The organism is Ureibacillus xyleni (genome assembly GCF_900217795.1).
GTDB classification, from domain to species: Bacteria; Bacillota; Bacilli; order Bacillales_A; family Planococcaceae; genus Ureibacillus; species Ureibacillus xyleni.
In genome coordinates this window covers 1-57671 of the sequence record NZ_OBMQ01000011.1, presented here as the reverse complement: position 1 = coordinate 57671, position 57671 = coordinate 1, and the positions used below count along the sequence as shown (strand labels likewise).

The window sequence follows — 57671 nt, the reverse complement described above, 5'->3', positions numbered from 1 at the left end:
AAGTTTAGCAGGTTCCCTATATGCCATTTCATTACGCTTTGTGAACACAAGTATGATGACGATGGATATTACACTAGATGCACTACTGATGACCATTATCGGTGGGGTTGGAACATTAGTTGGACCGTTAGTAGGTTCTGTTGTAATTGAATTCGCACAGCACTATTTATCGGGATTGGCAAGAAATTATCCAATTTTTGAACGTTGGATTATCTTCTTCGGAATCATTTACATTTTGGCAGTAGTGTTTTTCCCAAAAGGCATTGTAGGTTCCATCTTAGCAAAAGTTTCAAAATGGAAACAACAAGATCAAGTTCCTCTACCTGAACCTAAGGAGCGATTGAAATGAGTGTAGGAATCATCGGATTAGGAGTCTATTTACCAAAAAATCGCATGACGAATGAGGAAATTGCTAAACTCGCAAATATTCCAGTTCATATTGTGAAAACGAAGATGGGCATCGAAGAAAAAACGATTGCAGGTGACGATGAACATACAGTAGGGATGGCAATATCAGCCGCAAAAGAAGCTGTTCAAAACGCCAATATTAATCCAAAAGCAATTGACGTCGTTATTTATTTTGGAGAGGAACATAAAGAATACCCTCTATGGACTGCGGGGATCAAAATCCAAGAAGAAATCGGCGCTACCAATGCTTGGGCTTTTGATATTCAGTTGCGATGTGGTACGGCTATCTTAGCGATAAAATTAGCAAAAAGTTTAATGAACTCGGATGAAAATATTAACACGGTCCTTCTTGCAGGGGGCTACCGAAATCATGATTTAATTGATTTTACTAATCCAAGAACACGATTTATGTTTAATTTAGGTGCTGGTGGAGGGGCACTTGTTCTCCAAAAAGGGGCGACGGAAAACATTGTCTATGAGTCAGATTTAATAACAGACGGCTCGTTTTCTGAGGATGTACTTGTCCCTGTTGGAGGAACAAAACAACCGTTAACACCCCAATTACTTGAGCAAGGATTATATTATTTTGATGTAACAGATCCTGAAGGCATGAAAACACGTTTAGAACAAAAATCTCTTGATAACTTTATTAAAGTCATTCGAAATTCGTTAATGAAAAGCGGCTTTAAGGAGCAGGACCTGTCTTATTTAGCGATGCTTCATATGAAAAAATCAGCTCATGATTATGTGTTAAAAGTATTTGAGCTACAAGAGGAAAATTCCATTTATTTATCGAAATACGGCCATATTGGTCAAATCGATCAAATCTTATCTCTTAAACTTGCATTAGAGGAAGGCAAACTTAAAGAAGGAGATATTGTCACTTTAGTAAGTGCCGGCATTGGATATGCATGGGGAGCAACGACCATCCAATGGGGGAAACGAAAGGAGACAGATGCATGGGTGAATTAAAAACTGTCCATTTGCCAAATGGAGAAATCATGTCCTACCGTGAAAGAATCGGGGGAGAAGAGCTTTGTATATTTGTTCATGGCAACATGACTTCTTCAAAACATTGGGATTTGCTAATGGAAAATTTGGATCCTCGTTATACGATTATTGCACCCGATTTGCGCGGCTTTGGAGAATCAACTTATAAAAATAGAATCACGCATATGCGAGATTTTAGTGATGATTTAAAAAGTTTTGTGGATTCTCTAGAATTGAAAGATTTTAGTTTACTAGGCTGGTCCACGGGTGGGGCAGTAGCGATGCAATTTTGTGTAGACTATCCAGGGTTATGTCATAAGTTGATGCTTCTTGCTTCAGCATCAACGCGTGGCTATCCATTTTATAAAACAAATGAAGACGGCTCACAAAGTACAACAAGGCTAAAGACAATCACAGAAATTGAAAACGATCATGGTAAAACAATACCAATGCAAGGGTTATACGATACAAAAAATCGTGATGGCTTAAAGGCAGTTTGGAATGCGGTAATTTATACGCATAACCAACCAGATGAACAAAAATATGATGAGTATGTAGACGATATGCTGACGCAACGAAATTTAGCCGATGTGTACCATGTATTAAACACGTTCAACATTAGTCATTACGCCAATGAAGCGGCAAAAGGTACTGGCGAGATTGACAATATTCAAATTCCTGTTCTCATTGTATACGGAGAACGAGATTATGTTGTGCCAAGTTATATGACAGATGAATTGATAGAAGACTTCGGTGAGAAGGCAAAAGTGGTAAAGCTCACAAACTGTGGCCATTCTCCATTAGTAGATGATTTAGAACAACTGACAAATGCGATTGAACAATTTTTGAAGGATTGAGGGTGGGTAATTTGCGTTTAAAAGATAAAGTAGCAGTTATTACTGGAGCAGCAAATGGAATTGGTAGAGCGGCAGCAGAAGTTTTTCTAAATCACGGGGCAAAAGTAGTCATTGCCGATTATGACGTTGAAAGTGGCAAAGAATTAGAATCCCAATTTCTAGAACAAGGCTTTGATGTGACATTTTTACAAGTAAATGTGGCAGATAAAAAAAGTGTAAGAGCGATGGTTGATGGAGTTCTATTAAAATATTCAAAAATCGATATTTTAATAAATAATGCAGGAATTACACGAGATGCGATGCTCGTTAAAATGACAGAGGAAGATTTTGATCGAGTGTTAGATGTAAATTTAAAAGGCGTATTCAACTGTACCCAAGCTGTAGTTCCTTATATGATTGAAAAAGGCTATGGCAAGATTATTAACACCTCTTCTGTTAGTGGAGTATATGGTAACGTTGGTCAAACGAACTATGCAGCGACTAAAGCAGCTGTTGTAGGAATGACAAAAACCTGGGCAAAGGAACTTGGTCGAAAAGGTATCAATGTCAATGCTGTAGCACCAGGCTTTACAAGAACTAATATGGTTGAAAAGATGCCAGAAAAAGTTTTAAGTCATATGGAATCAATTGTTGCATTACAACGTTTAGGAGTACCAAAAGATATTGCCAATGCCTATTTATTTTTAGCTTCGGATGAATCAAGTTATATTACAGGTCATGTATTACATGTTGATGGCGGAATTATGATGTGATGATGGGAGGGTGTTCGAAATGCTGCTTAATGGCGAGTCTTGGATCTTAAAGAGAGCTAGTTTAACACCTTTCAAAATTGCATTAATCGATATACAGACAAGTAGAGAATGGACTTATGAACAATTATCCAATGAAACGTTAAAATGGCTAAATATTTTGCAAAAAAAGGGACTTTCAAAAGGGAATCGTGTTGCATTTTTAGCGGAGAATAGCATCGATTTCTTTCCAATTCTATTTGCATGCGGGTTAGGCGGCTACATTTTTGTTCCTTTAAATTGGCGGCTTAGTGAAAAAGAATTAATACAAATCGTAGAAGATTGTACGCCAACATTACTTTTAACAGACCATAAGTTCGAGCAATTGGGAAACCGTATTTTTCAGCATACATCGAATTTGTCTTGTAGTGATGAAGAAAAAGCAGATTACCAATCAATGAATATTGAAAGTACAGATCCCTGGCTCATGATTTATACAGGTGGAACTACGGGGAAACCTAAAGGCGTGGTATTATCCTTTGATGCTGTGAACTGCAATGCGTTGAACACAATCGTTAGTTGGGGGCTTGAGCCATCTGATTGTACATTAAATTATATGCCGCTTTTCCATACAGGTGGAATCAACGCCCTTGCTATGCCAATTTTAATGGTTGGTGGAACAGTGGTGATCGGTAATAAGTTTCATCCTGAAGATGCCATTCGCGCCGTTAATCATTATAAGACAACCATTTCTCTCTTTGTTCCTACGATGTATCAAGGAATGATTGAAACAGAATATTTCAAACAAGCGAATTTTCCGACTGTAAAAGTATTCTTATCTGGTGGTGCGCCTTGTCCTAAGACAATTTACGATCATTTTACAAGGAAGGGCCTCCAATTTAAAGAAGGCTATGGCCTAACCGAAGCGGGTCCAAATAACTTTTATATCCATCCAGAATTGGCAGCAAAGAAAAAAGGGTCTGTTGGCAAAAGTATGATGTTTAATGCAGTTCAGATAAAAAACAGTGAAGGCGAAATCTGTACGGTTAATGAAGTAGGCGAGTTATATATTCAAGGGAAACACATGTTTACAAAATATTGGAACAACGAAAATGAAACAAAAAATTGCATTGAAAATGGCTGGCTAAAAACAGGCGATTTAGCAAAGATGGATGAAGATGGCGATATTTATATTGTCGGACGTAAAAAAGATATGATTATTACTGGTGGAGAAAATGTGTATCCTCAGGAAGTCGAGCAATGCATTATTACGCACCCCCAAGTAAAAGAAGTGGCAGTAGTAGGCTTATCAGATTCAAAATGGGGTGAAATTGTCTCAGCTTTTATTGTAAGTAATAATTCAACAACAAATTTGACAGAAGAGATCTTCGCCTTATGTAGAGAACACCTCGGTGCATACAAAGTGCCAAAACAAATCTTTTTCGTGGATGAATTACCAAAAACCCATGTTGGCAAAATCGATAAAAAGCAATTAGTAGAACGGTCTGTGTAGGCAGATCGTTTTATTTTTTTTGTATATAAAATTTGAGTGGTTAAATGGAAAAATATTAATGAATTAATAGAATTCAAAATTGGATAAAAGCAGTATGTAATAAGTATCTTTTAAAATAGTAAATTTCATTGAAAAATTATGCATCTTATTCTAAAATTGACTTTGTGTTGCAAAATTGGTATTACAGGAAAGAAATAAAAACCTCCCCAAACGACATTAGATTCGTTCAGGAAGGTTGGAGTATCTACCAGAATTTATAACCAGTTGATCCAAGTGGAGAATTATTTATAATATCAAAGATTGGGAAAGTGTAAGCAATAAGAATTAGGGCTACCAAAATTACACCCCATAATTTAAAGTTCTCAAGAATCGCTGGTGTTTTTTCTGCACCATGAGCAAGTTCGGCAAGAGGGAACTCTTCTTCTCCTTTTGGCGCAAACCAAATTAAGTTTATTACGATACCGATTATTAATAAAATCGTAATGAATAAAATCGTACCACCAACCGCTTGTGCGATTTGGTATGGAATCCATTCTGCTGCTTGTTCAGACCCACCATAAGTTGAGTATTCTGAACGACGTGGAGCTCCAAGCAATCCGGCAATATGCATAGCACTAGACATAATGAACATACCAACCGTCCACATAATACCTGATGTTACAGCTAAATCATTCATTTTTTTAGTTAGAACACGTCCAGTTAAATGTGGAATTAACCAGAATGCTGCACCAAAATATGTTAACACTACAGTAGTTGCAACCGTTAAATGGAAATGCCCTGTTACCCAAATTGTGTTGTGGATTAATTCATTCATTTGGTATGAAGCATTAACAATACCACCTGCACCACCAGGGATGAATGCAACCATACCGATAAATGGTAATAAGAAACGGCTATCTTTCCAAGGTAACTTTTTGAACCAACCAAATAAACCTTTTCCACCAAGTTCGCGACCACGCATCTCAAATGTAGCAAACATAGAAAATGCAGTTAATAGCGACGGAACGACTACAAAGAATGTTAAGACAACTTGTAAGAACTTCCAGAATCCATCAATCCCTGGCTCTGTTAATTGGTGGTGAACACCTACTGGGATTGAGAAAAGTAAAAACAACATAAATGCTAAACGTGCTAATGAATCTGAGAAAATTTTAGCGCCGATGATTTTAGGTAGAACTGTATACCAAATCATATATGCTGGTAATAACCAGAAGTAAACAAGTGCGTGACCGAAATACCAGAATAATGTACGTGATAATAATACATCGACACGCTCAACAAGACCTAATGACCATGGTAATAATTGGAATAATACTTCAGCAGCTACACCTAGTGTGCAGACAAACCACATAAGATTATTTACAACAACCATAAATGATAAAAGTGGAGAAGTTTTTCCTTTATTTTCTTTACGCCATTGAATGTAACGTAAACCTTGTGATAATGATACTGTCCATGAACCAACTACGACTAATGCTAAACCTAAATAATAAATCCAGTGTGCTTGTAATGGTGCATAGAAAGTATATAAAACAGATGCTTCATTTAATAAGACCATTATTGCTGCAGCTGCAGTACCAATTGTCATAATCCAGAAACCAACCCAACCAATTGTGCGTTGTTTATTAGAAAGTGGACCTGAAGTACGGCTTATTGCGGCTGTTTGGAAGCCTAAAATAAAGTAGGTTGTTAATATAAGTCCTAATAATACGCCGTGAACTGTTAAGATTTGATAATAGTTAATTCCTGCAGGGAGTGTAAATTGACCAGAACGAACAAATACTTGCAGTAAACCGGCTAAACCACCTAATAATAATGCGATAAATGCTACATAAATATGGGCTAGTGCAAGTTTCGCGTCTCGACGATCAACTTTAGTGAATTCTTTTGTTGTCGTATTTTCTTTACTACTGTTTTTATTTTTTATTTCCTTAGTGACTGTTGCTGTTGTCATCTGCGTCCACCACCTTTAGTGTAGAATACATCATTGCGTGACCTGTACCGCAATATTCATTACATACGATTACATATTCGCCGACTTTATCGACCGTTGTAATTTTTTCTGATACATATCCAGGTTCTAACATGAAGTTAATATTTGTTCCTGCAACCTCAAAGCCATGAATCACGTCTTTTGTTGTAGCGATGAATCGAACCTTTGAACCAACAGGAATTTCAATTTCCATTGGGTTATAACTAAATGCAGAAGCAACTAGAACAACCTCATAATCCCAATCTTTACCTTCAACCTTATGTACACCAGGGTTGTCGAAAGGTGCAATTTCATCTACTTTTTCATAATTAATTGTCCATTTTGAGTTATTTGGATGAGTTCCGCCGTGAAAAGCGCTCACACCAACAATAACAAGAAAGGCGATAAGCATGGCTGCCCCAAATGTTAGCCACCATTTTTCATACTTGTGTATGTGCATGTTGATCCTCCTAATCTAATATATAAATCTTTTAAAAGCGGTCCATAAATAAATTGAAACAAAGTAGCCATAAGATAATTGTGAAAATTCCGACGCCAAACGTAGCGTAAAGAGTTCCTTTTAAATTATCGTTGGACTTATTATTTTTCCCCATTGACTCTCCCTCCTAATTTCGAAAAATATTATTTCACGAACTCATCATATAAAAAATCAATTTTTCATGATGTGAGAAAAATCACACCTAGAATACCGAAATGTGAATTTAATGTGAAAGGTAAAAATTATTAATAAATAACAAAAAACACACTAATGTCAGATTATAGTGTGTTAAAGTAGCTATTTTAATAAAATATTTATCTACATTATTCGTCAATGGTAAATAGTATTGTAAGTATTCCTACATTTTCGATCGTTGTAGGTAGTCTAAACGCTTTTTCAAAACCGAATAATTTTGTATTACCAACCATTACCGTTGGGGGCGTAATATCAATATTTAACGCTTCTGTGCCTACATGTGTACATAAGTTTCCTGCGAACATGTTCCCAAATTCCCCAGTAAATGATTCTAACATTTCACCTTCAAGAGGCATTCCAAACATTTGTGCTCCAATTGCACTAAATACATCAGAAGTACTATCGATAATAACTCTCCCTTTAATATCTCCTAATAAACCAATTAAAACGCCCATTTCCTTTTGTATGTATGGTTCTGACAAAATTGAAGGGGATTGGAAGCTAATCGATGAAGGAAGAATCGATTTTAATGAGTGCATAGACCCATTCAAAATTGTCTGAATATGTTTCGAATTATTCAATTAAATACACCCTTTTTTTGACTTTTTTCCATCTTACCATTTATTTAGCATATTCGTATATAAAAAATATTAAAATGACTTGACGGTATTTCAACTTTTTTCATATAATAAATGAAAATGATTCTCATTCTAGAAAGGGGTATAGGAAATGGTTTATGTTTTCGTAGGTGCGACATTAGTCATATATGCAGGAATTGGTACCTATGTTTTAAAGAAAACAAGTAAGTCATAGTTTTTTTCCCACACACTCAATTCAAACATATTTCTACAAAATCCCCGATGAATTTATCCTATTAGACAAAAATAAAAATATTTCCCTTTAATTCTTATTTTTTCGTCGATTTGACTACTAATCATGGTAGTATATAATTGTGACAAGAATGAGACAAAAGGGGTATAGTTTTTTTATGAGTTCTTTTGATGAAAAATTGCAACAATTATTACAGCAATCCGCTGTTCAATACATAATCTATAAAAATAATGAAGATACAGAACGTATGGAGAAGCTTCATTTATTTGCGCGAAAACTTTTGCAAAAAGAATATGTCATTGGTTTTGCTGGACACTTCTCTGCAGGCAAATCGAGTATGATCAATGCGTTATCTGGAGAAGACATTTTAGCAGCTAGTCCAATTCCTACGAGCGCAAACATCGTAAAGGTACATAAATCTGAAGAAGACTTTGCAATTGTTTATATGCATCATGACAAGCCGGTAAAATTTGAAGCAGGGTATGATTTCAAAACTGTAAAAGAGCTTAGTAAAAATGGGCAACTGGTATCACAAATTGAAATCGGTCACAAAGCTTCAACTCTACCATTTGGAGTAACAGTAATGGATACGCCAGGTGTGGATTCAACAGATGATGCTCATGCGATGTCGACAGAATCTGCCCTTCATATTGCAGATGTCGTATTTTATACAATGGACTACAACCATGTCCAATCTGAACTAAACTTCCAATTTACGAAACAATTAATGAAGTATAATCCAAACGTTTATTTAATTGTTAACCAGATTGATAAGCATAAAGAGCAAGAGTTATCTTTCGAACAATTCAAACAATCTGTACATCAATCCTTTGCAGCGTGGGGAGTAGAACCAAAAGGCATCTTCTTTACGTCTTTAAGAGAGTTTGATCACCCTCACAATGATTTTACAACGGTGAAAAAGATTGTAATGGACTCGATGAACGATTGGCAGGAACAATTAATTTTAACGGCTGAAAACACGTTAAAGAAATTACAAAGTGAACATTTGGCTTATTTAGAGGAAGAAAAAAATAATTTATTTGCCGAATATGAAAATGTTCTGAGTGATGACGAGTGGGAAAACCGTCAAGACCTATTAGACCAATATGAAAAACTAAAATTACAAACAAACTTATTCTCAATGGAAAACTGGGAAGAGTCATTTAAGGAAAAACGAAAAGAGCTATTAGCGAACGCTGCGATTATTCCAGCTGACTTCCGTGAAAAACTACGACTTTACCTTGAAAGTAAGCAACCAGGGTTTAAAGTAGGCGGTCTTTTCTCTGCGAAGAAGAAAACAGAAGAAGAGAAAAATAGACGTATTCAAGATGTGTATGAACAATATAAAACGATTTTGCAATCTCAAATTATCGGGCATTTGAAAAATTTAATGAAACAATCCTTAAGAGATGTTGGGGTATTAAAGGATGAAAATGCCGCACAAATCGATGCCATGCAGTTTGATGTTCCGTTTTCACTTATTGAAGATCAAGTAAAGGCAGATTCCCTTGCGACAGGGGATGCATTGCTTAATTTCGCCAACCGAGTAGCAGAAGCAACAAAACGCTATTTTATCGAAGCAACGGATGAATGGAAGGCTGGTCAAGCAACGGTCCTTGAAAATGCCGCAACGACATTATCAGCACCTGTAATGGCGAAGTTGAATGCTTTATCGGGAAAAATTACAGCAATCAAATCAATCATGACGTTAGACGAACGAAAACAGATTGCTGAAAAAGAGATTACTTTAACAACAAGAGATGTTCGTAATGGAGCAAAAACGCAAGAGAAATATTGGCACGATGCTTTCGAACAATCATTAAAAGAAATTCGACCATTTGACCCAGCGATGTTAGCGCCAAAAGAAGAAAAAGTAGAAGAAATAGTTGAAGAACAACAAACTGCTTCTTCCTTTAATGTGAAGGGTGATGACGTTATTCAAGCTGCTATTAGAACAGCGAATGCAGTGAATAAAGTCAATGGATTTGAAGAAGTGGCAAGCTTCTTGATGAAGAAAGTAGAACGACTACAACAAAAAGATTTCACCATTGCTTTGTTTGGTGCGTTTAGTGCTGGTAAATCAAGTTTCTCTAATGCGTTAATGGGTTCAAAAGTGTTACCTGTTTCACCAAACCCGACTACTGCTGCCATTAACAAAATCCGACCTGTAACAGATGAGCATCCACACGAAACAGCGGACGTTCAATTAAAAACAGCACAGCAATTGTTAGAGGACATTAAGTTTTCTTATGAAGCAATTGGTCTAAAAATTAATACGCTACAAGAAGCATATACGCGAGCTGAAGAGGGGCTTAAAGTTCAATTAACAGATGAGCGTTTAAATGTTCATAAATCATTTATTCGTGCCTTTGCTCAAGGATTCCCAACATATGAATCAAAACTAGGGGAAACGTTACGTGTTAACCGCTCAGAGTTTGAAAAATTTGTTGCGGAAGAAAATCGTTCATGTTTTGTCGATAATATTGATTTCTACTATGATAGTCCTTTAACAAGAATGGGTGTTACGTTAGTAGATACTCCAGGGGCAGACTCTATTAACGCCCGTCATACTGGTGTTGCCTTTGACTATATTCGAAACGCTGATGCCATTTTATTTATTACGTATTACAACCATGCCTTTGCAAAAGCCGATAGAGAATTCTTAATTCAATTAGGTCGTGTAAAAGATGCGTTCGAACTAGATAAAATGTTCTTCGTTGTAAACGCTATTGATTTAGCTTCTACAAAAGATGAAGAAGAAGAAGTGAAAAGTTATGTACGCAATGAACTACAGCGCTTTGGTATCCGTTTCCCGAAACTATTTGGCGTATCAAGTTTATTAGCGCTTCGTGAAAAAGTAGAACAACAAGAACACGCATCAGGTATGCACGACTTTGAACAGGCATTCCATCATTTCTTAAATGAAGAATTAACGGCGATTGCGATTCAAGCATTACATGAAGAAGTTGAAAAAACACATCACCGTTTCTCAGATCTAATTACGCAAACAGAAGATAACTTAAAGCGTAAAGATGAGCGTTTAGAAGAACTTGCGAAATTAGAACAATATGTTCGAAATACGTATAGTTCAGCATCAACACATATGATTGAAAGTGACCTGAAACAAGAATTAGATGAATTGCTGTACTACTTAATGCAACGTGTGTATTATCGTTATCCTGATTTCTTCAGAGAAAGTTATAACCCATCGACATTTGCGTCTATGCCTGTACAAAATGCGTTAGAAACAGCATTAAAAGAGACGTTAAGTGCATTGAAGTTTGACTTTGCACAAGAATTGCGAGTGACGAACTTCCGTTTAGTTCAGTTTATTCAAAAGAAAATTATCGAACGTTTTAAAGATGAAGTTCGCGGACTAAAAGAATTAAATAATAGTTTCTCATTTATTGCTTACGAGCCGGATGAGCCGGATTTATTAAGTTTCGATGGACCGTTTGCAGACTTTACTAAATATGCAACGGTGAAATCTTATTTTAAAAACGCAAAAGCTTTCTTTGAAAAAAATGAGAAAGAAAACTTAAAAGCAGCGTTAGAAGAATTAACGAAGCCAGATGCTCAAAGCTATGTTGAAAAAGAAAAAGAGGAATTGTTGAAATGGGCAACGAACTTTATACAAAACGAAGCAAATCGTTTAAATGAGCACATTTCTAACCAAGCAATGAACCAAATCGAGACAGAAAGACTATTACTTCAAGAAGAAAGCAGATTAGAAACTTGGAAATCTATTTATGCAGACTTACAAAAAACGGGGGTATAGTATTTGGGGAATGTATTTGTCGAAGCTACTGATGTAAAAATTGGACGATTTATTGATACTCGCTTTAATCTACAAGACAAAGAGTGGGGACGCGAACAATATCAATTAGAGCATATTGATGGTAGCATTTATTGGGATTTAGAAAAGGATTTATCCGATTTATCGAGTACAGAAGGCAGACACCCGATGCCTTCTAAGCTTCAGTTGCAACAATTGTTCCAGCAATCTGGTTTAACTTACGAAGACACGATTTATGTATATGATCAAGGCGGGGCACCATTTGCAGCTCGTGCTTGGTGGATGTTAAAATACGCCAACTTCCCAAAAGTTTATATCGTAAATGGTGGATTCACAGCTTTAAAAGAGGCTGGGTTTACTGTTTCAAGCGAAGAACCAACATTCCAATCGTCAACTTTAACTGTCGAATGGAATGATGCAATTTACGTAAATCGACAACACGTGAAAAATATCGTGGATGGTGTAATTCATGCAAAACTCCTAGATGCGCGTGCTGCAATTCGCTACCGAGGCGAACATGAAACAATCGACAAAGTAGCAGGTCATATTCCAACTGCTATTAATTTTGATTGGGAACAGTTAAAAGAGGGTGCATCTTTACATTTTAATGATGAGTTACTAAATGTTGTAGATAAATCGGATGACGTGGTTGTTTATTGTGGTTCCGGCGTCACTGCATCGCCACTGTACGCAATTTTAGCCGACGCTGGATATAAAAACTTAAAATTGTATGTAGGTAGCTTCAGTGATTGGATAAATCATTATGAGGTTGAAACAGGGGATAATAAATAGATGAAAAAATGAAACGTATAAGAAAAATTATACGTTTCATTTCATTTTCGTTTATGAATGAATAGTCACTCATTTTTTGAAAGGGGTGTTAGTGTTGATGATTAAGAGAAGTATTGAGTTTGGTAATGTAAATGGAGTCACATTCGCAAATGGAAAAGTCTCTTTAAATAAAGTATCAATGAATGTTTATTGTTTCGTTGTCGATGGATTGTTAATCGATACAGGTCCACGGTCACTTGCTAAACAGTTAACTCCTTTTTTATTGGAAAGCGATTATGAACAAGTTATCATTACACATCATCACGAAGATCATACTGGATGTGCGTCCATCATCGAACAACATCGGTCCATCCCGATTTTCATTAATAAAATGTCTGTGGAAGAATGTGAGAAGCATGCACACTATCCATTGTATCGAAAATTGTTTTGGGGGAAGCGAAAACCGTTTCATGCTGTAAGTTTGGATTCAACCGTCACTTCCCGCACCGGAACATGGGATGTCATTGAAACGCCCGGCCATGCAGAAGACCATGTTGTTTTACTAAATCGTTCGTCAGGGCAGCTTTTTACAGGGGATTTGTTTGTTCAACCAAAAACTAAGCTAATTTTAAGAAACGAAAGCATTCCGACCATCATTCGTTCGATTGAAAAAGTACTAACCTATGATTTTGACGAAATGTATTGTTGCCATGCTGGTTTCGTTTCAAATGGCAGGAAAATGCTAGAACGTAAGCGAGAGTATCTTTTAGATCTACAGCACCAAGTCCTTCGTCTATTTAGCGATGGCCAAAATCCACAACAGATTCATGATGAACTATTTAAGCGTAAGTATCCTATTACCAAGCTATCTTTTGGCGAATGGGATTCCATGCATATGGTGACGTCAATCTTATCCGAAATGGCAGTAAAAAAATAATCAGCATTTCGTTAGGGCACTGAAAATGTCGATTTTAATAAATTTTTATAATAAAAATACGCTCAGATCTTTTAGGAAGTGGGATTCACGAAGACTCCTACGGGAACAGCTTGAGCTGAAGACCCCGCAGGAGCTTGCGACGAGGAGGCTGAAGCCAAGCCCGTGGAAAGCGAAGTGAATCCCACCTTCTATTTAGAAGCAAATAATTACTATAAATTTTTATCGGTATTTAGTTTTTCAGTGCCCTAGCATTTCGTGTAACCTTTTTTCTGGTGCTTCGACTAATTTTACGAAGATAGAGAGAGGAGTGACACAATTTGAAGAAAACACTATCGATACTACTTTGTTCTGCAATTGTAGGTACGATTGTTTCTCCTGTTGCAGGGGCAGAAGAATTAAATCCGTTGCCTGTTGTGGATGAAAAAGAAGAGGTGCGTGATGCGAACTTTTACACAATTATCGGTACAATTTCAAAAATTACAGAAGAATCAAATGGAACTTTTTTTGCAACTGTAAAAACAGCGGAAGAGGAGTTTGGTTTTTATTTTAATGATCAAACGTTAGTTTTTGATAATACTGGTAAGGAAGTCATTATCAAGGAAGGTATGAAGTTTACAGCTTATGTGGATTCATCAAAACCGATGATGATGATTTACCCACCACGCTATTCGCCTGACGTGATTATCGTTCATACAGAAGAGTCTGGAACAGTGAAGCTTCAACAATTTGATGAAAACTTACTAAATAAAGAGAAAGATTTAATCATTCATTTATCAAAAGAAACGGTAATGGAAAATCTCTCTCGAAAACCGGTTACAAAAGAAGACATTATTAACAAAGATGTGCTAATTTTTTATGAAGTAGTATTAGAAAGTTACCCAGCTCAAGCAGGGCCTCAAAAAGTCATTTTATTAGAACGAGAATTAAGTGCGATAGATAAAGCGCTCAAAATTACCGAAACCGATGTATATGAAGTAAACGGCGAAACAATGATTCCTTTGCGGCTTGTAGCGGAAACTTTAGGCTTTAAAGTGATGTCGACAGGAAAAGGGGCTATTGTTTCAAAAGGCAATGTATCCTTTACAATTACGCGCGGATCAAAATCATACGGATACAATAAAGCCTTAAAATATTTTAAAGAATCACCACAATTATTAGAGGAAAAGAAAACGTACGTACCAATCGAGTTTTTACAGTTATTAATCGAGCATACTGAAAACTAATAAAAATTTGGCTACCAACCATAACCGGCTATTTACACTTAATGTGTAGATAGCTTTTTTTAATTAAAGAAAATTTCCAGATAATAGACAAAATGGAGGAGATAATAGGGAAAAATACCCTGTTAATACAATATTTGAGGCGGATAATAGAAAAAATGCTCGAATAATAGAAAGTTTCCAGATAACAACGAAATCTTAAGAATCTTACATCAATTTTATTTTAGGATTAAAATTACCCACAATTTTTTCCACAAAGGTGTTTGGATTGAATGGTATACACCAGGTAAAACTAAAAAAAAGTGAATTTTTTTTAAATTTTTTTCAGAAATTTTTGAAAAAGTTTGTGAAAAATTTCTTATTTTCACTCATAAAACAAAACGTGTAATTCTTCACAGAGTACACCCTGATATATAAGGTGTAGAAAAATGAAAGTGTTTACACAAATTATTCTGATATAACTAAATTTGTGCAAAAAACCATATGTGAAAATTTGCACAATTAATAAAAAAGCTGCAAAATGCACTGAAATCAAGATTCTCGTTAGAAATTTCCGTTATTTTTTATTGACTTTAACCAATTAAAGCACTATGATACAAAAATATAAGAATTATTGGTTGAATAAAGAAGGGGTGGATAATTATGGATTTAATGAAAAAGTCGATTGAAATGCATAGTGAATATAGAGGGAAACTTGAAATTAAGTATAAAGTTCCTGTAGAAGATTCTTATGATTTAAGTTTAGCGTATTCTCCTGGGGTTGCTGCCCCATGTCTTGAAATCGAAAATAATCGTACGACGGTTTATGACTATACAATTAAAGGGAATTTTGTTGCAGTTGTTACAGATGGTACAGCGGTATTAGGTTTAGGGGATATTGGCCCAGAAGCAGCTCTTCCAGTAATGGAGGGAAAAGCACTTCTTTTAAAACGATTCGCTGATGTGGATGCAGTTCCGATTTGTTTAGATACAAAAAATGTGGATGAAATTGTACGCACAGTAAAAGCGATTAGTCCAACGTTTGGAGCTATTAACCTTGAAGATATTTCGGCACCTCGTTGTTTTGAAATTGAAGATCGTTTAAGAAGAGAATGTAATATTCCTGTATTTCATGATGACCAACATGGTACGGCAATCGTTGTTGGGGCAGGACTACAAAACGCGCTTAAAATTGTTGGCAAACAAAAAGAAAATGTAAAAATCGTCATTAACGGTGCTGGTGCAGCAGGAATTGCCATTGTGAGACTTTTACTTCAAATTGGGTATAAAAACATCGTAATGTGTGACTCGACTGGCGTGATTTATCAAGGGCGACCTAATGGGATGAATCCAATAAAAGATAATATTGCACTTCACACAAATCCAAATAATATTCAAGGTAGCCTATCAGAAGCACTAGTAGGAGCAGATATTTTTATTGGTGTATCTGTCGCAAATTTATTAACAGAAGATCATATTAAATCAATGAACACTGATCCAATTGTCTTTGCGTTAGCGAACCCAAATCCAGAGATCACTTTTGAAAATGCTAAAGCATGGGGAGTACGTGTTATCGGGACAGGTCGTTCAGATTATCCAAACCAAGTGAATAATCTATTAGCATTCCCAGGAATCTTTAGAGGTGCGTTGAATGTTCGAGCAACAGACATTAACGAAAGTATGAAATTAGCAGCAGTAGAAGCAATCGCATCATTAGTGAATGATAATGAGCTACATGAAGATTATGTAATTCCAAAATCATTAGATGAACGAGTTGCGCAAGCCGTGGCAAAAGCGGTAGGTAGTGCAGCAATTGATACGGGCGTTTCGGATTTATTTCAACAACCGTTAAAAGCTGTAGAAGCGAAAGCATAAAAAATAACTCCAGCAGCCCGTAAAATTAGGCTGTTGGAGCTTTTATTATTTTTCAAGTTGTGCTGTTAGTTCTTCTAATTGGTCAACTAAAGAGCCGATAAATTGAATTGTATTTCGAAGTGGTTGATCTGTTGTAACATCCACGCCAGCCATTTGAGCAAGCTCTACAGGTGTTTTCGTTCCGCCAGCTTTTAATACATTAATCCAATCCTGAACTGCAATTTCACCTTCTTTTAAAATGCGTTGAGACACTTCTGTTGCAATCGTTAGTCCAGCTGAATAAGTGTACGGATACAAACCCATATAATAGTGAGGTTGACGCATCCAAGTTAATTCTGCGCCTTCTGTCATTTCCACTGCATCTCCCCAGAAATCAACAAGAACTTCGCGTTTTAACTCATTTAAGATGGATGCATTGACACTACCGCCATCATCAATGATTTCGTAAACTTTTCGTTGGTAAGCAGCCTCTAATAAATGAGTAACGAAATTGTGATAATACGTACGGGCAATAATTGTCGAAATCACCCATCGTTTAAAACGCGCGTCGTTCGAGTTAGACAGTAAGTGATTTGCCATTAGCATTTCATTCATTGTTGAAGGTGCTTCAATAAAATATAGAGATGGACGAGCATTAAAAATGTTTTGTTCTGCATTAGCAAGGTAAAAATGCCCTGCATGCCCAAGTTCATGTGCAAGCACAAATACTTCATTCATGCGGGAAGTCCAAGAGATTAATACATAAGGGTGATATCCGTACGGGCTCGAACAGAAGGCACCTGTTGACTTGCCGATATTTTGGGCGAAATCAATCCATCTTTCATCAAATGCTCTATCTAACATAGTTTGGTAGTCTTTACCCATGATAGAAAGGCCATCTTTCATATATTGACGAGATTCTTCAATTGAAACTTTTGGCTCGTAAGTTGGATCTAAAGGTATTTTTAAGTCTGCAAACGTCATTTTTTCTAACCCATGACTTTTTTGTAGCAATTTTGCATACTTCCGCATAATCGGTGCTAATTCACTTGTAATCAGGTCAATTTGACGGTTGTAAAGCTCTCGATCCACTTGCTGATCAAATAGTAGAGAATCAAAAACCGAATCAAATCCACGTAAGTCGCTTTCCGTTTTTTCGATTTTTAAATGTGTATCATAGGTTTTTGCTGTCGTATGTTGATAATCACGTAGTTTGTTAGAAAATGCTGTGAACGCAGCTCTCCGAATGTCTGTATCACTTTCAAGCTCCCAATCTCCTTCGAAAGAGTTGTAGCTGAGCGGATAGCTTTTGCCGTTCACTTCAAAGTTATCAAATTTCATGTCCACTAGTTTAGTTGTGTTATACAATTCATATGGAGCTTCAAAAGTTGCGCCAAAAGCAGCCAATGCTTTTTCAACTTCAGGATGTAACTGGTAAGGTTTTTTGCGTATCAATTGATCAATATAGTGGGAAAGGTGTAGGGCTTTATTTTTTGTCTCAGTGAGCGTTTCTTCATCTAGTTGTAATAATTCTGACGTGATAAATGATAATTGAGCACTAATCTTCGAATAAAGTTGGCCAACCTTAGCAGCTCGCATTTGGGCCGTGTCATTCGTCTGATCAACACTTAAAGAAAGTTGCGAATAGTTACCAATCGGCACAAGCTTTTCTGATAAGTTTTTATATAATGTAAGTACATCGACAGCAACCGCTGAATTCGTAATTTTCCCTTTAAAATTTGCCTCGATGGATGTCGCTTCTTCAGCTACTTCTTGCATTGCTGCTTCAAACTGCTGTTCATTTTTAAATAGGTCGGTTAAATTCCAAGTCTCTTCTATTTTTACTTCGCTTCGATTTAACATTTAATTCCTCCTTTATTCTCCTGCAACTTATTCCGGTAATCGAAATAATTGTACCATATTTTTCATTTTATAGACAAGAATGAGGGGGAGGGGGACCAAGAATTCAAATAAAAAAACAACCGAATTACAAGAATTCGGTTGTTTATTATACCCCTTTATTTTCGAACGGCTGAACGAACGCGCTCCGCTTTTCTAATGTCTAGCTGCGGCGGCTAGCTCTTTCGGACACTTCAACTTCCTCCTACGCGTGTAAACACGCTTGTCGGAAGTTTCCAGTGCCTTCAAGAGCTAAACGAGCCGCCTCAGCTTTTCTAATTGCCTAGCTTCGCGCGTTAGCCGTTCGGAAACTTCGACTTCCTCCTACGCGTGCGAGCACACTTGTCGGAAGTCTCCAGTATCTTTCACGGCTGAACGAACGCGCTCCGCTTTTCGAATTAGTATACGCCTTCAGTGATCATGCCGTTAGCAACTTTTACAAAGCCGGCAATGTTAGAACCAACTACTAAGTTACCTGGTTGGCCATATTTCTCAGCTGCATCTTTACTTTCTGAGTAAATTGATTTCATAATGTTGTTTAATTTTTCGTCTACTTCTTGGAATGACCAGTAGTTACGGCCAGAGTTTTGAGCCATCTCTAATGCAGATACTGCAACCCCACCAGCATTTGCAGCTTTTGCAGGTCCAAAGTATACGTCGTTTTCTAAGAATAAGTTAATTGCTTCAAGATTTGAAGGCATGTTTGCACCTTCAGCAACGAATTTCACGCCATTTGAAATTAATGTACGAGCAGATTCGCCATCAATTTCATTTTGAGTTGCACATGGTAATGCGATATCACATGGAATTGTCCAGATACCTGTGCAGCCTTCAGTGTAAGTTGCGTTTGGACGGTAATCTACGTAAGTTTTAATACGATCACCTTTTACTTCTTTAATTTCTTTTACTACTTTTAAGTCAATACCTTCTGGATCATAAATGTAGCCGTTAGAATCTGAACATGATACAACTTTTGCACCAAAGTGTTGTAATTTTTCGATAGCGTAAATTGCAACGTTACCTGAACCAGAAACAACTACTGTTTTATCTAAGAATGATTCTTTTTTATCTAATAACATTTGTTCAACAAAGTATACTAAACCATAACCAGTTGCTTCTTTACGTGCAAGGGAACCACCAAATCCTGGAGTTTTACCAGTAAGTACGCCTGCTTCGTGAGCACCGCGAATACGTTTATATTGACCGTAAAGATAGCCGATTTCTCTTCCACCTACACCGATATCTCCTGCTGGAACATCGACATCTGGTCCAATGTGACGGTATAATTCTGTCATGAACGCTTGGCAGAAACGCATAATTTCTGAATTTGATTTTCCTTTTGGATCGAAGTCAGATCCACCTTTACCACCGCCAATTGGTTGGCCTGTTAAAGAGTTTTTGAAAATTTGTTCAAATGCTAAGAATTTCATAATTGATTCGTTTACTGTTGGGTGGAAACGTAAGCCGCCTTTATAAGGACCAACTACATTACTAAATTGAACACGATAACCGCGATTTACTTGTACTTGGTTTTGATCATCTTGCCATGCAACACGGAAAGAAACGATACGATCTGGTTCTACGATACGTGATAAAATATTGTGTTGGATATATTCAGGATGTTGTTCGAAAACTGGTACTAAAGAAAGGAAAATTTCTTCCACAGCTTGTAAGAATTCTGATTGGTGTCCGTTTTTTTGTTTTAATTGCTCAAATACAGAATCGATATAGTTTTGTGCAGCTGTTTTTGTGTTAATTACTTGTGTCGTCATTATGTGACCCCCTAATTTTGTTGATGAATGTATCGTATTATGATTTTTCAAACAATTCAATAAAAGATTTTGATTTACAAGCCGATGTAACATGTGTAACGACCGAAACATTACTATATAAATATAATAAAATGAGTGATTTTTCTTCAGGAGGCGAAAGCGATTTTACAGCTATTAATTGATGCAGATGCATGTCCAGTTATTGATTTGGCGCTATTTGTTTCATCTAATTATGAGATAAAACCCATCTTATTTTGCGATACAACACACCGGATAGAAAGGGAGAATGCAATAACAATTGTTGTTCCAAAAGGGCCCGATTCTGTTGATTTTAAGCTAGTGAATGCGGTTACAAAGTATGATATTGTTATTACACAAGATTATGGGTTAGCTGCCATGTGTTTGGCAAAAGGGGCCTTTGTAATTGATCAAAATGGAAGGGAAATGACAGCTGAAAATATCGACCAATTGCTCGCTTTTCGTTTTGAAAGTGCAAAGTTTAGAAGAGCAGGTGGTCGTACAAAAGGACCGAAAAAACGAACGGAAAAAAATAATATTTCCTTTGAAATGAATTTTCGACAAATTTGTGAACGAGCGATTTTGGCGAAGAAAAGGGGTGATTTTAGTGATTAAAAGAGAAGAATCAATCTCAAAATTAGATAATATTCATCTAATAAATGAAATAAAAATGTTAAAATCAGTATTATGGATTAATCCAAACAGGAAATCAACACCTAACCAAGAACAGTTCTCATTACGACATATGGAAGAGGCAAATGATCGATTGAATCGCTTTTCTTCTTATATAAAAGTAGCTTTTCCTGAGACAGAAAAAAATGATGGCATTATTGAATCAACTATTAAAGAGATTCCGGAAATGAAAAAACTTATTGAAGGAAGAAGAGGTTTTAAGATTCCAGGTAAATTAATCTTAAAATGCGATCATTCCTTACCGATTTCAGGATCAATCAAGGCGCGGGGTGGTATTTACGAAGTTTTAAAATTTGCCGAAGCAATTGCGATTGAACATGGTTTGCTATCATTAAACGATAATTACGCAAAGTTGGCAGATGAGAATTTCAAAAAACTTTTCAGCGAGTATAAGATAGCAGTTGGTTCAACGGGAAATCTCGGTTTGAGTATCGGCATAATTAGTGCAAAACTAGGCTTCCAAGTGACCGTTCATATGTCTCATGATGCGAAGGAATGGAAAAAGCAACTTCTTCGTAATAAAGGTGTAACGGTGATTGAATATGCATCTGACTATAGCAAGGCGGTAGAAGAAGGAAGAAAACAAGCACAACAAGACCCGAAATGTCATTTTGTAGATGACGAAAATTCCGTTGATTTGTTTGCTGGCTATTCCGTTGCCGCATTGCGACTTGAAAAACAGCTGCAAGATCAAAATATTAAAGTTGACGCCAATCACCCGTTATTTGTCTATTTACCATGTGGGGTAGGTGGTGCACCCGGTGGAATCGCATTTGGGTTAAAACTGATATTTGGTGAAAATGTGCATATTTTCTTCGCAGAACCGCTTCAATCGCCATGTATGTTACTCGGGATGATGACCGGCTTACATGATGAAGTTTCGATCACAGATATCGGGTTAAACAATCAAACGGAAGCAGATGGGCTTGCTGTAGGGAGAGCTTCAAAATTTGTTGGTAAGTTGATGGAATCTGTTTTAAGTGGCTGTTTTACAGTAGATGATAGTTTTCTATTTAGAAGTTTAAAAGGGATGTATGAACAGGAAAATATTTTCATGGAACCTTCCGCACATGCTGGAGTTTTCGGCCCAATCCTATTAATAAGTGAAGGCAAGCATTATTTGGAGGATAATGGTTTATCTTCAAAAATGGAAAATGCCACACATCTCGTATGGTCTACAGGGGGAGATATGGTTCCTTTTGAAGAGAGAAAAATTTATTTAGAGAAAAATGTATAAAAAGTGCCCTCTAAATTTAAAGGGCACTGAGAGTAGGTGAGAATCGTTTGTCACCTACTCTTTTTTAATCGATTTGAACTTCTTCCACCGTTTTTTCAACTTCTTCACGGGTCATTTTTTCTTTACCTTCTTTTAAGGCTTTCAATGTTTTATGAGCAAGTGCTAATGGTAAGCGGCAGAATAGTAAAATGGTACGTTTATTAATATCTTCCATATATCTATCGGCTTTCTCAAGGTTTTCTTCTGCATAGGCAAACAAATCAGCTCGAGTCCAACCATCTGGCACAAAGCTTACTCCTCGTTCTAGCATATCTTCCTGCTGATTACGAAGAATGTTCACAAGTTGTAATCCTCGTCCATAACCAATGGCTAAATCTCTGTCTGTTTTTACACCAGCAAACTGGTCCCACAACTGTGAAAGCATGACACCAACAAGTCCTGCCACATAGTATGTGTAATCATCTAAATCTTCTTTAGTGTGCACCTGAAAGTTTGCTAATGACCATTTCCCCATACCTTCTGCCATTTCACTCGTTGAATTTTTGACAATTTCTACCGCTTCTTGAGGAATTAGACGAATCCAATCGCCCAAGCGAAGTGTCACTTCAGGCATATACTCTTTTACCGGAGCAAGAATTTGTGCATATTTCGTTTCATCAAATGTTGGTTCCAGTAAAAGTTTACTAACCTCTGTTAAAACTTGATGTTTCAATTCGTTTGTTACGGCAGGATGTTCGTTGTCTTCTATTTCATCGATTGCACGCATCATTAAATAAGCCGTGGCTACAGCTGTTTTCAGTTCTTTTTGTAAAAAAGTGATTGGTATATAAAACGTTCGGCTCGTAGCTTTTAAAACTCGCATTGCATCTTTTAGCAGTTCTTTGTCATTCATTTTGGTAGTTCCTTTCGTTCGTTACATACATCATTACTATCGTACCGCAAATTTAAAGAAATTAAAAATAGAATCTCTATTATTGATTAAATTCAGCTCTAAGGCAATACGAAACTTTCATCTATTATTTCTCAAAAAGCTATTTTCATAATATAATCGTGTTATTTTATTGCATATTCGATACAATATGAGAATAATAGATTTTACACACATAAACTTATGTTAGAAAGTAAAGGTGGAATAATGGTTCGCAAACACAGTTTTATTTTTATAGACGTTGAAGCGACATTAATTCGTGGCAAACAATATATTATCGAGATAGGTGCCGTTAAATGGATGCCAAATGGAGAACAACAATTTTTTTCGCAACTCATTCAACCATATAAATTTAAAAAGTTAAATTCACATATTCAAAAGTTAACGGGTATTACAACAGAACAACTGTTATGTGCAAAGCCCTTTCATGCTGTAATAAAAGATTTTATGAAATGGTGTAGTGGGGATACAATTCTTGTTACTTTCGGTGAGTTTGATCGAAAAGTATTAGAAGAAGAATTAAAACGTAATCATTTAGATACGAGTTTCCTATATCCAATTATTGATTTTCAACAGAAATATATGATCGAACACCAAATAAAAGAGCAGCCAAGTTTAGCTGGTTTAATGGAAAAACTTCAAATTGAAATGGAAACACAACACCGAGCTTTGGCCGATGCCGTTAGTTTGTTTCATATTTTTAAAGCAACAAACGGCGAGACAATTATCGAAAATCAAAAAACAGATGAGTTTGGCATTGTGTTTAGTGAGTTTCAACAACTTGAAGACACATTTGATTTGAACATCTCTTATGTTTCCGGAAAAGTATCTTCGTCAACTATTCAAGTGGATCAAATTAAAATTTTGACCAAGCAACTAGGATTTGACGTATTTGAAGAAGAAAAAACCGATGAACAAGGGGAAGTACAAGTAATTCAAAAAATCATCATCAATCCGAATGAAGAAGTTAAATTGTTTTTGAACAGTGTTATTGGTGATATCAAAAATAAAGTTCTCATTACTCGTAGTGGCTTAAAACAGTTATCGAAAATTAATCGATTGCATCATTGCTACTTCCCGAAAACAGAAGTGATGACGATGCAACATTTATTGAAAAATAAAGACGATTTAAACGAGTTTACTTTTAAAAACTTATCTACGCAATCCATTGAGCGAAAACTATTTCAATTAATTAAAAAACACGAGAAACGTATTATTCGAGAATATGAAAAACGAAATTTATTTACGAAAGAAAAAGTAAACATTTCATAACTTAGATTTTCTTCCTTTTAACTAAAATTTTGCCAAAATTATTGCGCTATTATTTTAAGAAAGTTAAAGTTTAGAAAGGGAGTAGAAAAAAGGAGAACGTGTATGCAAAATGTAATTGGAATAGACGCCGGGGGAACTTTAACTAAAGTAGTTTATTTAAATGAAGAAGATGAGTTAGAATATAAAATTTTCCCCTCCAATGATTTTTCGAAAGTGAAGAACTGGATAGAAGACCATTCTTTTATCGAAGAAATTGGACTAACGGGTGGACGTACGCAACAACTATTAGAAGTACTAAATACGATGAAATCTATTCAATATTTAGTGGAATTTGAAGCGACGATTAAAGGGGTTCAATATCTATTAGCCAAAGAAGGACATGCTATTGAACGGAGCATCATTACAAATATCGGAACAGGCACATCGATTCACTATATGGAAGGTAAAGAGCATTTTCGTGTTGGGGGAACGGGTGTCGGTGGAGGCACGTTAACAGGATTGTCCACAATCATTACTGGAATTACGGACTTTAACGAAATCACATCAAGAGCGTCACTTGGTAATCGGGATGCAATCGATTTATTTGTCAAAGATATTTTCCAAGGAATGGAACCACCGATTGAAGGGCATTTAACGGCGAGTAATTTTGGGAAAGTAAATATAACCAAAAAGAGGGAACACGAAGAAAATGACTTACTTGCAACGGTACAAGCATTAATTGGAGAAGTGATTACAACGCTGAGCATTCAATTTGCAGAAGAGAAAAAAACGGAAGCAATCGTTTATATTGGCTCAACGTTAACGAACAATGAACACTTGAAAAAGGTGATTGGCAATTATACCGTTCTAAAGAAACATAACCCAATCTTTTTACCAAATTGCGGCTTTACCGGTGCAATTGGTGCGTTATTAAATAAAGTAGAACAATCAAAATAAGCATTTGTGGGCATATAAAAGTATTTTTTTATATGTCTTTTTTTGTCGCGCATGGGTTTATAAAGCATATTCTAATGCAAATTCTTTAGTGAATACAATATTCCGAGTGGAAAGGTATTCATGTCAGGAATGTAAGATCTCCTCAAAAATTAATGTACGAGGAAAATGAATGTCGCTAGAAACAAGTAGTTTTGGCATTCATCTGATGAATACAAAAATCATGAGCAAATAGAGTAGAAAATGTCATCATGCCCCAATAATATAAAAAAACATAAGAAAGCTCGAGCTTCAATCGTATTTGTAAACAGGAATACTCCCTCCAACAGTTATCCCCTAACCTTCATTTGAAAATTCTAAATATAAGTCACCTTGTTTACAACGAGAAATAATAGGCGTAGTATTGAAATGTTGATTAATTTTATAGGAATAGTAGAAAGGCGAAAAAGAAATGAATAATCAAATTTTTACGAAACGGTTTATGAGTTTATTTAGTATGAACTTAGCCGTTTTTATTGTTTTTTACGGGTTGATTACAACTCTACCTTTATATGCTATTGGGTCATTAGGGCAAGCAGAAGATGATGCTGGTTTATTAGTGACGATATTTTTATTATCTGCCATTATTGTTCGGCCATTTAGTGGGAGATTGCTTGATATTTTTGGTAAAAAGAAAATGTTAATGATTAGTCTCGTTTTTTATTTGATCTGTACCGTGTTGTATTTATTTAATTTACCGTTCCACGTGTTATTAGTGTTGCGTTTCTTCCACGGTATTTGGTTTAGCATTATTACAACAGCAGGGGGAGCACTTGCAGCAGATATTGTTCCCAAAAATCGAAAAGGTGCGGGGCTTGGCTATTACAACATGTCAACAAACCTTGGCGTTGTCATTGGTCCGTTTATTGGATTATTCCTTATCCAATATACGACATATAATGTGTTATTTACGGTGATGAGCATTGGGGTTTTAATTGGGGGTGTACTTGCATCGACTATTAAAACAAACGATTTAGAAGTTCCGGAAGCAATTGATAAAAGTTTTAAATTCACTTTTAATGACTTATTTGAGAAAAAAGCATTGCCCATTGCTTTAATTGCTTGTTTTGTCGGTATATCTTATGCAAGTATTTTATCCTTTTTATCAATTTACGCAGAACAGCAAAATTTATTGAAAGTGGCAAGTCTATTCTATATTGTTTTTGCTGCGTCGATGTTAATTACCCGGCCTTTTACTGGAAAATTATACGATCAAAAAGGTTCGCAATATGTGATTATTCCCGGTTTTGTCTTATACATTTTAGGGATTTTCTGCATAGCATATACAAATGGCTCAAGCACAATGTTTTTACTAGCAGCGGTTTTAGTCGGAATAGGTTATGGTGCATTAACGACAAGTTTACAATCGAGAGCGATCCAATCGACGGCTCATGCTCGTAGTGGTTATGCAACCGCAACTTATTTTACGTTGTATGATTTAGGAATTGCGATTGGTTCTTATTTGTTAGGGATGTTAGCGATGAAACTAAACTATGAAACGCTCTATATCATTTCAGGTTTATTATTGATTGCAACGGGAATCCTTTATATTTCGATGTTTAGAATGAAGCAAAAAAGAGCATTAGTAATAACTCGCCTCGAAAATTAACAGAGGCGAGAAATTTTAGGAAGGTTTTCCCTTCAAAATTGCTTCTCTTGCAAGTGCATCGGCTGCTTTATTTTCACCATCAGGAATCCATTTTATAAAAAATAACTGAAATTGCTCGGTCAGACGAATGACTTGTTCTAATAATGGCTGATACTGATCATTTTTGACATATTGTTTTTCAACGGAAGCAACGACAATTTTAGAATCAGAACGAACGGATACAAGGGAAGAGCCAAGTTTTTTCGCTTCTTCCAATGCACGTATTAACGCGGTAAACTCTGCAATATGATTATTGGTTTCTCCTATGTATTCACTGATTTTGATTAAATGGCCTTCACCTTTGATAAAAATGCCAATTCCACTTGGGCCAGGATTACCTGCACTTGCACCATCGATATAAACTTCTAACATAAATATCCCTTTCTTTTTTTGAAATATTTGATTGAAAATTACCCATATTATATCTTATTGTGAGAAAATAAAATATAAATACACGGTACTTCTAATAAGTGCACTAAAATTAAATAGAATAGTGAAACGTTTTTTGAAAGAGGGGGAGTTGTGTGAATAAAAGTACTGTTATTAAAGATATTGATGAACTAACGGATACTTATTGTAATGATTGCCCTATTAAACGGGATTTACGCAATAAAAGAGGCAAATCAGGTGCACATCGGTTTTGCATTGAACAGTGCACTGTTGGAGAAAAACTTCAATTTTTAGGGCAAGAGTTAATGAAAATTTACGAAAGGTAATGCCTTTCAAATATAAAAGTAGCGGGGAAAAAACAAATCGTTTTTTCCCCGCTTATTTTTTACACTAGAACCGCCTCATATTGTAGCAGTTCTTGATAATATTTATTCAATGATGATGGAGAAACATTAAAGCTCTCTGCAATTTCTTTTACCGTTAATGTTGCTTGGAGTATTCCGCGCTCTTGACCAAAACGAATTGCCCCAGCCGCAATTGCAGCTGCTTTTCTCGCTTTTGGTTTTTTCTCCACTAAATAATCCTCTAACTTTTCTACTAAACCATTCGACTCTAGTTCGCGTTCTTGTAAAAATTGTTTTGCTAAATCAACAACTTCGATTTCAAATGAAGTGTATTCTTCTCCCTTATAACCAAACTCTACCAAATGTTTCCAGAAGTTAAGGTGATTTTCCTTTAAGAATAGAGCAATAGTTTGTTTAGACGGATCATATAGTTTTGCAAAGCTCTCGAACACTTGCTTGTAGTTTTCTGGGTAGAAAATTAATGTAGAAACCGCTAAGTAACAATTTGCTTCCGTAACACTTTCAGGCAATACAAAGGCAAAAATTTGCATGCCTTCTGGAATTGGACGATTTGATTCTCGACGGATTCGAATTTGCTTATTCGTTAATGTACAAGTTGCAAATAAATATTGGTCTTCCACTTTGTCCACTTGTCCGATAAATAATCTTGGCTCATCCCAAAGGTTCAGTAATTCGATAATTGCAGGTCGAATTGCTTTTTTCTTCACGCGCTTTAAATAGTTTGTCCATATATCTTGTCGTTGATGGAAGAAAAAGTCGTCTAGTGCAACTGCTTCAATTAATTCTCTTTGTAAATGATTTTTTAAATGAGGCAACCATTTGTTAACTGCCTCGATATAGTCTTTAATATCGCTTCTTTCAGGGTATACATTATAAAAAGTTTGAAGAATTTGCTCGATTTCTTCAAACAACACCTTTTTCATTGTGTCTTGTTGATTATTTTCACAACACTTTTTATATTTTTTTCCACTACCGCATGGGCATAAATCATTTCTTCCTACCATAAATCGTGCACTTCCTTTCAAGAATTCTAGTTCGATTAAATAAGATCTTCTGCATTAATCATAATAGCGACTTTGAGTGTGGTTGAAAAATGATAATTTATTACAAAATATTTGAATAATCGGACATATTTTTATTTATATGTTGGAATCTATCAAAATAGACTAAAAAAATAGATTTAAAAATAAGAGTTTTTCACCGGAAAAGAAATTAGTTAATTTTATCAATAAAAATTTATTGTAAAACGATAAATGTTATGTTAAATTCGATATGACAATAATTTTAGTGAGGTGCTTATTTATGAAAAGAGGAACAACACTCTTTTTAAAAATTGCAGTGATTTTGATGGGAGTCCCAATTTTTGCTATATGCATATTTTTAGTTCCTGATATTGGCAGATTCGCAGCTGAATTATATCCGGAGTTTACATTTATTAAATATCTAGTTTGGATTGATATGTATGCGGCGGCGATACCTTATTATTTAGCCTTGTATCAATCAATAAAACTTCTTAGCTATATTGACCACAATATTGCTTTTTCTCAACACTCTGTAAATGGATTAAAAAACATTAAGCGATGTGCCATTGCAATTAGTAGTATTTATGTTGTCGGACTTCCGCTGTTTTATCTCATTGCGGAAAGAGACGATGCGCCAGGGATCATTGTAATTGGAATGGTATTAATTTTTGCTTCAATGGTCATTGCAGTATTTGCAGCCGTTCTCCAAAGACTTTTACAAGAGGCAATTAACATAAAACAAGAAAATGATTTAACGGTCTAGAGGTGGAACTATGGCAATTATTATTAATATCGATGTTATGTTAGCGAAACGGAAAATGAGTGTCACGGAGCTTTCGGAGCGTGTTGGAATAACAATGGCTAATCTTTCTATTTTAAAAAATGGAAAGGCAAAAGCAATTCGAATTTCAACGTTAGATGCCATTTGTAAAGCTTTAGATTGTCAACCCGGAGATATTTTAGAGTACCGAATGGAAGAGGATGATTCATGAGAGCGCTAAAACAACTCGTTTCTTTTGGTTCGCAGCAAGCTCTATCTTGTTTATTTCCTGTTGTTATTTTTGCGTCCCTTGCCATCACTCAAATGATTCCACTTCCATTTCTCCCTCGGTATGATTGGCTACTGATTATTTTCCTAATCATGCAGTGGTGGATGGTGCATTCTGGAATCGAAACGCGGGATGAACTAAAGGTAATTACACTGTTCCATCTCATCGGCCTTGCTCTTGAAATGTTCAAGGTTCATATGGGCTCTTGGTCGTACCCTGAGGAAGGATATTCGAAAATTTTTGGCGTCCCATTATATAGTGGGTTTATGTATGCAAGTGTGGCAAGCTATCTTTGTCAAGCGTGGAGAAGGATACATGTCGAACTGTTTTATTGGCCGTCCTTTTTCCTAGTCGTCCCATTAGCAGCTGCCATTTATTTGAACTTTTTCACTCACCATTTTTGGGTGGATATCAGGTGGTGGTTGTCTGGTCTAGTCATTATTGTGTTTTGGAAATCGTACGTCACTTATAAGGTGAACGGGACGATTTATCGAATGCCGCTTGTCTTATCCTTTATATTGATTGGATTTTTTATATGGATTGCAGAAAATATCGCCACGTTCTTTGGCGCATGGCAATATCCGAACCAAACCGACGCATGGAGCCTTGTACACTTAGGAAAGGTTAGTTCCTGGCTGTTATTAGTGATTGTTAGCTTTTTGATTGTAGCAACATTAAAGCAGGTAAAAAGGGGAGAAATGCATCAACTTGACTATAGTTTTTCTTCTTTAAAGGACGTTAAATAAAAAAAGACCCGGAAAATAAATTCCGGGTTCGATTTCAACTTACATTAAATCCATGACACACTGCCTCGCTTTTCGTAAAGAATCGCTTTTTCAGTACAGATGGTTCCTTCCGAGTTCAATCTTCCTTACTCATCGGGTTAACCCTCCCAATCACAGATTTGAAGTGAAATCTCTAATAGTATAGGCGGTTAGAAATTTTTTATACACATTTTTTTCTCAAAAAAACATCTTTTAATAGCTTTTTTGCAAATTTTGAAATAAAATTCTATGAGTGTATTGTTATCCATAATATTTAGTAGTAATTGGTACAGACAATTATGGGGTAACCATATCAAAAAAGAAATTATATGTGATATAATTTTTTATGGACGCAATGTCTATTTGTAGGATGAAAGTATTTTTACATCAGGAAGGAACGTGTCAAATGAGTAACGGAATTTTCAAAATACCAACACCTAAAAATGAACCTGGGTATACATATGCACCAGGTACGAAAGAAAGAGAAACATTAAAAGCAGAATTAAATCGCCAATCAAATGTTGTAGTGGATATCCCTGTGATTATTAACGGTGAAAATATAAAAACAGATACAGTTAAACAAGTGGTAATGCCACATAATCATCAACATGTGTTAGCAAACTATTCAGAAGCTGGCGAAAAAGAATTACGTGCTGCAGTTGAAGCGGCAATGGCTGCAAAAGAATCTTGGGCTAACATGCCTTGGGAACACCGTGCAGCAATTTTCTTAAAAGCTGCTGACTTAATTTCAGGACCGTACCGTGATGTAATGAACGCGGCAACGATGTTAGGTCAATCTAAAACAGTTATTCAAGCTGAAATTGACTCTGCTCAAGAACTAGCAGACTTCTTACGTTTTGGCGTTGATTATGCTAACCAAGTGTACCAAATTCAACCTGATAGCATGAAAAATGTTTGGAATCGCCTAGATTACCGTCCATTAGATGGTTTCGTATTAGCGATTTCTCCATTTAACTTCACTGCAATCGGTGGGAACCTACCTTCAGCACCTGCAATGATGGGGAATGTTGTTGTTTGGAAACCTGCTACAACTTCAATTCTAGCAAACTATTACTTTATGCGTATTTTAGAAGAAGCAGGTTTACCAAAAGGTGTTATTAACTTTGTTCCATCTCGTGGTTCACAAGTTTCTGAAATCGTATTAACAGACTCACGTATGGCTGGATTCCACTTCACAGGATCAACAGCTACATTCCAAACAATTTGGAAAAACGTAGGGAAAAATATTGCAAACTATCAATCTTACCCGCGTTTAGTAGGGGAAACTGGTGGGAAAGACTTTGTATTTGCTCATGAAACAGCTCAAGCTGACAAAGTAGTATCTAACCTTGTTCGTGGTGCTTTTGAATACCAAGGTCAAAAATGTTCTGCAGCTTCTCGTGCTTACATTCCTGCTAGCTTATGGGAAGAAGTGAAAGCTGGTTTAATCGAACAAACAGCAAAACTTAAAGTTGGGGATGTTCGTGACTTCCGTAACTTCATGGGTGCTGTAATCGATCAAGCAGCATTCGACTCAATTACAGGCTATATTGAGTATGCAAAAGCATCTGAAGAAGCAGAAATTATCGCTGGTGGTACTTATGATGATTCAGTTGGTTACTTCATTCAACCAACAATTATTGTAACGTCAAATCCAAACTTCAAAACAATGGTAGAAGAAATTTTCGGACCAGTGTTAACAATCTATGTTTATGAAAATGATAAATTAGAAGAAACATTAGATTCAGTAGATACAGCTTCTATGTACGCATTAACAGGAGCAATCTTTGCACAAGATCGCACAGTTATTATGCACTTAGAAAGCCGTTTATCAGGTGCTGCTGGAAACTTCTATATCAATGACAAACCAACTGGTGCAATGATTAATCAACAACCATTTGGTGGATCCCGTGGTTCAGGTACGAACGATAAAGCAGGTTCTGTATTTAACATGATTCGTTGGACTACACCACGCGTGATTAAAGAAAACTTCGCACCAACAACGGATATCACATATCCATTTATGGACGAAGAATAATAATTTTTTAAAAGAGGTTGAGACAATTTGTTTTCAACCTCTTTTTTCATATAGTTTAAAATCCGTATCCCCTAAAACGTGTACACGAAAGTAAAGTAATCGCATACTCTATAACATTAATAGAGATTTTGCTTCATACTATGTTTTTGGGGTGAGAAGATGCCAAGAGTGAAATATCGTGATGCAGACATTGATCTAATCGCGAGAATGATGAGGGCGGAAGCTGAAGGCGAAGGAAATCAAGGGATGTTGTATGTAGGAAACGTTATTGTAAATCGTGCCATTGCCGATTGTTTAGACTTCAGAGATGTAAGAACGATTGAGGACGTAATTTACCAAGTTCAAGGGGGAAATTATTCTTTTGAAGCCGTTCAAAAGGGAAATTTATTTTACAATAGAGCAAGACCAAACGAACAACGATTAGCAAAGCAAGTTTTGGATTATTGGAGACAACAACCAGGAAAATATTCTCTGTGGTACTTTAACCCATATGCACCATGTCCTCCAACATGGTATGGTCAACCATTTGCTGGGCAATTTAAAAATCACTGCTATTATGAACCAGCTGCTGGAACTTGTGCGAGTGTTTACACTTAAGTAGTAAAGTGCTAGCCATCAATCCTTTTAACAGGTTTGATGGCTAGTTTTTTATATTTCTGTTTTGATCCACTCGATCGCAATGCTTCTTAACTCAATTGACTCGTCTTCGTAAACATAAAGATGCTTATTTATATCAATCTCTCGAAGCTTTGATGGAACCGGCGTATGTAAATCTCTTCGAAGACCATCTTGAATCGCAATTTTCATACAATCACTTGCAATCGTAAGGATATCGTCTTCTGTATGACCGCTAGAAGATGCAAGGGTAAAACCAGCATCCATTAGGTCAGGTATTCGTATGTATACGGGGAAATCTCCCTCTTCAGTTGGTTCGTCCTCTACTGCAAATATTACAGGATATTCGTATTTTTTTATCATTTATATCACCTCTGTTACAATAATAATATATAAATGACATTTTTGGGGCTAGTAATAAAAGGAGAGTAACCCTAATTTACTTAAATCACTTACTCAAATGTGAATATTTTCGTAGTTTAATACCATATATTTCTATGTTGTATTTAATATAAGGGAGGTTTCACATTGAGAAAAGTAGCTTTTGTACTCTTATTACTCGTATTTGGTATTTCATTTGCATTTTCTGAAGATACAACGAAAGCAGCAGGATCTACTGAAATGTATGTAAATGCAAAAAGTGACATCATCTTGCGTGCCGAACCAAAACAAAACGCGGAACAACTAGGGACAATTAAAAACCATTCAAAAGTAAGGGTATTCTCTTCATCAAAAGGTTGGTCTTATATAAAGAGTGGTAAATTAGAGGGCTATGTTTATACCGCTGCTCTCACAAATAAAAATCCAAAAGCGACAAATGGGACGGTTACGGGTGGCTTATCACCAGCAGATGGTTTAATACTTACATATCAACCATCGATACTAGAAGATAAGAAAGAAACGTTTATTGTAAGTAAAGTAGGAAAGTATACTGAGTTATATAACCCAAAGAGTCCGCTATATCCTGATGTGCCGAACTTTGTTTATTTGGAAAAAAATGATGAATTCGTTGTGGGAGTTGCACAATCGGATTTTATATTTATTGACATTCCATTGCCGCTTAAACAGGGACATTATGTAAAAGATTATTCCGGATTTGATGAAGTAATCGATGTTCTTGTAGAAAGCACAACTAAAACGATCAAAGTAAAAGCTGGTACCTTTAAAAATGTAGTGATTCTTCGTTACCCTAATGGCTCAAGAGAATATTTAGCAAAAGGCATCGGAATTATTAAAAGTACAAATAAGGATGGAAAAGTTATTACTGAATTAGTATCTGTAAAAAAATCAAAATAGTATATTTTACTCGTTCCAAATTCATACTGAAGATATTGAAAACCGAATTTGGAGGGTCTAACCAATATGACAACAGAGCCAATTGTAATCAAAGCAATTATTAATGGCGAGAAAATTGAGACTGCAAGAACATTACCTCGTGAAAATCCAACACACCCTGATACGATCGTAGGTTATGCACCAGTAAATACAAAAGAAGAAACGCAACGAGCGATTGACGCTGCTTATGAGGCCTTCAAAACTTGGAAATGGTCAGATGTGGATGATCGGATTGCGAGAATGGAACGGGCAATTCAAAAGATTAAGGATTCAACGGATGAAATTGCCGAGTTTTTGTCTCGTGAACATGGAAAGGCGTTGTATGATGCAAAAGGTGAGATTGCCGTTTCGATTATGTGGATGGAATTTGCATGTAACCATGTAAAAAATGTCGTAACGCCAGAAGTGAAAGAACATGAAAATGGAAAAACAATCATTACATTTGACCCGATTGGCGTAGTGAGTGCTATCACACCTTGGAACTATCCAATTTCCTTATCCACAATTAAAATTGCTCCAGCTTTATTAACAGGAAATACAATGGTGTTAAAACCAAGTCCCTTTGCGCCACTCGCTGTAAGTAAAGTATGTGAAATTGTTGCCGATGAATTTCCACCAGGTGTTCTTAATTTAGTTCATGGTGAAGCAGACGTTGGGGTCGAGCTGACATCAAATGAAAAAATTGCGAAAATCGCCTTTACGGGTGGAACTAAAACGGCAAAAAGTATTATTAAAGCGGCTTCAGAAACGATTAAAAAAATGACCTTAGAATTAGGTGGAAACGATGCGGCAATTGTCCTTGAAGACTTTGATGTGAATGATGAAAAAGCGTTACGTCGCATGGTTATTTCAAACTTCCTAACAGCAGGACAAATTTGTATGATTGCAAAACGTGTGTATGTTCACCGTTCGATTTATGAGCAGTTTGTTGAAAAATATATTGAGGCGGCAAACAAATGGATTCGCGTGGGAGATCCGTTTAACCCAGAAGTCACTGTCGGCCCAGTGAATAATAAAAACCAAGTGAAATACGTAAAAAGTTTAGTGGAAGATGCAAAAAATAAAGGTTGCAAAGTAATTCCATTAGGGCAAATTGTGAACCCTGAATTAATGGATAATGGATACTTCCTACAACCAACATTAGTGTTAGGTGCAGATTATCATGACCCGATTGTGGTGGAAGAACAATTTGGTCCAACCGTGCCAATTATGCCATTTGATGATGAAGAACAAGTTATTGCATTACACAATGAAAGTATTTATGGCTTAACAAGTTCGGTTTGGGGAGAAGAAGAACATGCCGTGAACGTGGCTCGCCGTATTGAAGCAGGTACAACGATGATTAATACAGCAGCAATTCAAGGGTTAGACGTTCGATTCCCATTTGGTGGGGTAAAACAATCCGGCGTTGGTCGCGAATACGGAGAAGATGGAATTAAATCTTATACGGAAACGCATGTAATTAATATCCCGAAAAATTTAGAGTTGCCGTACATTCCAGAATAGCTTTACACAAAACGAATATAAAAATCCAATTGGACTATTGATGAGTAAACAATCAATAGTCCAATTTTTCGATATTTAACGATTAGTATTCGATTAGATGAAAATCCAAGTTACATTGCTTGGTATGATGATCAGGGTAAAATAGATATCAACATTCACATAAAAAACCAACTTTCACATAGTGGAAACTTTTATCTATATCTAGTCCAAAAAGACATGGATTTAGCTAGTGCACTAAATTATATGACATTGCCACTTGATGATGGCAACCTATTTACGATTGAATCCAATGAAGAATTACGAATTATAGAATCAATAGAACTTCCTATAGATATAAGGATGACGGAAAAGAAATTATCGGAAGCATATGGGGTCATTGTTGGCTATCTAGATATAAATGAATAAGAACAACAATTTACATATCAAATAACAAAAGTTAAGGTGGAAAAATCGCTCATCCAGGTGAACTAAATTATGTTGATATTTTCGCTTTGTCAGGTTCTATAAGCATAAGTATATATGCAATGTATTTGATTCCCAGAATAAAGCACCAATTAACTTAACACAAGTGAAGTTTTAGAATGCTTTGAGAGCTTCAGAATTACCACAGAAGAGCCTTTCACAATAAATAACGGAATAAAAAGATATCGAATTGACTTTACTGTTTACATGATGTGAAAGCAGTGGGATAAGTGAACAGAATTGACATAAGTATGGGCATGATGAAAATACAGTATTTTTAATTCAAGGAAAAGAATATAAGATGGATGAAAACGGGAGACTACCTTTGCCTGAAGATTATGTTCACAAATACGAACAAGTTAAAATTTACAAAAAGTAGTTAAACAGAGAACCGATGATAGTTATCGGTACCGTTTTGAATTGGCGATGAGTAAAGAACAAGGAAAAATAATGATATGGGATATTTAACTTATTCCAGAATCGGGCGCAATCGGTGAGGATTGCGCCTTTATTATATACAAATTAAATCTTTTAGGAATTTATTATAGAGTACTTTTATTATCCGTAAGTAAGCACTAATTTTTTTGAAGGCTATGAATTAAAGGTCTTATTATTAAATTTTATGCATTGTCCGATGTCGTGAAGTTGATTATCTTTGTAACCGATAGAAAGAGTTAAATCAGGAATGGAATTGAAGCCAAATTTCGCTAGTTCTTGAAGAATAGGACCATAATAGCTAATTGCTGCTCCGACGTGATCCTTCGTATATGGATTTTGACTAAGTTTTTCTTTATAAATATTGAAAATATCAGTCCCATCTTCTGTTATAAACTTACCATTTACAAGTTCTAAATCTTTCAAATTATATCCTGTGATTGTTTTTATTTGATTAACAAGACGAAATTTATCTAGTTTTGCATTTGAAAATTGAGTAGAGTCGTTAGAACGACTTTTCATAATATGAAAGAATAATTCTCTTGTATTATTAGTTGTATTTAGTAAATTTTCTAATTGCTCAATGAGTGATTCATCTTTTGAACCACTAACCGTTAATTTGAAATTATTGGGGTCGATTGTAAATGTTAAATTTGTCCCATTAGGAATACTAACCCCATTCTTGGAAAATAACTCATGTAATTGTTCATTAACTTTTTGTCGATTGAACACTTTACGTTCTATACTTTCTTGCTCAGGATTGTATGCCTTTTCATTACGAAAGGCAGCATCATTAAAATCATAATATCCCCCTTTTTCTTTCCCACTGTTTGCCCAGCTTATTTCCATACTGTAAGCAGCATCTCTTTCCTTTTTTGTCAGATCACTTCTAAAGTAAGGGGAATATGGGTTTCTATACTTATCAAATATATGACCATGAGGATCTTTAAATTGTTTATTTTGTTCGTTGATTTTCCGATACTTTTCATCTAGTATTTTCATCATTTTATCTTTTGTACTTACAAAATCATTTGTACTTTGAATAGAGGTTTGATCGGTTTCTTTAGCAATTGTTTTATCCTCATTTTTTCGTTGAGTTGGAGTAGTTGAAACGATTGATGAATATGTTGTTGTATTAATATTCATTTTGACTCTCCCTTAGATTATTTATTAGATTTATCGGTATGTAAAAATTAATTTACAGTATTATACATTTGTGGGAGTCGGAGAAAAGGAAATATATATTTGAATAAGAAGGGCTTGGGGAAGTATTACTGCAATATTGGAAGAACTTTATTATTATTCTTTTAAGATTATCCTGAAATAGAGTATTTCATAAACTAGCGCGATTTAAGAGAAGAATCGCGCTTTTATGATGGGAATATATTAATGAAATTTTTGCTAAAGTCAGTTACACTTGTCTATGAATAGAAATAGATACGGGTGATGGTGTGAAAAAGTTGAGTGGCAAAAAAGTATTGATTACGAGTGGTGGAACGCTTGAAAAATGGGATCGTGTGCGTGGTCATACAAACTTATCAAAAGGAACGATGGGCTGTTTCCTAGCTGAAGCCGCACTTAGTGAAGGGGCAGAAGTCATTTATTTGCATGGCTATTTTGCAATGCTTCCAACGAACGCAAGACAAATGCGAACGATCATGTTTGAAGGCATTGAAGATTTAGGTGAGAAAATAAAATCAATCGTTCAAACGGAGCAAATTGATTTTGTAATTATGGCAGCTGCAGGTTCTGATTGGATTATCGATAAAGTGTATGATCAATCAGGGAACTTGATGGAAGACAAGGGGAAAATGCCTTCAGACGAGCCTCCGATTATCCATTTTAAAAAAGCGCCGAAAGTATTAGGGCAAATTAAAGAATGGGCACCAGATACAACTTTAATCGGCTTTAAACTAGAAGCTACAGATGACGTTGATTATTTAATCCATCGTGCAAAACTACGAATGGAATCTTCCAATGCTTCCTATATGGTGGCAAACAGCTCAAACTCATTGTATGGAGCTCATGAGCCGCATTACATTGTTGCATCAAATGGTGAAGTAGAAAGAGTGGAAGGTAAAGAACAAACGGCAAAAGTACTATTTCAAATATTAAGCACACTACAAGGCTAGGAGTACCTAGTCTTTTTGTTTTGCGCAAGTTTTAAATAATTGTGAGGGGGATATAATACTAAAGGTTCTTATAAAAATTTTGACAGATAGGATGATACTAATGGTTAAAGTAGGCATTATTAGTGGTAGTTTACGAAAAGAATCTTTATCCAAAAAAATTGGTGAAAATGTCGCACAATATTTCCCTGAAGGCTATGAAGCAGAGTTTATCGATATCGGCAATCTTCCTATGTACAATGAAGATATTGATAACGAGACGAGCTCTCCTGCAGAATATACTGCATTCCGAAGTACGTTAAAGGGTATGGATGCAATACTGTTTATCACTCCTGAATATAACCGTTCCATGCCGGGTGCGCTAAAAAATGCAATCGATGTTGGTTCACGCCCATATGGACAAAGCTCTTGGGAAGGAAAGCCGGCAGCAATTATTAGTCAATCGATGGGGAACTTAAGTGGCTTTGGTGCGAACCATCACCTACGACAGTGTCTTGTATTTTTGAATATGCCAATCCTTCAACAACCTGAAGCCTATATTGCCAATTCCGGATCACTTTTTGATGACAACGGAAAAATTAAGGATCAAGGAACAGTTCAATTTTTACAAGGCTTTGTGAATGCATTTGTGGATTTAATTAATCGATATAACCGATAAGACCCTCGAGCTTTTTTCAGAGACCTTCTGATGAAAGCTCTTTTATTTTATATTTTCTAACAATTCCCTGTATAATAGTAAACATACTATGTTGGTAAGAAAAGAGAGGATTTTATATGTCATTAAGTAGTGTAAAGGAACATTTCAAAAAATTTAATCGTGAGCAAGATATTCTAGAATACAACCAATCCAGTGCAACAGTGGAACAAGCGGCAAACGCATTAAACGTTATTCCGGCGAAAATTGCCAAAACCCTATCTTTCAAAGACAAAGAAGGCAATGCTTTTTTAGTCGTAACAGCAGGGGATGCAAAAATTGACAATAAAAAATTTAAAGAAGAGTTCGGCACAAAACCAAAAATGTTAAACGCAGAAGAAGTCGTCGAACAAACAGGCCATGTTGTTGGAGGAGTTTGCCCCTTTGGACTTGCGAATCCGTTAAGCATTTTCTTAGATGTGTCCATGCAACGTTTCCAAACGGTATTTCCTGCATGTGGTAGTGTGAACTCGGCGATTGAATTAACTTGCGCGGAGTTATTGGAATATTCAGGTGCTAATGCGTGGGTGGATGTGAGTAAAGATTGGGATGCGACATTACAGGAAACGGTGATAAAGGAGGATTCTCATGTATGAATTAGATCATATCGTTCATTTTGTAGACAAGCCTGAAAATCTGGTAGAAGAAACGAAGAAAATCGGTCTACATACAGCTCTTGGCGGGAAACACGAAATGTGGGGTACATATAACTCTTTATGTTACTTCGGGTTATCATATATTGAGTTTATCGGTGTATTTGATCAGGAGCTTTTGGAGAAATCTGCTGAAATACCATACACGTTACATGATTCATATAAAAAACGTCATTACACTAATGGGTTAACGAGGCTTGCATTTAGAACGACTACTATTAAAGAAGATGCAAAACGGCTAGAGAAAGCTGGGTTTGAAGTTGATGGTCCGCAACAATTTTCTAGAGTTCGACCAGATGGCTCCGTTGTGAAATGGCAACTATTGCACTTTGGAAAGAAAGACTTAGCAGTGGATTTTCCATTTTTAATTCAATGGGAAGGCACGAATGAGGAACGTTTCAATGAGTTGGTGAAGCTTGGCACAATTGGCGAACATTCATTGGGGAACTTGAGTATAAAGGAAATTACTTATGCTGTACGAGACCTGTCTGTTGCAAATGAATGGGCGAGGGTATTTCAATCTGATACGGTTGAAAATGAAGGAGAAATAAAAGTGCTATCACCGAATTGTACGATTACGTTTAAAAAGTCGGATGAGGATAAGATTGCAGAAGTAATTATCGCAGGAGCTGAGATAGAAAAGGTTGTAAATATCGAAGGAGCTACTTATAAGTTCCAATATTCATAAGAAAACAATCCTTCCTCAAATATTAAGGAAGGATTGACTCTGTAAATACATATCTTTCTACTAGATCGTCTAGCTGTTTTGCGATATTGGAAAAATCACGATTCAAATCGAGCGTTTTTACAGCGATTCGATTTCCGCGCATTAAGAACTCACTATCTGGTACAACGTCTTCATCTGTCTTTGCATAGAGCAAAATTCCACTAACATTCCCTGAGTTAGAGAGGTCTTTATTTTTAACATAGGTAAATATTTGGTACAAGTTCCCAGAATGGATCGTTTTACTATTATAATAACGATTTGTTTGCATGGTCCGACCATAATATTTTGTATCGATGATGATAATTTTCTCCCCATAATAAAGAGTAATATCTGATTTCATCATAGGTAAAAAATCAATCAATCCATCATCTACATTCCAATCGATATGGGAAGGGGAGGCATGAAGTTGTGGAAAATGTTTCCGATAATACTCAAGCACGAACTTCTCATATAAGCGATGCATCAGTTGGTCGTCTAAGAACGTTGCTAATTGATGCGAACCCTTCTCTTCCGTTTGTAACAATCCCTTAATAACTAAATAGCAAATGTTCACGAGCATTTTGTAAGTTGCGTTATTGCGATGATATTTTATACCCGACCACTCAATTGTTCGATAATCCATTTCATCTACTTGCGTAAAATAAAGCAGCACTCTCTTCAATGCTTTCTTCCGTTGAATTGATACTTCAGGTGTTTTAATTAACAAAAGGGCGGTCGTTTTTAGAATCCTGTTCATATAGGAGTTTTCTGTATATTCATCAAACGTACAAACCAATTGCTTTTTGCGCAAAGATTGTTGTTTTACTGAATGGGCAAGATTCATTTTACCAATAGGGGAACTGAGGGACTCGGTTTGTTCCACATAGTCTCTACCTAAGCCCCTTTTGATTTGATCGCCTATTCCTTTCGCTAAAATCTCTGCTAAAAGATCTGAAACATGTTCGAATTCCTCTGTTGCTAATTTTGCATATTTATCTTTCGTTAACACTTGAAAAGCATAAGCTAACATATGGTAAATGTTTTGAATTTTAATCATGTAAGGCACCACGAAGTTTAGTTGACCAATGATCGATTTTCGATTGTTCGTCAAACCAATATTCTTCTAATAAAGGTAAAAGTTCAAATTCAACAACGGAAGACAACCATTCATCGGTCACTTCTTCGTCCGCACATAAATAACTATGACCAATGCGGAATCCATTACCTAACGATTCGTCCTTGCTAATCGCTTCATTAAGGGTTTCAATTTCTCGCACTAATGCCTGATACTTTGGATTGTTTGCCTCGTTCAATTGCGCTTGGAAACCTTCCGAATCAAAAGCTGGTTCCAATTCAAAGAAGGCAAATCTTCTTCTTAGTGCATAATCAATCATGGCAAGGCTACGGTCAGCAGTATTCATCATGCCGATAATGTAGACATTTTTAGGGACGGAGAAGTATTCATTTGAATAAAGCAAACGTAATTTTTGGCCACGTTTGTCTTTTTCAATGAGCATTAAAAGCTCCCCAAAGATTTTACTTAAATTGCCTCGGTTGATTTCATCGATAATAAAGAAATGATCTCGATCATCTTCTTGGGCTTTTTTACAGAACTCATAAAATGGCCCGGCTGACAGTTCAAATCCAGTACTCGTTGGGCGATAACCCCTAATAAAATCTTCATAGCTATAACTTTGATGGAACTGCACCGTCATGATACGGCTACTGTCCTTTACCCCCATCATTGAATAGGCAAGCCTTTTAGCAGAGAACGTTTTCCCTACACCCGGTGCCCCTTGTAAAATAATATTTTTCTTAAGCTTTAGTAGATGTACCAATTTTTGATAACGTTCTTCATCCATAAAAACTTCATTTAGAAAATCATTTTCTGTATATGGATCGTAGACAACTTCAATTTCCTCTTCAATCTCCTCATCATTTTCATCAACAAAGAGGTTTTCAAGTTTTTGAACGTAATCTGTATAGGATGTAATATCCGTTAATGTTTTCGTAACAGCTTTTCCAGGGTGTTCCCATTCTCCATTGTTTTTCCATTTGACCTTGTGAATGTGATTGTATGTCTTTCGATTTGGATCAAAAATATATTCAGATTCGACTATTCCCCGACCGATAATTTTTGACGTTCCTTTTTTGACATAAACAACATCACCAGGTAAAAGTTCATTTGCAAATTGCCAAGTAGCATGAGCAGAATTGACATAGGTATATTCCTCGCCATATAGTTCCTTCATTTTACTTTTCATGGCTTCTTTGGATGGATACTGTTTTAAGTCGCCTAATTCTTCCCATCCAATGCCCATAATCCCTTTTGCATAAAAATCTTCCCATTCTGAAGCATTGGTACCAGGTGCATAAATCCAATATTTTTTCTCATTTTTGTTGTCAATATCAGATGGAGAAGTAGGGTCATCTTCGCGCTGTTGTTTAAGTTTATCGGCCCACTTTACAAAGATTTCGCTCGCAATTTCTTCATTCATCGGTGCATTTTTGCCTTTTTCGGTAAGTGACCAAATACCCCGAATTGAATTATCAATGTACCCTTCATACACAAGGTAGTTTCTTGCAAACCCTAACTCATTATCAAATTTTTTAACACCACTTTTCCCCCGTGTTTCATTGACGATTTCATCAGGCAATTGTAAGTCTGAAATGATTTGTTTCCGAACTTCATCTGGAGTACCGGAACCACCGAGCTCTTTTAATGCATGAATAAGTGGGGCAAACCATTTTAAAAAGCTCGCAGTGGATTTCTTTTTACCCGGCGACATCCATGCTGCGAAAGATAATTCAGGAAAACTATGATGAGGATTCGTTTCCTTTTTGAAAATCTCAGTACAACAACGAATGAATAGGAGGTATTCAGTAGCAGATGGAAGCTGGTTTAATTTTGAAATTTTCATGAGCTCTTCCGAATAAGGGCTATTTTCTCGTAAAAAGGTGCGGTTTCTTTCATCTAAATTTAAATAGACAAATGGACGAATCCAATAAAGCCCAATTGTTAAATTCCACTTAATGCCTAGTTGATTGCTTACTTTATCAAAACAATCGATAAAATTCTCATTTTCAGAAGAGGTGCTGGCAAAATGGATACTTGCTTCAAACAAATCCCACAGATTTTGAATGTCATCTGGATTTCTTTCATTTTTATAAGCAAAAAACCAGGCTTTCATATTATTGAGGACGGGAATGCCATCAAATTCAGTGGGAACTGGTACTGTAACGCCAATCTTCTTTCCGATGTTTTCCATTAGTGAAATCCGATTGTCATTCTTAATTCCTTTGTTGAAACAGCCAAATACGGTAAATGGATCAATATCGTCAAGAGGTTCTCCATTTTCTATAAAAGGGTTGCGCATGTTGAGATGGTCAAAAACTTCTTCAAGTATGTGAAGCAGCTCGTGACGTCTAGTTTTGTAATTTAATAGTTTATCGGCAAATTCCATATAGAAAGTTGTCCAAGATAAATCAGGAATATTTGTTGTCATGTTTTACACCACACTTCTATTTTGCTATATATTTTATTTTGCCAAAAAAGTAAAATAAAAACGACTATTTCGACTAGTTAAAAGAGTAGTGATGTTGGAGGTATATTTATCGAGGTTATGAAAGACGCTGGGATCGAGTTTTCCATGTGAAATGATGTACAAGATGCAGCCCTTCTTATTTTCACTTGACGAGCAACCAAATAGTTGCATATAATCAATCTATGAATTGGGACAAAGACGCGATATTTAAAGCACTTGCCGACTCAAATCGGAGGCTAATTTTAGATGAACTATCTGAAAGTAATGAAATGACACTGTATGAACTAACAGCTCGTCTTATTATGAAGCACAATCTTGCCATTTCGCGACAGGGCATTGCCAAACATCTCTCACTATTAGAAGATGCAGGGCTCGTCCTATCAAAAAGAGAGGGGAAATATCGAGTTCTACTATTCAACAAGGAGCCACTTGAAAATTTGTTGGAGAATTGGTTAGAGTAAAAAAATTTGTGCATCTAGCAAAGGAGACAAAAACCATATGAAAATTATTGTGACTAGTATTTTCGTAAATGATCAAGAGAAGGCCGTAAAATTTTATTGTGACACGTTAGGATTTGTAAAGAAGCACGATGTTCCAGCCGGTGAATATCGATGGATTGCCCTTGTTTCTCCAGACAACGAACACGGTACAGAACTAATACTTGAACCGAATAACCATCCAGCTGCAAAGGATTACCAACAACGACTATTTACTGAGGGCATCCCTGTAACAATGTTTGGGGTGGATGATATTGAATCAGAGTATCAACGTTTACTGGATAAAGGCGTGAAGTTTACGATGAAGCCAACAAAAATGGGCGATGTGACCATTGCTGTTTTTGACGACACTTGTGGCAATCATCTTCAAATAATCCAACAATAATCTTTAAATATCGAATATCAAAACGCACTGTATTTCTCTATTGAAATCACGGTGCGTTTTTATATGGAAATTTATGTTAAAGTAAATTATAGGATAGTAGGTCTGTAACTTACTTGTACAAATATAGAGAAGTTGAGGAGGTTGGAAATGATTTTTTTTATTATGGCAAGTAGATTTATTTGCGAAATCGTAGCTCTAATTATTTTCGGAAGGTGGGGGTTTTTGCAAGGTAAAATTGTTGGAGCGATTGGCGTTCCCTTAGTGGTCGCAGTTATTTGGACTCTGTTTGGTTCCCCCAAAGCACCTTATAAACTTCAAGGTTTTTATGGTACTGTTTTTGAGTTTTTCCTTTTTGGAGTAGTAAGTTATATTCTCTATCGTCTGGGATACACACCCTTCGCATTAATATATTTCGTAATTGCTTTTGGAATATCAATATTTATTCAAGTTATGGATATATAGTCGATAATGTGGGCCGACACATATTGAACTTACAAACAGGTAAGCTCGTAAAATATGGGACTTAGAGATTCTATGACAAAAGTAATAGAAAGCTTTATAATAATATCAATATTGTGTTGGAGGGTATTTATATGCGATTTGAACTGTGGCTTGATGAAAGCGGGGATTTTGAGAAAAATGACCAAAATTTAAGACTCAATCCATCGTTAGTTGGTGGGGTACTCGTAAGGAATAGTTCAATAGATGAGTGTGAGGCTGAAAACATCTTAGGCAAAACCTTTGTTCATTTTACCGATGAGTCGGGGGATTTTAACATTAGCAAATTGAAGGCGTTGAAAGAACGAGATGCAGAATTTGTTATTTTTCAAAATGCCGAACGTGTCATGATCATTGATAGCAATACGACTTATTTAAACGTCCTGTCAGAAGGCATTATTCAGCTGTTGTTGCAATTATCTGCGGCGTATGGTGATTTTGAACTGGATATTTTAGTGGCAACAAGAAAAAATGTGGTGGAAGGGCGCGGGATTATTCGTCCAGAAGAATATGAAAAACGATTAAGAGAGCGCATTATTGTTGGATTAGCAAGAAAAGCATTAACAAAAGAGAATGATTGGAAATACAAAATTCATTTTGACGATGCACGAACAAATAAGAAATTAATGCTGGCAGATGGGGTTTGTAACACGTATTTAACGAGAACTTCTACAAAGTTTACGGCAGAACAAAAAGAACTAATTGAGGATTATTACAGTTCTGAACTCGTATTTTCTTTCTTTGAAGATAATGTGGAAAAAGAAATTTTAAGATGGATTACAGAAGGGAACTTAAGTGATGCCATTTTCCAAATTTATGCGGAAGATGGACTTGATGAAAAAGATTACTTACTAGAACTCGCCTTAAACCGACTACAAAAATTAGATGACCATAGTAAAAAAATTCAATTATCTCAGTTGTCGTCCAAAATTTATACGCTAATAAAAATCGATCGAAAGTATACGTTTGTTAAGCCGATTTTGGTGGATATACAAGAAAACTTGCTTCCACAATTAGAGGAGAAGGCAATACATTCATTGGAATTCCAACTGGATATCATTTTATTTCTATACACAGTTTATACGCATCTAGGAAGTACAAAAGCAGAGGCACAAGATCAGTTGTTTCTATCGTACCTGCCTCAAGTAGAAGATATTATGACAAAATTTAAATATTATAATCTACATAAAATCCGAAAAGGCGTTCATGAGAAAAATATGTTGAAAATTGGTTCTGCCATTGATGATTTATCAAAAGCAATCAAAGTTTTTGAAGAATTGATTTTGATGACGGAACTATTAGAAGATGAGTCGCTTTCTGGAAATAAAGCAAAATACGAGGAATTAGGAAAAGCATATGGTACAAGAGGTCAAGCGTATGCCGCGTTAATTCATGAAAATCAAGACTATCTAAGACTAGCAATAAACGATTTTGACCATGCAATCGAGCATTTCACCGTGTTAAATGATAAAGAACGACAACATTTGTATAAAGCGCTTGCCTATTGTGAAGGGAATAAGTTTCCGGAAGCATTGCAACAACTATTCCAATCGTGTCAGGTTCCGTTTAATTCGAACAACTTTATCGAGTTACTAGACCATCTGAAATCTCACAAACTGAAAGACGTCATCTATAAATTTGCTTGTTATTTCAAAATTATGTCCTATGCAAAAGTAAATGGGCAAGATACGATTGCTGACTCGATGTTTCAAGCACTAAATCAAGTTAATCTCACAGTAGAATTTATTCGAAAAAACTATTCTGGTAGTCATCCAACTCAATTCATTTTATGGTACATGGCCTCTTTTTCAATTGCACGTGATAAAAGAAAACTAGCCCTTCAATACATCGATGAAGCAATTGGAATTTGTGATGCTATGCCGATGACAGCTGTTACGTTCAAAATTTTACAATTAGGGATGCTTGCTGAAAAGAGTTCACTTTTTGAGGATGCACAACAAATCAAGAAAGAGTTATTCCAACTGTACCAGGACTTGAAAAATGAAGTGACCGTTTCTGCAAATCTAGAGTATATTAGCTTTTTGGAAGGATTGAATGAGGTAACCATTGCGGAACAGGAATTGAAAAAGTTGGTTTTGGTGAGTAAGGGGCTTAATTAAATTGTTATTGTGAGGATATAAAATGAACCGTACACAATTTTTGTTAAAGTTAAAAGGAATTTTAGAAAGCGAACAAGGTTGTACTACGAAAACGACGCCGAAAAAAGGGGAAGGGTTTGTTCCGTATAATCGTTTTAATATTAAGTGGGGACAAGTAGATGCAGATGACAGTAAAAATCACATCAGATTAGTTTTCGACTTAAAACCAGGATCATTATATGAGGAAATGTTCTCCCAAAAAACAGGGCTTATCATCACGCCACCTGGGAAAATATCAACAGGCTATCGATTTACAAAAGTAAAGGAACAAGGTGGACACGATCAACTTATTATTTTTTTAGAAGATTCGTTTATTAGTAGTCAACCGGAGCAATTGGCTGAAATACTGACTTTTGTCAAGGAGTTCGTTGGGCAATCAAGTTTTAAAAGTCAAGCGAGTAGATAAATCGTTTTTGCTTTTGGATAATTTAGGGGGAAGAGAAATGAATAAAATTACGTTACAAGAGATTGATAGCAAAAACTTCTTTCAATGTATCATGTTAAAATCCAAAAACTATAAAGGGTACCATCTTTTCGAGGAACATGTTGCGTCAAATGCTTTTTCCATTGCACAATCAAAAGTTGAACCTGATTGGATAACGAAAGCCATTTACAATACGGAGAATCAAATGGTAGGTTTTGCGATGTATGGTCTTTCTCCACTGTTAAATGTTTATTTCATCACAAGGCTAATGATTGATTATAAGTTTCAGGGTAATGGTTATGGAAAGCAAGCCATGTTGGAAATTATCGAGGAGATGAAGCGATTATATTCTTGTGAAGAGATCTACACAAGCTTTGTACCAACGAATGAAAGAGCTAAAAAATTATATATGGGTCTAGGTTTCCAAGATACGGGTCGAGAAGTAGAGTTCGGTGGCGAAACCGAACCACTGTATTGTTTGAAGTTTCGTTAGGGGTGAAGCCTAAGAATTCATGGTGCACTGTTAGAACTTTAAGCGCTAAAAAAGGTGAAGAAAGATTACAAAGTTTAATTTCAATATTTGAAACGGGCATCCATACATAGATTTGTATGGGTGCTTTGATTATTTTTAGCCTCTTCCAAATATTCCATCCTTCTAATAACTTGTGAAGAAAGTGTGTGCTGAGGAGCTTATCAAAACAGCTCTTGTTCAATCTAGGAGAACGGACCTTCCATGGAGATGTCGTGAAATTCTATTAATATGGTATAATCGTTTCATGTTATGGTGTTTGGAGATGTTTTTATGGCAGAAAGAGGTAGACCAAAAGGGGCAAATGGCGAAGAAAGTCGGGCATTATTGCTAAAAGTTGCTGCGAACGAGTTTGCACAAAATGGATATCACAATACAAAAGTAAGTTCAATTGTAAAAGGGGCTAATTTGAGTCAACCTGCTTTTTATTTATATTTTAAAAATAAAGAAGCGATTTTTGAAGAATTAGAAGATTTATTTCATTTGAGAATGATAGAGTTTACAAAAAAAAGTCGTTTAGAGCCTAATCTTCAGTTATCAACGCTTAAAGAGAGAATCGTCTACGGCTTACAAAATTTACTAGAATATTTAGCGAAAAACCCGGACTTAACTCGAATTGGCTTTTATATTTCAACCCGAGCAGGTGAATTAAAAAAACAACTGGTGAATGAAATTAAAGAAAACCTTGATTTTGAAGTAAGTTTAGGCTATTTTCGCAAAGATGTAGACACACAAATGGTAGCGGAGAGCTTAATTGGAATGATCGAACGATTAACATTTTCCCAACTGCTTTCAAAACAAAAAGAACCTGCCCAAATCGCAAACAACATTGTGAACTTATTATTGTATGGCATATTGGAGACACAACTTTTTTTAGGTGATAAAAATGAACAAACGTGGTAGAAGAAAAGGATCGTCCGGAGAAGTTAGTAAAGCTTTATTATTAAATATTGCAGCAGAAGAATTTGCGATAAACGGGTATCACAAAACAAAAATAAGTACGATTGTGAAGAGGGTTGGGGTTACACAGAAAGCCTTCTATCTTTATTTTGATAGTAAAGAAGCCATTTTCCAGCAATTAATTATGAACTTTCAAGAGAGGTTATCAACAATTGTTAGAGAGAGCCGCTTGGAAGCGAACATGGATAAAAATGAGCTTTCTGACCGGATCGTACATCAATTAGGTAAGATGCTGCAATTATTTGCGGAAAATCCTCATTTAACCCAAATCGGATTATACCTTTCACAAGAATCGATGGAAATTAAGAAACAACTATTAGATCGAATAAGGGAGAATTTAATTTCTGAGGCAAGGGCTGGGTATTTTCGAACTGAAGCTGACATGGATTTTGTTGCGGAAAGTTTACTAGGGATGATTGAACGTCTTACGCAAACTCAGTTATTTAATGGATTGAAAGAACCTCAACAACTAGCAGAAGAAATTGCGATGGTAATTTTAAAAGGCATTGTAAGTAGGGAAAATGAATAAACTTAGTAAGACACTATTAGTCAAGAAGAAGGCTAATAGTTTTTTTGTAAAACAAGTTGGAATATGCTGCTACTTATTGATTTTTTATCTATTCATCATGTAATATATTACTAATAAGTGACATGTTCGTGTGGGAGAATTTCAATCGTTGGGGTTTTACTGCTCCTCGGTTTTATTTAAATCAAGGATGGCGATATGGTAGTTTGAATAGTGAATTCAATAATATTTTATAAGTGTTAATGTGAGGTTGGTGGTAGATTGAGGAAAAGTATAAAGTTAAAAAAAATTAGTGTTCTTATTATTACCTGTATTTTTCTAAATTTATCTTATGTAAAAGCGAACACTATACAGGATAATCAAGCTCCAACAGACATCTTTCTTTCTAATAATAGTATCCGAGAAAATGAATCTATCGGAGCGACAGTAGGAACATTAACAACTACTGATCCTGATGCTGGTGATACGTTTACTTATTCGATTGTTGGTGGCGATTTTTCGAGTTTTGCTATTAGTGGTAATACGCTAAGAACGAATGATAGTTTTAATTATGAAAAGAAAAATAGTTATTCGATAATAGTTCGAGCAACAGATTCCAGAGGGCTTTTCACAGATAAAGTATTTACAATCTTTATCCAAGACCAAATTGGAAATGAAGCACCGTCGATTACTTCAGGTATATATCATTTTCAATCAATTCCATTATATTCAGTAATTGCTACCGTGCCTGTTTCAGCAATAGCGACATTAGCTGATGATGATATTGGAGCACTTTCGGGAATTGCAGTTACAAACGTATCTCCAGAAGGCATTTGGCAATATCAATTACCTGGTGGAGATTGGATAGAATTTGGCGAAATTTCCCCTAACAATGCACTATTGTTACCTAGCAATGCTTATGTGAGTTATTTTTCTACTAATAGTGGAACATTTGATTTTACATTTAGAGGATGGGATCAAACAACCGGCACTGCAGGTGGGAAAGCTGATACAACAATAAATGGTGGAACGACTGCCTTTTCTAGCAATACTCAAACAGCTAAAATTGAGATATTTTCCATTAGCACTGTTTCTATCAAATCTCAACCTACTAAACTGACTTATTTAGAAGGGGAAAACTTAGATTTAAGTGGGTTAGTCTTAACTGGCAAAAACAGTGATAATTCTTACCTAGAAGTTATATCTGAACATTTTAGTAAGAATAGAATAATCGTATCTCCAGCTAATGGTTCAATGTTAAATCTTTCAAATCATAATCAACAAATATCAATAATGATAGATGGAAAAGAGGTCAAAACAGAACCTCTGACAGTGATTCGAGTTATAAAACCAATTACAGCTGCAACAATTACAGGTTTGGTTGCACCTAGAACCGGGGAAACACCATTAGGGAAAGAAGCCCTATCTACTTACGAATCAAATTTCATTATTGATGATATTAGATGGTTAAATCTTGATGAATCTCCAGCGACTTTAACAGATACCGGAAAGTTTAAAGCTGGAACAAGGTATTCCGCAAAAATTAGATTGCAGGCAAAAGAAGGTTACAAGTTTATTGTAAACACGACAACAACAGTAAATGGAGAAACGATATCTTCTGCTACGGTTGATGGTGGTGATGTCGAACAGAATACCCTTGATGTAATGGTGACATTCAATCAAACTGCTGATTTAGCTGTAAATACTGCAACGATTACATCTCAACCAAGTAATTTAGTATATCAAGAGGGCGAGTCCCTAAATTTAAACGGTTTAGTCGTAACACTACTGTACAATGATGGAACTTCAAAAGATGTCGCAGTTAATGATTTTACAACTAACGGAATGACAGTGTCGCCTGCAGAAGGTACGACATTAAATGTAGCAAACCATCATAACAAGCCCATTACAATTACTATAAATAATCAAAATATAAACACAAATCATTTAACAATCAATGCACTAACTTATGCAGAAACACCAGTTATCAAAGTACAACCAGAAAATAAAGTGGTAAACGTGGGGGAAATTGCACAAATTTTCGTAGAAGGTGCATCAAGTAAAGGGGTTATCAGCTATCAATGGTATCGTAACACCACAAATAGCAATGATGGAGGAACGCTAATCCCTAATGCAACAACTGCATCCTATACACCGCCAACAAATACATCTGGTACAACTTATTATTATGCAGTGATTACAAATACAGATAATGATGCAACAGGGAATAAAACAGCAACAGCTACAAGTCAGGTGGCTGTTGTAACAGTAAAATACAATGCAGAGACTCCGGTTATTACAACCCAGCCAACCGATCAAACAGTGAGTGTTGGAGAAGGCATTGTTCCTTTAAAGGTAGTCGCAACAACGAATCACGGCACTTTAAGTTATCAATGGTATAAAAATACAATGAACAACACAAATGGAATACCTATACCCGGTGCAACAGGTACAACATACACACCCCCAACGGATACAGCTGGAACAACTTACTATTATGTAGTGGTTACGAATACAGATAATAGTGCAACAGGTCAGCAAACAGCAACAATCACTAGTAATGTTGTGGCAGTGAATGTAAAAAACACAAATGCTAACTTGAGTGCCTTAACTTTATCTACCGGCACATTAAACCCAGTATTTGATAAAAATACGGCTGCTTACACAGTAAATGTACCAAATTCAGTAAGTAGTATCACTGTAACACCTACTGTAGAAGACACAGGAAAAGCAACAGTTACTGTCAATGGTCAGCCATCTTCCGCAACCGTGTCATTAAACGTAGGTTCAAACACAATTACAGTAGTCGTAACAGCAGAAAATGGAACGACGAAGACTTATACAATTACAGTTCAACGTGCTCAAAGTTCAAGCGGCGGGGGTGGAGGTTCAACACCAACACCGCAACCCGGACCAGAAATCATCACAGTTCCAGTTGAAACAGGCAATCCACAACAAGGTTCAACTGTATCTACTGCGATTATCAAACGTACAACCGATGCAAATGGAAACAAAAAAGATGAAGTGGAATTAACGCCTCAAAACGCAGCTGAAACGGTTCAGAAATTAAAAGAAACAGGGGCTGATACGGCACGAATTGTCATTCCTGATACAAAAGATGAAGTATCAGAAATCAATTTCTCAGTGAAAAAAGACTCTATCAAAGCTTTACAAGATGGCGATATTAATCTAGAAATTTACACAGATAACGCAAGAATCGCCATACCAAAAGATTCGATGGGTGAACTGAAAGATGATCTTTACTTCCGAATAGTTCCTATTAAGGAAGAACAAAGGAAAAATGAAGTAAAAGAACGTGCAAAACAAGAGGAAGTTGTTCAGAAAGTAGCTGGAAGCATAAACATCAATATAGTTGGTCGTCCAATGACGATTGAAACAAATATGCCAAATACACCGGTCGATTTAATTCTTCCTTTAAAAGACGTAACAATTCCTGAAAACGCAAGTGAACGCGCTGAATTCTTTAATAAACTTGGTGTATTCATCGAGCATAGTGATGGAGAGAAAGTATTTATTAAAGGTGAAGTGGTTCCATATAAAAATGGAGAACTAGGATTGAAGTTTACAATAAACAAATTCAGTACCTTCACGATTATAAATATGGAAAATGGCTGGAAGACACCGAACTATAATGACCAGTTTACTGGACGTACATCGGAAATCGAACAACCAGTGATGGCAGACAAAGTATGGAATATTACATTCAATCAGACTATAAAAAATAATACAGTTAACGAAGATACGGTTTATATGTATGACGAAGATGGTGAAAAGGTCGAAATTGATGTTCAACTTACGAATAACCGAACAATCACAGTGAGTCCGAAATCATACTATAAACCTGATACGAAGTATTATTTATATTTGAGTAAGGATATTGAATCTTCTAATGGTGTACCACTAAAGGAATCTGAACGTTATGTATTTAAAACAACACCGTATTCACTTGATAAAGGAAAATGGCAAGAAAAAGCTGATGTTTCTCCTAATAAAGAGTGGACGATTACATTTAACGCAAATGTTAAAGAGTCGCTATTAATAGATAATTATATCTTCGTGACAGATCAACACGGGCGAAAAGTTCAAGTGAATACTGAGTTGGTTAATCCAAAAACGGTTAAAATCAAGCCTGTTAAACCGTATGATTATGGACAAACCTATTATTTATTCATGAAAGATTTGAAGTCGGATAGTGATATAACGATGAAAGAACAAACATGGATGAAATATACAATTGAATCGGGTAATGTACGAAATAATACACAGTATATTATAAACCCGTGAAATGTACCTATTTTAAATCAAAAAATGGGGAAAGCATTTTATTTTTGAAGTAACATATACTTCTTTTATAAGTATCAATTTTTGACTTAGAGGAGCCATCTTTTGATGGTTCTTTTTTTATATACGCCCCTTCTGAATAGCATATTATGGTAACGTCCCTTTAAACGCTTTTGTTCTATATTTAAGCACCTGTAATCTGTCCGATTTATAAACATAATTAAACCTATTGCAATGACTAACGAACGTTAATATCGTTAAATTGTGTGGAAATATATTAATAGACTTTATCCCTAAAGGGAAGTAACAGCAAGTATGGATGGAAGTATAATTTTTACCCAGATAAACGGTATCTAGATGGGTCAATATCTAATTTAAACATGGTGTCAAATCGGAAGTTACATTGAACTTTATTCCTAAGAAAGGGACTTTTGATAACTGACTTAAAACATAATAGTATAGTAAATAACCCCACATTTTTGTAAATGTGGGATTTATTTTTTAAAATATGACAGAAAATGAAAATTACATACGAAATAACTTATGAAAAGAAAATAATGATAAGGAGAACATGATGCAAATAAATGAACAAAATTATATTCAAGAAATAAAGAAACGTAACGAAGCAGCTCTTGTATTTATCATTGACAAATATGCAGGTCTTTTGAAAAGTGTTATTTTAAAGCACTTAGCACCTTATCAATTAGAAGTAGATGAATGTCTTGATGATACACTACTTGCGATTTGGCTCAATATCGATGCATTTGACGAACGGAAAGGATCTTTTAAAAATTGGATTGCTATTATTGCAAAATATAAAGCATTGGACAAGAGAAGAAGCTTAAACCGATATAATGAAATCCATGTTTCTACTATTGACTTAATTGAACCAAATCAGGAGATTGAAACACAAACAGTTGTTGATGATATCGATGAATTATTATCACATTTATCACCTGATGATCAACACTTGTTTAAAAAGTATTATGTTGAAAAGGAAAAAACAAATGACCTAGCTACAGAACTTAATCTTTCTCCTTCTGCGATACATAGTCGATTATCTAGGGGAAGAAATAAATTGAGAGCTCTAAAAACAAAATGGATTACAAGGGGGCAATAGCAATGAAATCTGTTTATGATATATTCAACAATACAAATATTGATACGTCCGAATATGATCAAATGGAGTTATCTGAATTTGAAAAAAGACAAATCAAACATAGGGTGCTAGAAAAAATAGGCGTTAAAAAAAAGACGCATAATAATAAATTAGTAAGTTGTATTGCAATTGTAGTAATGGGTGGAACGATCCTGTTTAGTAGCCCTTCTGCTATTGCAAAAATACCGATTGTAGGTGCATTTTTAGAGCAATATATGCTTTCTGATGAAGAAACTAATAAAGATTTAGCTGTATTAAAACCATATAAAACAATGGTTGGCCAATCTATCACAAATGAATACGGTACAATGGTGTTAAACGAGGTGCTACTTGATGAAGGAAGACTTGTGATTAGTGCAACGATAAATGGAAATGCGGCAAATGATATATCACCATTCCCTTCAATTCAAATTGATGGAAAGGAAATTACAGAAGGGGGTGGTGCAATAAAAGATATAATAGACGAGGATTCGAGTATTCTAATTACTTCAATGGTTGTAAATGACATCTCTTTAATCGATGAACATCATATTAAACTGTCATATAAAACGGTAAATAACAAAATAATTGAATCTCCTTGGGAATTTGAATTTAAAGCATCGGGTGAAGTACTTGCAAATGAAACGACAGAGATAGAGATAAATCAATCTATTAAGCTTGAGAATGGTCAACAAGTTCAAGTTGAGAAAGTAGTAGAGTCACCTGTGTCTATTACCGTTTATTATGAAATGGTTGGTGCGTTAGAGACTTGGGAATATGATGTACAATTTAAGGCGTTTGATGAAAATGGCGAAGAATTAGTAATGGAGAGCGCTAAAACAATGGCGAAGGATTCCCATATGCGTTATAAAACAAACTTAAAAGAAATTAGTAAGATTACACTAGTACCGTTTTACACTTCTGGTTATGAAGGAACTAAAAAAGAGGATATATACAAAGAACATCCAGAAAAATCATTTGAAGTTAAGTTGAAATAGAAAAAAATTGCCTTGGAGAAGAGAGGATAAAAATAAAGTGTTATAGCTTTATATTCCACAAAATTATCCCAGGGACTACTCGTTTTAATCGAATAAAAATATCTCGATGAAGAATCAAAAAAATTGGATGAAGATTTAAATGGCGTTGGTAGAGAAAATCGAAATTCTCTCCAACGCATTTTGTTTTTATTTTGAATATGGATTACTCGTTTTAATCAAGCCATTCCAACTCGTTTTGGATTCCATATATTTACTTGATATACTGAGATTAGGTGATGGGAATTGAGAGTGAACAGATTATTTCAAATCGTCATAACTTTACTAAATAAAGAGACGGTCACAGCAAAAGAACTAGCAGAAAAGCTTGAGGTGTCAACAAGAACAATTTACCGAGATATAGATGAATTGTCTGCTTCAGGAATACCAATCTATACGGTAAAAGGAAACGGCGGGGGAATAGCGCTATTAGATCAATACATAATGAACTCAAACTTCGCAGACTGAAATCGACAAATAAGCCTTGATATAGTTAGGCAGACCGTTAATCCACTGCTGTAGTTGACTTTTGATTAATTTTTG

General features: G+C 35.7%; 53 protein-coding genes (1 of these 53 running past the window's edge). 40 read left to right on the top strand and 13 right to left on the bottom strand.

The genetic code is table 11. From position 1 onward, the window contains the following. The 5 genes in view from CRO00_RS14725 to CRO00_RS14705 are tightly spaced (at most 19 nt apart) and all read left to right on the top strand, a layout consistent with a single transcriptional unit that may run on beyond the window. On the top strand, positions 1 to 349 hold the end of the coding sequence (locus tag CRO00_RS14725) for a branched-chain amino acid ABC transporter permease (RefSeq protein ID WP_097074424.1). Its footprint begins 659 nt before the window's first position; only the last 349 of its 1008 coding nucleotides appear in the window; the start codon falls outside the window, past its left edge; it ends in the stop codon at positions 347 to 349. Then, entirely contained in the window at positions 346 to 1380 is a 1035-nt protein-coding gene (locus CRO00_RS14720; RefSeq protein WP_097074423.1) for a 3-oxoacyl-ACP synthase, read from the top strand. The genes CRO00_RS14725 and CRO00_RS14720 overlap by 4 nt, the downstream gene beginning before the upstream one ends. Beyond that, a complete protein-coding gene (gene phaZ / locus CRO00_RS14715) occupies positions 1368 to 2255 on the top strand; it encodes an intracellular short-chain-length polyhydroxyalkanoate depolymerase (RefSeq protein ID WP_097074422.1) in 888 nt (295 codons plus the stop codon). Before CRO00_RS14720 ends, phaZ begins: the two co-directional genes overlap by 13 nt. Before the next feature lie 11 nt (positions 2256 to 2266). After that, the gene (gene fabG / locus CRO00_RS14710; RefSeq protein ID WP_097074492.1) at positions 2267 to 3007 is read left to right on the top strand and encodes a 3-oxoacyl-ACP reductase FabG; all 741 of its coding nucleotides are present in this window, start codon (positions 2267 to 2269) and stop codon (positions 3005 to 3007) included. A gap of 19 nt (positions 3008 to 3026) precedes the next feature. After that, positions 3027 to 4496: a class I adenylate-forming enzyme family protein gene (locus CRO00_RS14705; protein ID WP_237658437.1), complete on the top strand. Its 1470-nt coding sequence runs from the start codon at positions 3027 to 3029 to the stop codon at positions 4494 to 4496. A gap of 244 nt (positions 4497 to 4740) precedes the next feature. Here the strand turns inward: CRO00_RS14705 and CRO00_RS14700 are convergent, their stop codons facing one another. From CRO00_RS14700 to CRO00_RS14690, 4 genes are all read right to left on the bottom strand, one after another. Continuing rightward, positions 4741 to 6450 (bottom strand): b(o/a)3-type cytochrome-c oxidase subunit 1, encoded by a 1710-nt coding sequence (locus CRO00_RS14700; protein WP_097074421.1) that lies wholly within the window; start codon positions 6448 to 6450, stop codon positions 4741 to 4743. Beyond that, positions 6428 to 6928 carry a cytochrome c oxidase subunit II gene (locus CRO00_RS14695; protein WP_097074420.1) on the bottom strand — a complete coding sequence of 167 codons (501 nt, stop codon included), beginning with the start codon at positions 6926 to 6928 and terminating at the stop codon, positions 6428 to 6430. The genes CRO00_RS14700 and CRO00_RS14695 overlap by 23 nt, the downstream gene beginning before the upstream one ends. A 31-nt stretch (positions 6929 to 6959) precedes the next feature. Beyond that, positions 6960 to 7082 carry a hypothetical protein gene (locus tag CRO00_RS20570; protein WP_272914321.1) on the bottom strand — a complete coding sequence of 41 codons (123 nt, stop codon included), beginning with the start codon at positions 7080 to 7082 and terminating at the stop codon, positions 6960 to 6962. A gap of 208 nt (positions 7083 to 7290) precedes the next feature. Then, positions 7291 to 7743: a chemotaxis protein CheX gene (locus CRO00_RS14690; RefSeq protein WP_097074419.1), complete on the bottom strand. Its 453-nt coding sequence runs from the start codon at positions 7741 to 7743 to the stop codon at positions 7291 to 7293. A 407-nt stretch (positions 7744 to 8150) separates the two neighbouring features. Here CRO00_RS14690 and CRO00_RS14685 point away from each other — a divergent pair, with 407 nt between their 5' ends. The 5 genes from CRO00_RS14685 (at position 8151) to CRO00_RS14665 (ending at position 16571) form a co-directional block, all read left to right on the top strand. Continuing rightward, positions 8151 to 11771: a dynamin family protein gene (locus CRO00_RS14685; protein ID WP_097074418.1), complete on the top strand. Its 3621-nt coding sequence runs from the start codon at positions 8151 to 8153 to the stop codon at positions 11769 to 11771. Between the two features lie 3 nt (positions 11772 to 11774). Continuing rightward, positions 11775 to 12581 carry a sulfurtransferase gene (locus tag CRO00_RS14680; protein ID WP_097074417.1) on the top strand — a complete coding sequence of 269 codons (807 nt, stop codon included), beginning with the start codon at positions 11775 to 11777 and terminating at the stop codon, positions 12579 to 12581. Positions 12582 to 12678: 97 nt separating this feature from the next. Next, positions 12679 to 13497 carry an MBL fold metallo-hydrolase gene (locus CRO00_RS14675; RefSeq protein ID WP_097074416.1) on the top strand — a complete coding sequence of 273 codons (819 nt, stop codon included), beginning with the start codon at positions 12679 to 12681 and terminating at the stop codon, positions 13495 to 13497. A gap of 317 nt (positions 13498 to 13814) precedes the next feature. Beyond that, a complete protein-coding gene (locus CRO00_RS14670; RefSeq protein WP_097074415.1) occupies positions 13815 to 14720 on the top strand; it encodes a stalk domain-containing protein in 906 nt (301 codons plus the stop codon). Positions 14721 to 15359: 639 nt separating this feature from the next. Continuing rightward, positions 15360 to 16571, top strand: coding sequence for an NAD(P)-dependent malic enzyme (locus tag CRO00_RS14665; protein ID WP_097074414.1), 1212 nt, complete (start codon positions 15360 to 15362; stop codon positions 16569 to 16571). Positions 16572 to 16616: 45 nt separating this feature from the next. Here the strand turns inward: CRO00_RS14665 and pepF are convergent, their stop codons facing one another. Both pepF and gdhA read right to left on the bottom strand, forming a co-directional pair. Beyond that, positions 16617 to 18413 carry an oligoendopeptidase F gene (pepF, locus tag CRO00_RS14660; RefSeq protein ID WP_097074413.1) on the bottom strand — a complete coding sequence of 599 codons (1797 nt, stop codon included), beginning with the start codon at positions 18411 to 18413 and terminating at the stop codon, positions 16617 to 16619. 434 nt (positions 18414 to 18847) lie between these two features. Then, a complete protein-coding gene (gdhA, locus tag CRO00_RS14655; protein WP_097074412.1) occupies positions 18848 to 20221 on the bottom strand; it encodes an NADP-specific glutamate dehydrogenase in 1374 nt (457 codons plus the stop codon). 135 nt (positions 20222 to 20356) lie between these two features. On the opposite strand from gdhA, the gene CRO00_RS14650 reads away from it, so the two are divergent. Both CRO00_RS14650 and CRO00_RS14645 read left to right on the top strand, forming a co-directional pair. Next, positions 20357 to 20854, top strand: coding sequence for a YaiI/YqxD family protein (locus CRO00_RS14650; RefSeq protein WP_237658436.1), 498 nt, complete (start codon positions 20357 to 20359; stop codon positions 20852 to 20854). Then, positions 20850 to 22169 carry a D-serine ammonia-lyase gene (locus CRO00_RS14645; RefSeq protein ID WP_272914322.1) on the top strand — a complete coding sequence of 440 codons (1320 nt, stop codon included), beginning with the start codon at positions 20850 to 20852 and terminating at the stop codon, positions 22167 to 22169. The genes CRO00_RS14650 and CRO00_RS14645 overlap by 5 nt, the downstream gene beginning before the upstream one ends. A 64-nt stretch (positions 22170 to 22233) precedes the next feature. Here CRO00_RS14645 and CRO00_RS14640 read toward each other — a convergent pair whose 3' ends face one another. After that, positions 22234 to 23061, bottom strand: a complete 828-nt coding sequence (locus CRO00_RS14640) for a squalene/phytoene synthase family protein (RefSeq protein WP_097074411.1) — start codon at positions 23059 to 23061, stop codon at positions 22234 to 22236. Positions 23062 to 23304: 243 nt separating this feature from the next. On the opposite strand from CRO00_RS14640, the gene CRO00_RS14635 reads away from it, so the two are divergent. The 3 genes from CRO00_RS14635 to CRO00_RS14625 all read left to right on the top strand — a co-directional run bounded on the left by CRO00_RS14635 (position 23305) and on the right by CRO00_RS14625 (position 26950). Beyond that, entirely contained in the window at positions 23305 to 24369 is a 1065-nt protein-coding gene (locus tag CRO00_RS14635) for a 3'-5' exonuclease (RefSeq protein ID WP_161946704.1), read from the top strand. Positions 24370 to 24471: 102 nt separating this feature from the next. Beyond that, positions 24472 to 25305 carry a type II pantothenate kinase gene (gene coaW, locus CRO00_RS14630; protein WP_097074409.1) on the top strand — a complete coding sequence of 278 codons (834 nt, stop codon included), beginning with the start codon at positions 24472 to 24474 and terminating at the stop codon, positions 25303 to 25305. Positions 25306 to 25753: 448 nt separating this feature from the next. Then, positions 25754 to 26950: an MFS transporter gene (locus CRO00_RS14625; RefSeq protein ID WP_097074408.1), complete on the top strand. Its 1197-nt coding sequence runs from the start codon at positions 25754 to 25756 to the stop codon at positions 26948 to 26950. Positions 26951 to 26965: 15 nt separating this feature from the next. Here CRO00_RS14625 and CRO00_RS14620 read toward each other — a convergent pair whose 3' ends face one another. Next, the gene (locus CRO00_RS14620) at positions 26966 to 27361 is read right to left on the bottom strand and encodes a ribonuclease HI family protein (protein ID WP_097074407.1); all 396 of its coding nucleotides are present in this window, start codon (positions 27359 to 27361) and stop codon (positions 26966 to 26968) included. A gap of 152 nt (positions 27362 to 27513) precedes the next feature. Here CRO00_RS14620 and CRO00_RS14615 point away from each other — a divergent pair, with 152 nt between their 5' ends. After that, the gene (locus CRO00_RS14615; protein WP_097074406.1) at positions 27514 to 27705 is read left to right on the top strand and encodes a zinc-finger domain-containing protein; all 192 of its coding nucleotides are present in this window, start codon (positions 27514 to 27516) and stop codon (positions 27703 to 27705) included. Positions 27706 to 27764: 59 nt separating this feature from the next. On the opposite strand, the gene CRO00_RS14610 is transcribed toward CRO00_RS14615, so the two are convergent. After that, positions 27765 to 28748, bottom strand: a complete 984-nt coding sequence (locus CRO00_RS14610; protein ID WP_097074405.1) for a YecA family protein — start codon at positions 28746 to 28748, stop codon at positions 27765 to 27767. 298 nt (positions 28749 to 29046) lie between these two features. On the opposite strand from CRO00_RS14610, the gene CRO00_RS14605 reads away from it, so the two are divergent. The 5 genes from CRO00_RS14605 (at position 29047) to CRO00_RS14585 (ending at position 33214) form a co-directional block, all read left to right on the top strand. Further along, positions 29047 to 29529, top strand: coding sequence for a DUF2975 domain-containing protein (locus CRO00_RS14605; protein WP_097074404.1), 483 nt, complete (start codon positions 29047 to 29049; stop codon positions 29527 to 29529). 10 nt (positions 29530 to 29539) lie between these two features. After that, positions 29540 to 29758: a helix-turn-helix domain-containing protein gene (locus CRO00_RS14600; RefSeq protein WP_097074403.1), complete on the top strand. Its 219-nt coding sequence runs from the start codon at positions 29540 to 29542 to the stop codon at positions 29756 to 29758. Next, positions 29755 to 30561 (top strand): DUF817 domain-containing protein, encoded by an 807-nt coding sequence (locus CRO00_RS14595; protein ID WP_097074402.1) that lies wholly within the window; start codon positions 29755 to 29757, stop codon positions 30559 to 30561. The genes CRO00_RS14600 and CRO00_RS14595 overlap by 4 nt, the downstream gene beginning before the upstream one ends. Before the next feature lie 424 nt (positions 30562 to 30985). Beyond that, positions 30986 to 32617 (top strand): L-glutamate gamma-semialdehyde dehydrogenase, encoded by a 1632-nt coding sequence (gene pruA, locus CRO00_RS14590; protein WP_097074401.1) that lies wholly within the window; start codon positions 30986 to 30988, stop codon positions 32615 to 32617. A gap of 159 nt (positions 32618 to 32776) precedes the next feature. Then, entirely contained in the window at positions 32777 to 33214 is a 438-nt protein-coding gene (locus tag CRO00_RS14585; protein ID WP_097074400.1) for a cell wall hydrolase, read from the top strand. Between the two features lie 51 nt (positions 33215 to 33265). Here the strand turns inward: CRO00_RS14585 and CRO00_RS14580 are convergent, their stop codons facing one another. Then, a complete protein-coding gene (locus CRO00_RS14580; RefSeq protein WP_097074399.1) occupies positions 33266 to 33595 on the bottom strand; it encodes a hypothetical protein in 330 nt (109 codons plus the stop codon). A 165-nt stretch (positions 33596 to 33760) separates the two neighbouring features. Here CRO00_RS14580 and CRO00_RS14575 point away from each other — a divergent pair, with 165 nt between their 5' ends. The 3 genes from CRO00_RS14575 (at position 33761) to CRO00_RS14565 (ending at position 36478) form a co-directional block, all read left to right on the top strand. After that, positions 33761 to 34528 (top strand): SH3 domain-containing protein, encoded by a 768-nt coding sequence (locus CRO00_RS14575; RefSeq protein WP_097074398.1) that lies wholly within the window; start codon positions 33761 to 33763, stop codon positions 34526 to 34528. Positions 34529 to 34594: 66 nt separating this feature from the next. Next, the gene (locus CRO00_RS14570; RefSeq protein WP_097074397.1) at positions 34595 to 36073 is read left to right on the top strand and encodes an aldehyde dehydrogenase family protein; all 1479 of its coding nucleotides are present in this window, start codon (positions 34595 to 34597) and stop codon (positions 36071 to 36073) included. Between the two features lie 216 nt (positions 36074 to 36289). Next, entirely contained in the window at positions 36290 to 36478 is a 189-nt protein-coding gene (locus CRO00_RS14565; protein WP_097074396.1) for a hypothetical protein, read from the top strand. Positions 36479 to 37126: 648 nt separating this feature from the next. On the opposite strand, the gene CRO00_RS14560 is transcribed toward CRO00_RS14565, so the two are convergent. After that, entirely contained in the window at positions 37127 to 38116 is a 990-nt protein-coding gene (locus tag CRO00_RS14560; RefSeq protein ID WP_097074395.1) for a DUF4885 family protein, read from the bottom strand. Between the two features lie 314 nt (positions 38117 to 38430). Between CRO00_RS14560 and CRO00_RS14555 the strand changes: the two genes are divergently transcribed. From CRO00_RS14555 to CRO00_RS14540, 4 genes are all read left to right on the top strand, one after another. Then, positions 38431 to 39102 carry a phosphopantothenoylcysteine decarboxylase domain-containing protein gene (locus tag CRO00_RS14555; RefSeq protein ID WP_202615689.1) on the top strand — a complete coding sequence of 224 codons (672 nt, stop codon included), beginning with the start codon at positions 38431 to 38433 and terminating at the stop codon, positions 39100 to 39102. A gap of 100 nt (positions 39103 to 39202) precedes the next feature. Beyond that, the gene (locus CRO00_RS14550; protein WP_097074393.1) at positions 39203 to 39757 is read left to right on the top strand and encodes an NADPH-dependent FMN reductase; all 555 of its coding nucleotides are present in this window, start codon (positions 39203 to 39205) and stop codon (positions 39755 to 39757) included. 116 nt (positions 39758 to 39873) lie between these two features. Continuing rightward, positions 39874 to 40389, top strand: coding sequence for a YbaK/EbsC family protein (locus CRO00_RS14545; protein WP_097074392.1), 516 nt, complete (start codon positions 39874 to 39876; stop codon positions 40387 to 40389). Then, entirely contained in the window at positions 40382 to 41134 is a 753-nt protein-coding gene (locus tag CRO00_RS14540) for a VOC family protein (protein ID WP_097074391.1), read from the top strand. Before CRO00_RS14545 ends, CRO00_RS14540 begins: the two co-directional genes overlap by 8 nt. A gap of 22 nt (positions 41135 to 41156) precedes the next feature. Here CRO00_RS14540 and mcrC read toward each other — a convergent pair whose 3' ends face one another. Together mcrC and CRO00_RS14530 are read right to left on the bottom strand one after the other, a co-directional pair. Further along, a complete protein-coding gene (mcrC, locus tag CRO00_RS14535) occupies positions 41157 to 42209 on the bottom strand; it encodes a 5-methylcytosine-specific restriction endonuclease system specificity protein McrC (protein WP_097074390.1) in 1053 nt (350 codons plus the stop codon). Beyond that, positions 42202 to 44658, bottom strand: a complete 2457-nt coding sequence (locus tag CRO00_RS14530) for an AAA family ATPase (protein ID WP_097074389.1) — start codon at positions 44656 to 44658, stop codon at positions 42202 to 42204. The genes mcrC and CRO00_RS14530 overlap by 8 nt, the downstream gene beginning before the upstream one ends. Before the next feature lie 221 nt (positions 44659 to 44879). On the opposite strand from CRO00_RS14530, the gene CRO00_RS14525 reads away from it, so the two are divergent. The 12 genes from CRO00_RS14525 to CRO00_RS14470 all read left to right on the top strand — a co-directional run bounded on the left by CRO00_RS14525 (position 44880) and on the right by CRO00_RS14470 (position 57596). After that, positions 44880 to 45158, top strand: a complete 279-nt coding sequence (locus CRO00_RS14525; RefSeq protein WP_097074388.1) for an ArsR/SmtB family transcription factor — start codon at positions 44880 to 44882, stop codon at positions 45156 to 45158. 37 nt (positions 45159 to 45195) lie between these two features. Next, entirely contained in the window at positions 45196 to 45579 is a 384-nt protein-coding gene (locus tag CRO00_RS14520; protein WP_097074387.1) for a VOC family protein, read from the top strand. Positions 45580 to 45726: 147 nt separating this feature from the next. Further along, a complete protein-coding gene (locus CRO00_RS14515; RefSeq protein ID WP_097074386.1) occupies positions 45727 to 46041 on the top strand; it encodes a YrdB family protein in 315 nt (104 codons plus the stop codon). A 131-nt stretch (positions 46042 to 46172) separates the two neighbouring features. Further along, on the top strand, positions 46173 to 48197 hold the full coding sequence (locus CRO00_RS14510) for a hypothetical protein (RefSeq protein ID WP_097074385.1): 2025 nt from the start codon (positions 46173 to 46175) through the stop codon (positions 48195 to 48197). Positions 48198 to 48219: 22 nt separating this feature from the next. Continuing rightward, a complete protein-coding gene (locus tag CRO00_RS14505; protein WP_097074384.1) occupies positions 48220 to 48642 on the top strand; it encodes a hypothetical protein in 423 nt (140 codons plus the stop codon). 37 nt (positions 48643 to 48679) lie between these two features. Then, complete coding sequence (locus CRO00_RS14500) at positions 48680 to 49153, top strand: GNAT family N-acetyltransferase (protein WP_097074383.1); 474 nt, start codon at positions 48680 to 48682, stop codon at positions 49151 to 49153. A gap of 309 nt (positions 49154 to 49462) precedes the next feature. Then, the gene (locus CRO00_RS14495; protein WP_097074382.1) at positions 49463 to 50092 is read left to right on the top strand and encodes a TetR/AcrR family transcriptional regulator; all 630 of its coding nucleotides are present in this window, start codon (positions 49463 to 49465) and stop codon (positions 50090 to 50092) included. Next, positions 50076 to 50678 (top strand): TetR/AcrR family transcriptional regulator, encoded by a 603-nt coding sequence (locus tag CRO00_RS14490; RefSeq protein WP_097074381.1) that lies wholly within the window; start codon positions 50076 to 50078, stop codon positions 50676 to 50678. Before CRO00_RS14495 ends, CRO00_RS14490 begins: the two co-directional genes overlap by 17 nt. Before the next feature lie 258 nt (positions 50679 to 50936). Further along, positions 50937 to 54959, top strand: a complete 4023-nt coding sequence (locus tag CRO00_RS14485; protein WP_097074380.1) for a cadherin-like beta sandwich domain-containing protein — start codon at positions 50937 to 50939, stop codon at positions 54957 to 54959. Between the two features lie 571 nt (positions 54960 to 55530). Next, a complete protein-coding gene (locus CRO00_RS14480; protein WP_161946703.1) occupies positions 55531 to 56076 on the top strand; it encodes a sigma-70 family RNA polymerase sigma factor in 546 nt (181 codons plus the stop codon). 2 nt (positions 56077 to 56078) lie between these two features. Further along, the gene (locus tag CRO00_RS14475) at positions 56079 to 57092 is read left to right on the top strand and encodes a DUF5643 domain-containing protein (protein ID WP_097074378.1); all 1014 of its coding nucleotides are present in this window, start codon (positions 56079 to 56081) and stop codon (positions 57090 to 57092) included. Positions 57093 to 57380: 288 nt separating this feature from the next. Beyond that, positions 57381 to 57596, top strand: a complete 216-nt coding sequence (locus CRO00_RS14470; RefSeq protein ID WP_237658435.1) for a helix-turn-helix transcriptional regulator — start codon at positions 57381 to 57383, stop codon at positions 57594 to 57596. Positions 57597 to 57671: the final 75 nt, after the last annotated feature.

Coding starts and splice junctions, on each gene's coding strand:
- CRO00_RS14720 (WP_097074423.1), top strand. CDS start 346: ATGAGTGTAGGAATCATCGGATTAGGAGTCTATTTACCAAAAAATCGC.
- phaZ (WP_097074422.1), top strand. CDS start 1,368: ATGGGTGAATTAAAAACTGTCCATTTGCCAAATGGAGAAATCATGTCC.
- CRO00_RS14705 (WP_237658437.1), top strand. CDS start 3,027: ATGCTGCTTAATGGCGAGTCTTGGATCTTAAAGAGAGCTAGTTTAACA.
- CRO00_RS14700 (WP_097074421.1), bottom strand. CDS start 6,450: ATGACAACAGCAACAGTCACTAAGGAAATAAAAAATAAAAACAGTAGT.
- CRO00_RS14695 (WP_097074420.1), bottom strand. CDS start 6,928: ATGCACATACACAAGTATGAAAAATGGTGGCTAACATTTGGGGCAGCC.
- CRO00_RS20570 (WP_272914321.1), bottom strand. CDS start 7,082: ATGGGGAAAAATAATAAGTCCAACGATAATTTAAAAGGAACTCTTTAC.
- CRO00_RS14685 (WP_097074418.1), top strand. CDS start 8,151: ATGAGTTCTTTTGATGAAAAATTGCAACAATTATTACAGCAATCCGCT.
- CRO00_RS14675 (WP_097074416.1), top strand. CDS start 12,679: ATGATTAAGAGAAGTATTGAGTTTGGTAATGTAAATGGAGTCACATTC.
- CRO00_RS14665 (WP_097074414.1), top strand. CDS start 15,360: ATGGATTTAATGAAAAAGTCGATTGAAATGCATAGTGAATATAGAGGG.
- pepF (WP_097074413.1), bottom strand. CDS start 18,413: ATGTTAAATCGAAGCGAAGTAAAAATAGAAGAGACTTGGAATTTAACC.
- gdhA (WP_097074412.1), bottom strand. CDS start 20,221: ATGACGACACAAGTAATTAACACAAAAACAGCTGCACAAAACTATATC.
- CRO00_RS14640 (WP_097074411.1), bottom strand. CDS start 23,061: ATGAATGACAAAGAACTGCTAAAAGATGCAATGCGAGTTTTAAAAGCT.
- CRO00_RS14635 (WP_161946704.1), top strand. CDS start 23,305: ATGGTTCGCAAACACAGTTTTATTTTTATAGACGTTGAAGCGACATTA.
- coaW (WP_097074409.1), top strand. CDS start 24,472: ATGCAAAATGTAATTGGAATAGACGCCGGGGGAACTTTAACTAAAGTA.
- CRO00_RS14625 (WP_097074408.1), top strand. CDS start 25,754: ATGAATAATCAAATTTTTACGAAACGGTTTATGAGTTTATTTAGTATG.
- CRO00_RS14620 (WP_097074407.1), bottom strand. CDS start 27,361: ATGTTAGAAGTTTATATCGATGGTGCAAGTGCAGGTAATCCTGGCCCA.
- CRO00_RS14610 (WP_097074405.1), bottom strand. CDS start 28,748: ATGGTAGGAAGAAATGATTTATGCCCATGCGGTAGTGGAAAAAAATAT.
- CRO00_RS14605 (WP_097074404.1), top strand. CDS start 29,047: ATGAAAAGAGGAACAACACTCTTTTTAAAAATTGCAGTGATTTTGATG.
- CRO00_RS14600 (WP_097074403.1), top strand. CDS start 29,540: ATGGCAATTATTATTAATATCGATGTTATGTTAGCGAAACGGAAAATG.
- CRO00_RS14595 (WP_097074402.1), top strand. CDS start 29,755: ATGAGAGCGCTAAAACAACTCGTTTCTTTTGGTTCGCAGCAAGCTCTA.
- pruA (WP_097074401.1), top strand. CDS start 30,986: ATGAGTAACGGAATTTTCAAAATACCAACACCTAAAAATGAACCTGGG.
- CRO00_RS14585 (WP_097074400.1), top strand. CDS start 32,777: ATGCCAAGAGTGAAATATCGTGATGCAGACATTGATCTAATCGCGAGA.
- CRO00_RS14580 (WP_097074399.1), bottom strand. CDS start 33,595: ATGATAAAAAAATACGAATATCCTGTAATATTTGCAGTAGAGGACGAA.
- CRO00_RS14570 (WP_097074397.1), top strand. CDS start 34,595: ATGACAACAGAGCCAATTGTAATCAAAGCAATTATTAATGGCGAGAAA.
- CRO00_RS14565 (WP_097074396.1), top strand. CDS start 36,290: ATGGATTTAGCTAGTGCACTAAATTATATGACATTGCCACTTGATGAT.
- CRO00_RS14560 (WP_097074395.1), bottom strand. CDS start 38,116: ATGAATATTAATACAACAACATATTCATCAATCGTTTCAACTACTCCA.
- CRO00_RS14550 (WP_097074393.1), top strand. CDS start 39,203: ATGGTTAAAGTAGGCATTATTAGTGGTAGTTTACGAAAAGAATCTTTA.
- CRO00_RS14545 (WP_097074392.1), top strand. CDS start 39,874: ATGTCATTAAGTAGTGTAAAGGAACATTTCAAAAAATTTAATCGTGAG.
- CRO00_RS14540 (WP_097074391.1), top strand. CDS start 40,382: ATGTATGAATTAGATCATATCGTTCATTTTGTAGACAAGCCTGAAAAT.
- mcrC (WP_097074390.1), bottom strand. CDS start 42,209: ATGATTAAAATTCAAAACATTTACCATATGTTAGCTTATGCTTTTCAA.
- CRO00_RS14530 (WP_097074389.1), bottom strand. CDS start 44,658: ATGACAACAAATATTCCTGATTTATCTTGGACAACTTTCTATATGGAA.
- CRO00_RS14525 (WP_097074388.1), top strand. CDS start 44,880: ATGAATTGGGACAAAGACGCGATATTTAAAGCACTTGCCGACTCAAAT.
- CRO00_RS14520 (WP_097074387.1), top strand. CDS start 45,196: ATGAAAATTATTGTGACTAGTATTTTCGTAAATGATCAAGAGAAGGCC.
- CRO00_RS14515 (WP_097074386.1), top strand. CDS start 45,727: ATGATTTTTTTTATTATGGCAAGTAGATTTATTTGCGAAATCGTAGCT.
- CRO00_RS14510 (WP_097074385.1), top strand. CDS start 46,173: ATGCGATTTGAACTGTGGCTTGATGAAAGCGGGGATTTTGAGAAAAAT.
- CRO00_RS14505 (WP_097074384.1), top strand. CDS start 48,220: ATGAACCGTACACAATTTTTGTTAAAGTTAAAAGGAATTTTAGAAAGC.
- CRO00_RS14500 (WP_097074383.1), top strand. CDS start 48,680: ATGAATAAAATTACGTTACAAGAGATTGATAGCAAAAACTTCTTTCAA.
- CRO00_RS14495 (WP_097074382.1), top strand. CDS start 49,463: ATGGCAGAAAGAGGTAGACCAAAAGGGGCAAATGGCGAAGAAAGTCGG.
- CRO00_RS14490 (WP_097074381.1), top strand. CDS start 50,076: ATGAACAAACGTGGTAGAAGAAAAGGATCGTCCGGAGAAGTTAGTAAA.
- CRO00_RS14480 (WP_161946703.1), top strand. CDS start 55,531: ATGCAAATAAATGAACAAAATTATATTCAAGAAATAAAGAAACGTAAC.
- CRO00_RS14475 (WP_097074378.1), top strand. CDS start 56,079: ATGAAATCTGTTTATGATATATTCAACAATACAAATATTGATACGTCC.